Below are 57,671 nucleotides of genomic sequence, written 5' to 3' on the forward strand. Positions count from 1 at the left end.
TGTTTAAAGACATACTTTAAACGTGGCGTAATATTATGAGTATAAACTAAAAGCATCTAAAATATAAGTTCCAATATTAAAATTCCAAAATCCAAAAAACCTATTCGTTAAAATCTATACCTATTGGAATTTTGTTTTATTGCCTTTTTTGTTATTTACTTTACAAAAGGTTTTCATCGGCAAAACTAAAGTATGCATTTTCGGTAATAATTAAGTGGTCTAGCACTTTTATATCTAAACTTTCTGCAGCCACTTTTAATTTATTGGTAATTTGCTTGTCGGCTTCACTAGGTTTCAGTGTTCCTGATGGGTGGTTATGCGCCAAGATAAGTCCGGTTGCTCCCACTTCCAACGCATTTTTTAGTACCAGTCGCACATCTACCAATGTACCCGTGATACCACCTTTGCTTAATTGATTTTTTTGAATAACCTTATTGGAATTATTCAAGTAAACAATCCAGAATTCTTCATGTTGAAGCTCGCCAATGATGGGTTGCATCAACTCGAAAACCGAAGTGCTTGACGTTATCTTTTTCTTTTCCAACGCCTCCTCGCCTCTTCGTCGTCTTCCCAATTCCAAAGCAGCCGCAATGGTAATGGCTTTAGCTTCACCAATACCCTTAAATTCCATAAGTTGCTTGATGGAAAGCTTCCCCAATTCGCTTAAATTATTATCTACACTTGCTAAAATGCGCTTGCATAACTCAACGGCACTCTCATTTCGGCTACCCGAACCTATTAAAATGGCCACCAACTCTGCATCGCTTAATGCCGCCTTCCCTTTGTAGAGTAATTTCTCGCGTGGTTGATCGTCTTGACTCCAATTTTTTATTGAAAATGAGGGTTGTTTTTCTTGCATTGCATAAACCTACTAAAAATATTTATTTTTTTGAACAATTTAAATTGAAGAAAATGTGGGCGTTTTAAAAATTAAACCGCTTGGTTATTAAGAGTATCTATACTATATGATTTTAACAAATTATATAGCTTAATAGGATTAAATGGTTTCCCCATAAACCCATTCATTTTATATTGTTGGGTTTTCTTTTTAATATCTGTTTGTGCAAAAGCAGTTAAAGCAATAATTGGAACATTACATTTGGTTGGATTTGGCAATTTTCTAATAATGGATGTTGTTTGATAACCATCTAACAGGGGCATTTGTAAATCCATTAAAATTAAATTGAAATCTCTTTTTTCAAAAATATCAAGTAATTCTTTACCGTTTTCGGCAATTTCATAATTAACTTTCCAATTTGCGAAAAACTTCTTTATTATTAAAATATTCATTTTATTATCTTCGGCTACCAATACATTAATATTTAATGGCTCGTAGTTGGGTTGCATTTTAATCATATCGGGTTCAAACCCATTTAACCTATTACTTACTTTATAGGTAATTATAAAGGAAAAAGTTGCACCACTACCTAATTCGCTTTCAACAATTAAATTACTGCCCTGAATTTCCAATAACTTTTTACTAATGGATAATCCTAAACCTGTACCGCCATATTTAATTGATGTTTCCGATTCTGCTTGCATAAAGCTTTCGAAAATCAATTGCTGCCTGTCTTTTGAAATACCTATGCCTGTGTCTATTACCTTGAATTCAAATTGTATTTTATTCTTATCTACCCCTAAATTCTTAACACTTAAGGTAATACTTCCGGTATCGGTGAATTTTAAAGAATTACTCAATAAGTTTTTAACTATTTGAGCTAATTTTAAATCATCGCCAATTATAGTTTTGGGTAGTTCATTTTCAATTTTTAAAATAAAATCTACGCCTTTTTTACCTGCTCTTAAGCTAAAATGAGAATTAATATTTTCTAAAAAATGAATGATACTAAAATCCTTTTCAACCAATTTTATTTTACCCGATTTTATTTTATCAAAATCCAATAAATCGTTAATTAAACCTAATAAATGTTCTCCTGAATATTTTAAAGCTTTTAGATTTTCTACTTGATCGGGCAAATAGTCTTCCATTAATAGAATGTTTGCTAACCCTGTTACAGCATTTAAAGGCGTTCTAATTTCATGAGACATGGTAGATAAAAAATTATCCTTTGCTTCACTGGCTCTTTTTAATTCTATCTCAATATTTTTTAAATTGGTAACATCTACAATTGTTCCAATATAACCTATTGGGAATCCGTTGGAATTTAATATAAGCTTGCTTTTTAGCTCAAACCACATAACTTTTTCGTTACGCTTATGCTTAAAAATAAATTTAGTCTCTGATTTTGTGTTTGAGAACAATTCGCTAAATTTAATATTACCATCTATATTTTCTCCATAAAGAAAACTTCTGAAATTTTTACCCAGGGTATCGGCGAGCTTGTATCCTGAAAGGATTTCCCAGGCATTATTTAAATATGTGAAATTTCCATCTAAGTCGGTCTCAAAAATAACCCCTCCCACATTATCCACTATATTTTCTAGCTTATTTTTGGTGCTATCTCGTTCTGCTATTAATTTTTGATTAGAAATAAACAACTCTTTTGAACTCTCTTCAAGAATATTTTCAATGTGTAAAATATCTTTATCGAAACTTCTATATGCTTCGTTAACCATATGCAGGAATTCTTCCAACTGTGGGTTGTTTGAAACATCTAATTCGGATTTTTTAAGCTGACGTTGTAAAAGTCTATGTAATTCGGCACTTAACATTCTGATAGGGTTGTAATAGTCATGGTTTGATTATGTAACTCGCAAGGTGAAAACTCCCCAAATGGCGCTATTTCTCCATAAGAGTAAAAACCAGTGATGCAAGGTTTATCGCCTAATACATCGCGAACTACTTCAATTTCTTCTTCAATAAGTTGTTTTAATACCAAGCGCCTTCCTACGCAACTTATAAGTATAGCTAATTCAGATGCGTCTTTAAAATTGTTATCAGCACTAATAGCCGAATCTTCTGCACCTTTTATCAATCTATCTATATTGGCTTTCATTAAGCGAACATAAGCACCTTCAGGTATGTTTCCTGCAAAAGTTAAACTTTGGTCTTCCTCATTCACTGCTAAAATGGTTCTAACTACTGGTGTCGAATTTTCGTGTACACGCAAACTCAATGGGAACAGCAATCCTGAACCTGGTAAATTATTGGCTTCTTCACCTAAAAACGATTTATAAATTTTTAAAGCAGGTAATCCGTCTAATTCATACAAAACATTTTTGTCTGATTTGGTTACTAATCTTTCAATACCAAAACTGTCCCAACCGCCTTTAGAGCTATATCCTACTTTTAACCCTTCGCCATAAAAACCTAAGCCAATTATTGTTTTATCAACAACCTTATCATCGTTAATTATAAATGTGCTTTTAAAATTAGCACCATCTCCAGCCAAACCTCCCGTAATACTAACTTTGGGCAGTCCAGATTTTAAACCTGTAACTAAATCGGCACCATTAACATGAAGTCCATCGCTTAAAACCAGTACATGTTTTAAATCGTTACTATTAAGTTGTAGTGCAATTTGCTCGCCTGCTTTAACACTGCAATTCATATCCTTAACAGTCACTGCCACTTTTTTTAATGTAACCTTATGCAATTGTATGGCAGTAAGCGAAATGGTAGCATCCTTAACGGTAACACCCGAAATTTCGCCAGCTGTAGAACAGCCCATTATTATAGCCTTTGGATGTTTTAATTTAATTTGGTTTATAACCTCTTGTTTTGATTCAAAAAGTGGAGAAACAAAAAGCAAGAATAAATCAGTATCATTATTGATAGAATTTAATTTATTTCTCCAATCAATTTCGCATAGCGAAACCTGTTGCACTTTCATAAAATAACTATTTAAGTAGTCTGGGGAGAGTTTTCGTCGACTTTATTAACCGTTCGTCGAAGATATGTCAATTTTTTTAATCAGAGAAATTTTATTTTCATTTTTTTTAATTCAATAACCGTTTATCAGTAAACTTATTATTTTACTCACAAATAATTGTTGTAATTTTAAAAACCCTTATTCGTAAATCTAAATTGCACATCCCATTGAATTATCCTCCAAAAATACATCAAGACAACAACATAAACCACATGGTTGATGTGATAAAAACATACCCATTGGCTACCGTAATTTCAGTAAAAGACAACATGCCTTTTATTACCCATTTACCTTTAATTTATAATGAAGCTGGAAAATTAATTGGGCATATCGATAAGCAAAATCCGCATGCAGCCTTATTAAGAAACAGCCTTCCTGTTACCATTATATTTTCGGGTCCGCAATGCTATATTTCGCCAAGTATTTATACCACAACGCAATTACCTACTTGGAATTACATCAAAGTACACCTAAAAGGCACGGTTCATGCTATAGAAAGTAAAGAAGCTTTAAAGGAATCGATTATTACCATGACCGCGTTTTTAGAAGCTCCAGAGCATAAATATGTTTTAGAACCCGATAACCAGCGTATGTTAGGTGCTTTAGATTATATTGAAATGTTTGAAATAACCATTGATGCTTGGGAAGGAAAATTTAAACTTTCGCAAGACAAAAAACCACAAGACATTGAAAATGCCCGTGCCGAATTAATACGTGCCAACCAAGAATCCATTGAAAAATTTTTAAACAAAGTATTTTAATCTATAGCTACAGAATTATGAAGTATTGCATGTTTATCATGGCTTTTTTTTGCTATACACAGCTTTTGTTTCCTCAAGAAAAGGAATACACCTCGGTTGATTATCCTGAAGATTACACCGCAAACATAGATGTGCTTTACACCCAAGAAGGCAACTGGAAAGGCTACATGGACATATTTACAAATCCCAACGCCACCAACCCCACCCCGGTAGTGATTAACATTCATGGTGGTGGTTGGAAAAGCGGACAAAAAGAATCGCAAACAGGGCTAGACACCTTTTTTAGTCGTGGGTATGCGGTTGCCAATGTAGCGTACCGCTTAATAGATGTAGCGCCTGCCCCTGCTGCTATTGAAGATGTACGTTGTGCCTTGTTATATATTTATAGAAATGCTAAAACCTTAAATATAGATACCAACAAAATTGTTATTATGGGTGGTTCTGCGGGTGGCCATTTGGCACTTATGGCAGGTTTACTGGCAGGCAATAACAGTTTTGATAGTAACTGCCCAAATTCCGAAAACATAAAAGTAGCCGCTATTATTGATAAATACGGAGTAACCGATTTAACACCCCTTGCCTACCGAAACTCGCCAAGAGATTGGTTAGGGCTCAATAATACAGATGCGGAATTTGTAAAAAAAGTATCGCCCATAAACTACGTGTCGCAAAACAGTCCGCCTATTTTTATAGCGCATGGCGATGCAGACCCCATTGTGCCTTACCAACAATCCATCATACTCTACAAAAGACTGAAAGCTTTCAAGGTTAAAACCCGACTTTTAACCATTAAAAAAGGCAAACATGGAAACTTTAACAAAAAGCAGAACATTCTTTTAAGTAAAAGTATTTGGAAATTTTTAAATAACTTAGGACTGTAATATTCATAATTAATACACTTATTAAAAAATGAAACAACGGTTTCTTTTTAGCATTTTCAGCCTTGTATGTGCAAGCTATTTGTTTTCACAAGAAAAAACCTTTAAACCTGTAAGTTTCCCAAAGGACTACCAAAGTCAAATAGATGTTATTTACACCCAGGTAAATGGTTGGGATGGCCGTATGGACCTTTACACAAACCCAACAGCAAAAACACCCACACCCGTTGTGATCAATATTCATGGTGGTGGTTGGAACCATGGTGAAAAAGAATCGCAAACCGGTTTTGGCTCTTGGTTTAAAAATGGTTATGCCGTAGCCAATGTGGAATACCGTTTGGTAGATGTAGCCCCTGCTCCTGCGGCTATTGAAGATGTGCGATGCGCCTTAATATACCTCCTTAAAAATGCCAAATCCTTAAACATAGATCCCGACAACATTGTGATTATGGGTGGCTCTTCTGGCGGACACTTAGCACTTATGGCTGGTTTATTAGGAAACGATAAACGCTTTGATACCAATTGCCATTATGATGGTACTATAAAAGCAGCTGCTATTATTGATAAATACGGCGTTACAGATTTACTTCCTTTGGCAAAATGGAAATCGGCAAAAAATTGGTTGGGTACTCATTACAACAACCAAAAGTTTGTAGAATCGGTATCACCACTTTATCACATCAATAAACAGAGTCCGCCCACTTTCATTGTACATGGCGATGCAGACCCAATTGTACCCTATCTTCAATCGGTAGTACTTCATGAAAAACTAAAAACCCACGGTGTTAAAACCGAATTTCTAACCATTCCTGGAGGTGTGCACGGTAAGTTTAGCGAAGAACAAAATGCGCTTCTTAGTAAACGTATGTGGGATTTTTTAAATAACTTAGGGCTATAATACTGAAATTTAAAAACATAGGTCATGAAAAAACTCACCAAAGAAGATATCAGTCAAGAAGTATTTGATTTGTACGACTATTATGCCCATAATAAAATTGACAGACGCCAATTTGTTGAAAAACTATCCATATATGCCGTTGGTGGCATTACCGTGTCGTCTTTATTAAGCTTTATTACACCCGATTATATAAATACACTTCTAGTAAAACCGGATGATGAACGTTTAGATTCCAAATACATCAGCTACCAATCGCCCAAAGGTGGTGGCACCATAAAAGGTTTATTGTCTATGCCCGATAACACTACGGGGAAATTACCCGGCGTTATTGTAGTGCACGAAAACAGAGGTTTAAATCCTTATATTGAAGATGTGGGCCGACGCACTGCTCTTGAAAATTTTATTTCCTTAGCGCCCGATGCTTTATCACCTTTAGGTGGCTACCCAGGTAATGATGATGACGGACGCGAACTTCAAAAAAAACGCAATAAAAACGAGATGCTTGAAGATTTTATTGCCGCTTTCCAATACTTAAGTTCGCACCCTAATTGCGATGGAAATATAGGAGTAGTTGGTTTTTGCTTTGGCGGTTGGATATCCAATATGATGGCTGTAAAAGTGCCTGCACTAAAAGCGGCTGTTCCTTTTTATGGCGGGCAACCCTCTTCCGAAGAAGCTGCGCAAATAAAAACACCTTTACAGTTACACTATGCAGGATTAGATACCCGTGTAAACGAAGGCTGGAGCGACTACCAAGAGGTTTTAAAACAAAACAATGTGGAATACACCGCCCATTTTTACCCCGATGTAAACCATGGCTTTCACAACAATACCACACCGCGTTACGATGAAAAAGCAGCAAATTTGGCTTGGGAAAGAACCATTGCTTTTTTTAAGGAGAAATTGAAGTAACCCGAAAAAAATATTGGCTTAATACAGCCCACTTCACGACACTTTTAAAGTTGTTACAACAGGCAACTTATCATTCCCAATAATCGATAAACGGCATCATAAAAAGTTCGTTTTATCGAAACGCATACCTATTTTAACAAAAATACCGACGAAATGCATACCAATCATGCATTTCGTCGGTGACTTTCATATATTTTATAAGGCTTTCTCCCACACTTGTTCGAGGATTCTTCGGGAATCCTTCGTAAAATAAGGGGTTTTACGAAGAAACCTCGAAGGAATGTCGAAGGAGACTCGAAGGAAACCCTTAGAAAACTATTTTAATTTGTCGATGAATGGTAAATGGGGGTTTAAAAAAATTGATTTTTGTAAGAGGTTTTTTATTATATTCGTGGGATATAGAGTGGGTATGGACAATTGATTATATCCTGTTGTTAACCACAATTCAAAAAATAAACTCTAGTGAACATTACAAACTTAATATTGATATTATTGGTATTTACATTTTTTAATTGTAAGCCAAAAGACAAGTTAACCCCTGAGAATTATATTGATTTAATCTACCATAAAAATGATAATAAGACTTTGAGTCATATATCTACTAATATAATTGATAAACAAGATGATGACATTGGAGTATTTATTAAAAACCACAAACCAAGATTTGATTATTTTTTTGGTAATAAATTAGACGTTGAAACTTTAGAAATGCTATATCCTGATACCTTAAAAATAAAAAAAGAATTCATAAAACAGATTAACGAAAAACATTTCGTTTCTAATTTCTCAAAATTAGCTAACATCAAAAAACAAACTAAAGAACACTATACCATAGATGAAATTATGCAAGTAGCTTCTAGGTTTTTCGTGGTTGTAAACTCTGGGAAAACTTTTAGAATAAAAATTTGTGCTGGTGGAAATTACTTTCAAGACTTGAATGCCATCAAAGATGTGTCTTTGATAGAAGCAATGACTTACGAAGCGATAATTAGTGCCTTTGATAAGAAAAAAAGTGAACGTCCAAAATTTATTTCTAATACTAGGACATATTTTTCAGAAGCAATAAAAAACCCAAAGAGTTTAGATAATAATGAGCTTTTAAAATTAGCAGAAAACAGATTATATGAAATGATGGAAAAAGATGAAAGTCTAAAGTTATTCATCGATGAGTACCTTATAATAAACTCGAATAATTTGCCCTTTGAGATTAAAAAAGACAATTAGATGAAATATTTTAACTTATTGTTTTCGTGTTTTATATTTTTTGTATCATTCAAAGGGAATTCTCAAAATAAAAACACTCTAGATTCTAATAAAGTTAGTTCTTACGAAAATGATAAAAAATTATTAAATGAAAAGTTAGCATACACAAATAAAATTTGGGATAGTTTAAGCTATATTCTTAGACAAAGACCTAAAGACACGATTTATAGAAATTCCGTCAGAATACAATTCAAAGAAAACAAAGACAAACAACTTTTTGTATATCAAAATTTTATATCTGAAAACCCAAACTCTCTATTATCAGCAGAGACTTTAACTAATTTAAAATTTCTTTACGGAAAGCGGTTGACACAAAAATTATTTGAACCAATGCCTGAAAAAATCAAGAATTCGCAAGTCGGAATAGACATATCAAACTTCATTCAATTATATCAAAATCCAAAAATTAACGAAAAGTACATTGATTTTGAATTAGTAAATCAAAATGGAGAAAAAATTAAATTGTCTGAACATCTTGGAAAATATATTTTAATAGACTTTTGGGCTTCTTGGTGTGCCCCTTGTAGAAAATCAAATATTGAATTGGTTAAAATTTATGAAACTAATAAAAATAAAGGATTAATTATAATTGGAGTTTCAATAGACGACGAAAAAAAATCTTGGACACAGGCAATTGAAAAAGATGGTTTAACTTGGATTAATGTCAGCGATTTAAAAGGAAAAGAAAATACTGCTGCAATAAAATATGGAGTGACTGGAGTTCCAACCAATTTCTTAATTAACGCAAAAGGAATTATTATAGCTAAAGACATTGATTTAGAAACTCTGAAAGAAATAATAAAATAAATAAAAAATGTGGGTAACAATGAACTGAGCTAAAAAACTAATCTTTTTAGGACTAGACAATTCTTATCCCCCCCCTGCAAGCGCAAGCATCCCGCTCGTGCCAACAATCTCTAAGTAAACTTATATAAATAAAAAACCATCAAAAGTAAATTTTGATGGTTTTGTTATTAGTTAAATTATCTTTTAATTAATCAATCTTTTTTTAAGACAACTACTAAATTTTAATTCCTTAATAATTAATTAATTTGTAGGATAAGCTGAACGCATAGGTAAAGTACCATCATATTCAATTTTTAATGTTCCTGCAGTACCATAAATAGCCACATTACTATTGCTAGTAGCTGAATATGTAAGAGTAAATACCAAAGAGATTTTTCCTGTTTCTAAATTAATTGAATTAATTACCAACTCTTGAGTATCAGTGACAGCATTGTAATAAGAATCATTAAATCTAACTCTATCTCCATAATCATTTATGTAATCTCCATAATAATTGTTCAGTGTTGCTTCACCTGTATTTGAATTATAAGTAAATTCTAATTCTGCTTCGTCATACCAAGCCGGATTATCGAAGTTATAGATGTATATTTCGTAGGTGCCATCCTCATTATCTTCAATATATTGATAATGTTTGCTAGAATAATATAAAGTAACTACATCTTTAATTGGGGTATTTGCATCATACGAATATTCATTCGTAACTTTAATAGCAGGAAATAATGTTAATGATTTAAATTCGTCTAATTGAGACTGTAAATCAGAAATATCATCTTTCAAATTTGAAGTACAACTTGTTAAAACAAGTAAAAGGGTAAATGCGAAAAGTGGTAAAAATTTTTTCATAAGTTAAGTATTATTTTAAAGTTAGCGGCAAACATAAAATTTTTCACACAACCACCAAAGGAAAAAACAATATTTATGCTTTTTGACTTGTTTTAATGCTTTTCGTCGATATTATTAAGCTCATATTACCAACCTAATTTACCGCTAATTCTACAATTAGGGCAACACCAAATTATATTCACATTCATGAAATAAAATGAAAAACAAACAATAAACTATTGATATTAATAAACGGCATCATCGAAGAAAATTCACGCTAACATTTAAATCATAATATAATATGATTGAAACCTTAGCTACAGCTTAACCCCACTTAACACAACCAAATTATCATTGATAATTACGACATATAGATTCCTGCTTTCGCAGGAATGAACTACCCAATCAAGCCTTTAACTTCGTTAAAATCCAACCCACCATAATTACCCGAACTCATTAAAAGCAACGCTTTGTTATCAAAATTTTGCGAGAACAGGAAGTTTTTAAAATCATCTGGATTGGTGTAAATAATAAGGTCTTCACGTTCAAAAGCGGTGGCTATTTGCTCGTGGGTTACTTCTTTAAGTTTTTTAATTTCTACGGCGTGTGGCGAGTAAAACACAACGGCTACATCGGCAGCATCCAACGCGCCTTTGTATTCTTTTAAAAATTCAGCATTTAAACTGCTATACGTATGCAGTTCTAAGCAAGCTACAACCGTTCTATTAGGGTACTGTTCTTTTACAGCTTTGGTCGTGGCTTCTACTTTACTTGGCGAATGTGCAAAATCTTTATAAGCAACACTGGTTTTGCTTTCGGCTATTTTTTCTAGGCGTTTGCTGGCGCCTTTAAAAGTGGCAATAGCTTCGTAAAAGTCGTCTTCATCAACGCCCATGTGTTGGCAAATCCATTTAGCACCTGCTAAGTTGTTTAGGTTGTGTTTACCAAATACTTCTATGGGTAATGGGCCTTCGGGGGTTTCCAATAGGGTTTCGCCATCTTCAACAATATATTCAGGCGTGTGGTATGGCAACTTACGGATGGTATTTGCTGAAGCTTCTACAACACGTTTTACCTCGGGGTCTTCTTCGTTATAGGTTATGCTTCCACCACTAACAATGGAGTCTACAAAAATGCGGAACTGCTCTACGTAATTATCATAAGTTGGGAATACATTGATATGGTCCCAAGCAATACCGCTTAACAGGGCAATATTGGGTTTGTATAAATGGAATTTTGGACGTCTATCAATAGGGGAACTTAAATACTCATCGCCTTCTAACACCATGAAATCGTTGGTTTCGGTGAGTTTTACCATCACATCGAACCCTTCCAATTGGGCACCAACCATATAATCAACATCCCTATTGTGGTAATGCATCACGTGTAAAATCATGGACGTAATGGTGGTTTTACCATGGCTTCCGCCAATAACCACACGGGTTTTATTTTTAGATTGTTCGTACAAAAACTCGGGATAGCTATAAATTTTGAGGCCTAATTCTTGAGCCTTTAACAACTCGGGGTTGTCTGCTTTTGCGTGCATCCCCAATACAACGGCATCGATATTTGCATTTATTTTTTCGGGAAACCAACCGTAGGTTTCGGGCAGTAGGCCTTTTGCTTGTAAACGGGATTTTGAGGGTTCGAAAATCTCATCATCACTTCCTGTTACTTGGTATCCTTTGTTGTGTAATGCCAAAGCTAAATTATGCATGGCAGAGCCACCTATAGCTATAAAATGTACGTTCATTAATTAAGTATTAAAGTTGCTAAGTTACAAAGTTTCAAAGTTAAAAAGACTCTAATTTGTAAAGTAGTTGCTGTTAAGCGTAAACTGGGACTGGGACTGAAAACTCTAACTATTTTAAAGTTTCATAATCCGTTGCTTTTCGTCTTTAAAATGCTTTGTTTTTGGCGATTCGGCAAGTGCTAAATCGATGTACTTTAAAGCGGCTTGTTTGTTCTTTTTGTGGGCATAGATTTGCGACAAGCGGTAGTGTGCCCAGGCTTTGGGAACGCCGTCTTCTGGCGAATAGTTTTTTAAGTAGGTTTGCAAACATTGTACGCCTTTTTGCAACTCGATGTTATACTCGGCCGCTATTTTGCCCATTTCATAATCGAGTGTATTACGCTTATGCTTTTCTTTGGCTACTTCTAAATTGGCCAAGGCTTTTTCGGGTTGCTTTTGCTTTTCATAAAACGTGGTTAACTTGTTGTAACACCACAGTGAGCCCCCTACGTTAATGGCCAACTTATAATATTTTTCGGCAAGTTCGGGCTCGTCATCGCTTTCAAAAATATAGCCTTTTGCCAGATAGCCATCTACTTTTGAGAGTTGCTCCAATTGATAGGCATATTTTAATGCCTTGTTTTTACTGCCGCCTAAAACACCAGGTAATTTCATATAATATTCTACCAAGGCCCAACGCACATTTACATGTTTGGGGTCTAATTTGGCTGCTGTAAGAAATGAATCTTCAATATCCCCAATCATCCCTAAAGCGGTTAGCTTGCTTACAGACAAGGCTTTCATGCCCATAGCACCACCGTATTTATAATGGTATTCGGCACTATTGGGGTTATGGCTTACTAACTTTTTGTAATTTTCAATGGCTTCGTCCCATTTTTCTTGATGTCCATAAGTATCGCCCAAAAGTTCGATGGCTTTTAAATTGTCGGGGTGTTTTTCTAAGTAAACGGTAAGTTGAAGCTCTGCCTTATCAAACTGTTTGCGTTTAATTAAATCTTCAAAATTATTTAATTGAGTTTGACCAAACGCTACTAACGGGAAAAGCAATAAATAAATAATTCTTCTCATAACATGTAATTTGTTAACAAATATCAATACGCCTGTTTGACTAAAAATAACTAATTTCACTCAATCAAAACCACTATTCGCTCATTTATTGTTTTTTGGAATAGCTTTTGAATGTAATTTGGTTGAAAAATAAAACAAATGAAACGAGCCTGTTCAAAATTTCATCTTTTTCAAGGATTATTAATAGCGAACAGCATTTGACCTTTAAAAAACAATAAATATAAGCAAATGAAACAATCGGTAATTTTTTTAACAATTATTTTGCTTTCAAGCCTTGTTAATAGCCAGAACAGCAACTATGACGCCCTTTGGAAACAAGTTGAAAAACATGAACATGAAGGTTTGCATAAGTCGGCTTTAAAAGTTGTAGAACAAATTTCTTTGCTTGCAGTTAAAGATAAAAACGAACCTCAGCTTATAAAAACCATGTTCTTTAAAAGCAAGTTTGCTTTGGTATTGGAAGAAGATGCGCAATTAAAAATTATAAACGATTTTAATAAACAGATTGAACTTAGCAACTTCCCAACAAAGAACATTCTGGAAAGCATTTTGGCTAATTTGTATTGGCAATATTTTAGCCAAAACAGATGGCAATTTTATAACCGCACGAAAACCTCTGAGAAAGTAGATACCAAAGATTTTAGAACTTGGGATTTACAAACCTTGTTTGATGAAATCCATTTGCATTACCAACATTCGTTACAGAATGGCGCTAAACTTCAATTAGAACCTTTAAGCAAGTATGATGCTATTTTAAACCTTCAAAAAGATTCGAAAATTTATAGACCTACCCTATTCGACTTTTTAAGCCATGAAGCACTAGATTTTTACAAAACCAACGAAACCCATATTACCAAACCTGCTTATAAATTTGAAATTGATAATGTTGATTATTTAAAGGATGCATCAACGTTTTCTAAGTTGAACATCACCTCCAAAGATTCCACATCTTTACAACTAAATGCTTTAAAAATATATCAAGATTTAATTAAGTTTCATATACCAGATAAGGAACCTTTTGCTTTAGCCGATGTTAATATTGAACGCTTAAAATTTGTAAACCAACATGGAACCTTTAGCGACAAAGAAACCTTGCTTTTAAATGCTTTAAAAACGGAAAGCGGCAAACTAAAAGCGCATGAAGTTTCTGGTTTATATGATTTTGAAATAGCTTCCATTTACTACCAACAAAGCAACCAATACACTCCAAAAAATAACGAAGAATACCGTTGGAAAGCAAAAGATGCGATGGGTATTTGTAATTCTGTTATTAAACAATTTCCAAAAAGTAAAGCTGCTGAAAAATGTGAAGATTTAAAAGCCGAAATTCTAAAGCAAACCCTTCAAATTACTACCGAAAACATATTGCCAATTCAGCAAAACGCACGCCTTTTGGTTAGATACAAAAACTTGGATGCACTTCAGTTTAAAATCTATCCTATTTCTCAAAATCAGTTAAAAAAACTAAAGGAAACTTATAGAAAAGAAGAGCAATTGGCATTTATAAAAAAACTAAATGCGAGCGAGCAATGGGATAGTAATTTGCGTAATGAAAACGACTACCAAACCCATAGCACCGAAGTTTTAATACCAAAATTAAACAACGGAACTTATGTGGTTTTTGCTTCGATTAAAGATGACGATGACACTTTTGCGTTTAGCACCATACAAGTTACTGATTTAACTTTGGTGGAGAGTGAAAGCGAAACCCACAAAACCTTTCAAGTTATTGACAGGAATAATGGAAAACCTATTGAAAACGCCAAGGTAGAATTAACCTATTATGAAAACAACGACAGAAAACCAACCATTGAAAACTTTATTACAAATAATTTAGGTGAAGTAAAAATTGAAAAAGAGAGCAACCGTTACAGAAATATAGCAGCAAAAATTAGTCATACAAACGATACTGCTTATTTTGGCGATTACTATATAAGCCAATATTACAACCAAACAAAAGAAGATACCGAATATAAAGGATTTATATTCACAGACAGAAGTATTTACAGACCTGGACAAACCGTTTACTTTAAAGCGATTGCCATAAAATCCACGAAAGGAAAATCGGAAGTTTTAGCAAACACAATGATGCATGTTGCGTTGTATGATGTAAATAGTCAACAGCTAAAAACGCTAGAACTTAAAACCAATGAATTTGGTTCGGTTTCCGGCGAATTTATTTTACCAAATAGTGGTTTAAATGGTAACTATCACATTGAATTTAATGGAAAAAGTGAAGATTTATATAGCAACTCTTATTTTTCGGTTGAAGAATACAAACGCCCCAAATTTGAAACTAAATTTACACCTGTAACCGAAACTTATAAAGTTAACGATTCGGTTACCGTAAAAGGTACGACTTTAGCCTATGCTGGCAGTAACATTACCGATGCCAAAGTAGTTTATAGAGTTCATAGAAAAGTAGAATACCCACGTTGGTATTTTTGGTATCGTCCTTGGTTTAACAGCGAACCTCAAGAAATTACGCACGGTGAAAGCCTAACCAACGATAAAGGCGAATTCGAAATTACCTTTAAAGCCATTCCAGACCAAAGTGTTGAAAAAAACAGTTTACCTATTTTTAATTATGAAATAACTGTGGATGTAACCGACCTAAACGGCGAAACCAGAAGTGCCACGACCATTGTTAACGTAGGCTATCACGCTATGGTTGCCAATATAGGTATTGCTGAAAAACTAGATAAATCCAAAAAAGACAACAGCATACATATTGATACTAGGAATCTTAATGGTGAAATTGTTTCTGCTAAAGGAACCTTAAAAATTTACAAACTTCAAGCACCAAATTCGGTTTTAAGAACCAGACCTTGGGCTGCACCCGATTATCAGGAATTTTCTGAAGAAGCATTCAAAAATCTTTTTCCACATGATGCTTATACCAATGAACACAATGCTAATAATTGGAAAAAGGGCGCTATGGTTTTTGAAGAACAATTTGATACGGAAACGTCAAAAGAACTCAACTTAGGAAACATTAAAAAATGGGAATCGGGGCAATACCTCATCACTTTAGAAAGCAAGGACAAATTTGGTCAACTGGTGAAAGATGAAGTGAAGACCTCTCTGTTCAGTGATGATGATAAAACGTTGTCCGACAAGCAATTGTTCAACATAACAACTAATAAACCGCATTATAAAACTGGAGAAACAGCTATTTTAACAATAGCATCGGCTGCTGAAAATTTACATGTAACGGTTTCAATTGAAAAAAACCGTAAGGTTATAAAAACCGAGATTATCGAATTAAATAACAACAGCAAAACATTATCAATACCTGTAAACACTGAAGATGTTGGTGGCTTTGCAGTACGTTATAGCTTTGCGGTTTATAATAGTTTTAAATCGGGTACTGAAACCATTACGGTACCCTATCCAAAGATTGGTTTAAATATTGAAACCATCACATTTAGGGATAAATTACAACCCGGAATTGATGAAACTTGGAGTTTTAAAATTAAAGGCCCACAAGGAGATAAGATGTCTTCCGAATTATTGGCAAGTATGTACGATGCCTCTTTAGACCAGTTTATACCGCATACTTGGAGCTTTAACCCGATACAAAACCCTATTTATTATTCATACAACCGAATGAATGCCAACCAAAGTTTTGGAACACAAAATTTTAGAGTTTACACTAAGCCAAATACTGGGCAATATTCGCAACAACAGTATGACCGACTCAATTGGTTTGGACTATATTTTGGAAACAATAATTATATGAGAATTAGAGGAGTTTCAAGCCTTTCTATGTCGCAAAAAAACAAAGTTGCTGCTGCTCCAATGATGGAGGATAGAATGGAAGCTGAAATGGCAGCAGATGGTCTTTTCTTAAACGAAGCGGCTCCTAATGAATTTGGTGAAATAAAAAAAGAAAAAGATTCTATTAAAAAAAGCCCTGTAGAAAAACCAAACTTTGATACCGTTCAAATTCGTAAAAACCTTCAAGAAACCGCCTTTTTCTTTCCGCATTTAAAAACTGATAAAGAAGGTAATGTGAGTTTTAGTTTTACCACACCCGAAGCCTTAACCCAGTGGAAATTGCAATTATTGGCACATACCAAAACCTTAGAAAGCGCTACAAAAACATTAACCTCGGTAACTCAAAAGGAATTGATGGTTATCCCAAACGCACCACGCTTTTTACGACAAGGTGATAAAATTACCATAAGCACCAAAATAGCAAACCTAACGGACAAACAACTTTCTGGACAAGCTGCTTTAGTATTAACCGATGCCATCTCCGGAAAAGATGTTACCAATTCACTTGTCACGTCGAGCGCAGTCGAGACGTTTTCATCGGACGCCAAAGGCAATACCCAAGTGTCTTGGCAATTAACTATTCCTGATGATGTGGATGCCGTTCAATATAAAATCATAGCAAAATCGGGTGATTTTAGCGATGGCGAACAAAACGCATTGCCTGTTTTAACCAACCGCATGTTAGTTACCGAAACACTTCCTATGTGGATTCGTAGTAACGAAACCAAAACCTTTACGTTGGATAAGTTGAAAAACACTTCGACTGCGCTCAGTGCAGGCTCAACTTCTTCAACTCTAAAAAACCATAAGTTGACTTTGGAAATGACTTCCAACCCTGCATGGTATGCAGTACAGGCGCTTCCTTACTTAATGGAATATCCTTATGATTGCAATGAGCAAACCTTTTCTAGGTTTTATGCAAATGCCTTGGCGAGCCATATTGCGAATTCAAACCCGAGAATTCAGGAGGTTTTCAACCAATGGGCATCACAAGATGCAATCATTTCTAATTTAGAAAAGAATGAAGAACTAAAATCAATCCTAATCCAAGAAACACCTTGGTTGCGAGAGGCACAAAGCGAAACCGAACAAAAGAAACGCATTGCGTTGCTTTTCGATTTAAACAAAATGACTAACGCATTGCAATCGGCAAAACGCAAACTTGAAAACAATCAATTGCCAAATGGTGCTTGGGCTTGGTTTCATGGCGGACGTGAAAACCGATACATTACGCAACATATCATTACTGGTTTTGGGCATCTTTCGAAACTGGGTGTCACCCTGAGTCCTTCGACTACGCTCAAGACAGGCTCCGTCGAAGGGTCTTCTTCAGAAAAAATGATTGAAAAAGCCATCAACTATTTAGATGCTGAATTTGTTCAAGAATATAAAGACCTTAGAAAATACGATGCGAAAGTAGATCTAACAAAAGACCATTTAAGCTACACCCAATTGCATTATTTATACATGCGAAGCTTTTATCCAGAGCTTAAAAAATCGAAAGAAGTTGAAGACATTATCAAATATTACCACACACAAATCCAAAAGTATTGGTTGAGTCGCTCGCTATATTCCAAAGGATTAATGGCTTTGGTGGTTAATAGATTAGGAGACAAAACCACCGCATCAAAAATCTTAAAATCGTTAAAAGAAAACAGTATTACTAGTGATGAATTGGGCATGTACTGGAAAGCAAACACGAGTTCTTGGTATTGGTACCAAGCACCTATTGAAACGCAAGCATTACTTATTGAAACTTTTTCAGAAATTGAAAATGACACCAAAACCATCGATAACTTAAAAATTTGGTTACTAAAAAACAAACAAACCAACCAATGGAAAACTACGAAAGCCACCACCGAAGCAGTATATGCACTATTACTACAAGGCAGCGATTGGTTAAGTGTAACAGATGCTGTTGATGTAGTTTTAGGAAATCAAAAAATAGAGCCTTCAAAACTAGAAAACATAAAAGTGGAAGCAGGTACAGGATATTATAAAACCTCATGGAACACTTCAGAAATAAAACCAGATATGGCAACCGTTACCCTTACCAAAAAAGGTGATGGCATTGCTTGGGGCGGTTTATATTGGCAATATTTTGAGGATTTGGATAAAATCACATCTGCCGAAACTCCATTAAAATTGAAGAAAAAACTATTCCTTAAAACCAATACCGATACGGACGAAGAAATTTCAGAAATCACTTCTGAAATTAATTTGAATGTTGGGGATTTGGTGCGGGTTCGTATTGAATTGCGAAGTGATAGAGCCATGGAATTTGTACATATGAAAGATATGCGTGCCGCAGGTTTAGAACCCATTAACGTTATATCTCAATACAAATGGCAAGATGGTTTGGGCTATTATGAAAGCACTAAGGATGCCTCAACCAACTTCTTTTTTGATTATTTACCTAAAGGTGTTTTTGTATTTGAATACGATTTACGTGTGAATAATTCAGGTAATATGAGTAATGGCATAACCACCATCCAAAGTATGTATGCGCCAGAATTTAGTAGTCATAGTGAAGGGGTTCGTATTAATGTAGGCAATAGGCAATAGGCAATAGGCAATAGGCAATAGGCAATAGGCAATAGGCAATAGGCAATAGGCAATAGGCAAATTTATTATAATGTATAAACTTCTATCTAAATTAGTAATATTATCTGTTTTTTTATGGTCTGTTGCTTGTGCTTCAAAGAAAAGTGTTGGCATAGAAACCCCTAACGAGGTCGTGCCTCCAAAGCTTATTTTCTTAAACTATAAGATTTCAAAAAATGCTAACGGAAATAAGAACATAGAGTTTATAAATAAAATAATTGCCGATGGAAAGCTAAAAACCAACAACAGCAATATCAAACACGCTGCTATTGGCGATTTAAAATGTCTTCAATTGGATAAAGATTTTACTGAAATAACTTCCATGACCATTCAAAACCCATTAAGTAAGCATATTGAATTTCTGAACGATTCCCTTATCTTTGAAAATAAAAAATTAGACTTAAAAAGTGCTCCGCTTTCATTTAGAATGCCACTGCACCATAAAACAAAGTTTATAGCTATTAATGAAATAACCGATTCGTTACAAAACAGCAGCACTTTAATCATTACAAAGTTAGATTGAAAATGAAACATCTTCTACGCATTATTTTATTGATTGGTTTCCAGCATGCATCTGCTCAAGTTTTTGATAAGGAAACCATCAAGAATTTTGAAAATGATGATAAAAGAATCAATTTGGTTATTTTAAGTGATGGCTATCAAGTAACCGAACTGGCACAATTTAAAACAGATGCCGTAAACTTTACAAATACCTTGTTTAACCAATCGCCTTTTAAAGAATATGCCAATTATTTTAATGTTCATATTCTAAAAGTACCATCAAATGAAAGTGGTGCAGACCACCCAGGAACGGCCATTGATGTTACAGAACCCAAAACCCCTGTAAGAACAGTTGATACTTATTTTAACGCCACATTCGATTCTTATGGTTATCACAGGTTGCTTTATTATGAAATTGATGGAAATGCAGCCAATAACACCCAAGCAAAAACATACAATGTTTTAGCTGATAATTACCCAACGTACGACCAAGGGTTGATTTTAGTAAACTCGACGGTTTACGGTGGTTCGGGTGGCGAATTCCCAATGGCCTCCAAAGGTGTAGAAAGTGGCGTTAGCGCGGTAGAAGTTGCTATCCATGAATTAGGACACTCCTTTGCGAACTTAAAAGATGAATATTTTCCGCTAGATGAAATTTATTTTAATGAAGCCATCAATATGACCCAAGAATCGAATCCTAGTTTTATAAAATGGAAAAATTGGTTGAACGGAAATGGCATTGGTATTTACCAGTACAATACAACGGGATATGCCGCCAATTGGTACAGACCGCATCAAGCTTGCAAAATGCGCTACTTAGGCTATCCTTTCTGTTCGGTTTGCAAAGAAGGGATAATAGAAAAGATCCATAGCTTGGTGTCTCCTATTGATTCTTACACCCCTGTTTCCAATACAATAAACAGTCCTTCTTTTCCAATCGATTTTCATCTGAACTTAATAAAACCCAACCCGAACACCTTAAAAAGCAAATGGACCTTAAACGCATTGGATTTTGCTAATGATGTAGATGATGTAAGTATTTTAGAAACCGATTTGAACACTGGAATGAATACACTAACGGTTGCCGTAAACGATGCCACCGGACTTTTGAAAGTTGACAACCACGACAGTTTCCATGTATATACCGTAACTTGGACTATTGACAATTCTGCACTTGGCATTAAGGACATTACGAGTGAAATGGCAAAATACCATATTGCCATGTATCCAAACCCAACAAGTACATTGGTGAACTTTGCCTTTGAAAGTGACAAAGATGCTATCTTGAAGATTGATATTGTTAGTTTAGATGGGAAAAAGATTAAAACAGTTTTAATAAACAATTACCAAACCAATGAGGTTGATATTAGCCATTTAAGCACTGGAATTTATTTAGCTAATTTCTATACAGGAACTACGCTTATTGCCAGTAAAAAATTGGTTAAAAACTAAAACCGTCTATTAATACATCCGAAAAAAATCCTTTTGGGTATTTAGATTCCTGCTTTTGCAGGAATTTTATTGTTTTGGTGGATACTGGGTTAACACTTTTTCAGCAATAGCGTTAAATAGTTGCTCCCTTTTTTCGGGGGATGCATTGGGGTTAAAACTCGATGCGCTTACCGCTTGCCAAAATAAACCTTTGCCATTTTCATCTACAAAATCGATAATAATTTGTCGGTTAATATTAGCTTGATCAATAGGCAACCCAATAGAGATGCCTCCTCCCACATTTCCACCGCCACCACCTAAACCAACGCCCACATTACTGCGCTGAGCTTCTTGGTATTCGTTACTTTTTATATCAACTAAAAAATCTGGGGTTTCGGAAAATGAAAAACCTTTGGCTGCCATTTTTGCATCGAGGGCATCTAAAAACCGTTTGGTATCGAGTTCGCTTAAACCGGTTTTCATATCGCCATAATAGCTATAGGTTTTGTATTTGCTAAAATCGGTTCCCTTTTCAAAATCGGTATTTACACGAATAGGCGCACAGGAAACCATTAAAACTATTAAGAATAGGGCTATAAAGACTTTCATAACTTTATTTTTTACTATAAAGTTAATCAAAAATTATTTGGTGATTAGCATCCTTTTTTCAAATCATGTAATGTGTTGTCAACATATTTTTTAGCTCCTTTTGAAGAACTCACATTATACTTAAAAATTGCATCATTAAAAGTCCCTATAATACAAGAAATAATAAATAGAATATCTTTTTTAATAGATACATCATTATAATAATCTACAATATTGTAATGAACTTCGATGTTTCTTTCGTCATAAGCTACCCTAATTGTATTAGATATCCACTTATCTATTTCAATAAAAAAAGATGATTTATCTTTTACGTAAGATCTCATCTCATCTTTAAATTCACATAACATTGAACCACATGGTAGTAATTCAATTTTCTTTTCCAAGACATCACCAATAATACTTTCTCCTATATTAACTTTACCCAACCCAATTTCATCCATTTTACTTTGGTCTAAAGAATATACTCTATAAAAAGAAAAATTTTCGCTTAAAGCATTGGATAACAAAATCCTATAATTGGTGAAAAAATTTGTCCTTATTCTAATACATTTTTTCGCAAAATCTATAAACTCATCTGTGTTATCAAAATATGGTTCAACACACTCTATCCATAAAGATTTAAAATTAAGTTTATGATATTCAAGTTTATTACTCGCTATCAAAGCATTACTATTTGCCAAGTGTATCGAAAAAGAGTTTTGCGATTTAATATTATTCTTAAATATTAATAGTTCATCTAACATACTCTTTCTTATATCATCTAACCTAAATGTTATTTTACTAGACTCTTTGTTATTAGATATTTTATGATAATTATATTTTTCATCTACCAATATACTATGTTTTGACAATCTAACATTAGTTAATTTCTCATCATAAAAATGTTCAATTGAAAAGGACTTAAGACATCTTTTAAATTCTAAAAGCGAAATTTCCGCTCTACTATAAGCTTCAATAAAAGACTTTGTTGGAAACTTAAATGAATCAAAATGGTCGATATCTTCAGTATTATATTTAGTTGGTATAATTAAATTACAAGTAGAATTCTCCTTAGTTGAATCATTAATCTCATAATAATTTTCATTGAACAACTCACAATTAGAATAGTAATTAAAGTCTTCTTCTCTAATTTTTGATTTATCAGTTTTATAAAAATTGAGAATTTTATTTTTTTTTGGGTTGTAAAAAGTAGATTCAAATATTTCTATTGGTTCTGATTGAAAGTCTACTCCTTCTATTTTGAAAATATAAAAACCTTTGTGCTGTGGTTCTTTTAAAAAAAATTCTAAATAATTAATTCTATCTTTTAGCGATAAAAGTTTAAATTGTTCTGAAACATATTCTTTCCACAGTTCATATGAGTCAAAGTCAGCAGAATTTTTTTCATATCTAAAATTGAACTTATTTGAAGGGTTAAATATGGTATTACTTAACAATCCTTTAATAAAAGCTAAAGAGTAACCTTTTAAAACAAATAGATCAATAATAGAATTACTCAAAAACTTCAAATCTTGCTTACAATTTTTGTCTAAATTCTTTTTGCTGAAAATAGTATTTAACAATTTACCTATTAATATGCCGGGAAATATATTTAAATCAAAAAAATCATTCCTAAGATTTTTAAATGCATTCCTCAATCTTTCTCTTTCGGAAAAAGATAAATATTTTGAATCATCAACACCTTCTTCTTTATTTTCAATTCTTTTTTTTATGCTTTGAATCTCATTCGATAATTTATCGTTACTTCTTAAAAGTATATTTTGTTTATGGAAATAACTATGGTGATTAAAATATTTCAGTAGTTTTTTACAATTAATCCCACTATTCCATTCTAAATGTTTTTCCACCTTGCTAATCAATGAAATCTGGGAAGAAAATTTTGGTTCATTAACTAAAATCAAATCTCTATTATCTGTGAATAAAAAATCCCAATAATGCCAAAAATATTCAGCTTTCAATTTAACATTAGGCAAACATTCCTTTGAAATGGAATCATGTAGTTTATAGAACTTCATTTTTACTGTTTTCTATAAAATTAAAAAGCTCTTAATAAAATTAAGAGCTTTTTAAAAATTGTTATAAACAAAAAATTAATCGTTCAACATTTTCCAAAGTGTGTCTTTCAACTGTGTGATGCCCTGTTGCGCAACCGAGGAAATGAACAGATACGGAATTGGCAACTCGTTATCCAATAATTCTTTTAATTCTGCTTTAAGTTCCTCGTCCAACATATCGCATTTTGATATGGCAATGATGCGGTCTTTATCCAGCATTTCTGGGTTGTAACGACGTAACTCATCCAACAGAATATCGTATTGTTTTTTAATATCGGGTGCATCGGCTGGGATTAAAAACAGCAAAATAGAATTACGCTCGATATGGCGTAAAAAGTAATGCCCGAGTCCACGACCTTCGGCTGCCCCTTCAATAATTCCAGGAATATCTGCCATTACAAAGGTTTGGAAATCGCGATACTTTACAATGCCTAAATTGGGTTTTAGGGTGGTAAATTCGTAATCGGCAATTTTTGGTTTTGCTGAAGTTACCACAGAAAGCAAAGTCGATTTTCCGGCATTCGGGAAACCTACCAGCCCCACATCGGCAAGCACTTTTAACTCTAAAGTAATATGCTTTTCCTCATGCGGAATACCTGGTTGTGCGTAACGCGGCGTTTGGTTCGTGGCAGTTCTAAAATGCCAGTTGCCCAAACCACCTTTACCGCCTTCGGCAATGATTTTTTCTTCACCGTGTTTAGTAATTTCAAAAATAATTTCGTTGGTTTCGGTATCTCGAACAACGGTTCCTAGCGGCACTTCAACATATTCATCGGCGCCATCGGCACCAAAACTGCGGCTACTGCCACCATGTTCGCCATGGCCAGCACGTATGTGTTTTTTAAACTTTAAATGAAGAAGTGTCCAAAGGTTTTCATTGCCTCGTAGAATAACGTGACCACCACGACCACCATCGCCCCCATCGGGACCTCCTTTTTCAATAAATTTTTCGCGGTGTAAATGCGACGATCCTTTACCTCCGTTACCAGAGCTAACGTACATTTTTACGTAATCAACAAAATTTCCCTCGGTCATCTTAATTGTTTATTTGTTTGTTGTTTAGTTGTTAAGCCGAAGTTAAAGAGTCGACTTAACGACAAACAACTTAACTACAAACATCTCTTAAAGTTTATCAATAACACCACTCAAACGCACCGTAATATCTTCAATACTACCAACGCCATCAACACCGTAGTATTTATTTTGTGCCGAATAGTAATCTTTTAAAATAGCGGTTTTATCGTAATATTCTTTAATTCTGTTACGAATGATGGACTCATCGGCATCATCGGCACGCCCACTGGTTTTTCCTCTACCAATAAGACGTTCAACTAAAATTTCATCATCAACTTCCAATGCAACCATGGCATTTATTGAAGAATCTTTGCTTTCCAATAATTTATCTAAAGCCTCAGCTTGTGCATTGGTACGTGGAAATCCATCAAAAATAAAACCTTTTGCCCCAGAGTTTTTTTCAACTTCAGCATTTAGCATATCTATTGTTACTTGATCTGGAACCAACGCGCCTTTATCCATGTAAGATTTAGCCAACATACCCAAAGCTGTTTCGTTTTTAATATTAAATCTAAAAACATCGCCCGTAGAGATATGTACTAAATTGTACTTGTCTTTTAAAAATTCTGCTTGCGTTCCTTTTCCTGCTCCTGGAGGTCCAAATAGTACTAAATTTGTCATGAATTGTGTTTCTTTTATTTGATAGACTTCTGGTATATTTCTCCCCAACCCATTATAGTCTAGGCCGTAGCCAACTATAAATTTATTAGGGATTTCGATACCTATATAGTGTAGTTTAAAATCTTTTTTATAAGCTTCGGGTTTGTAAAATAAAGTTGCAATTTTTAATGATTTTACTTCTTCATTCTTAAAAATGCGGTGTACCTCTGCCAACGTATTGCCCGTATCAATAATATCTTCTAAAATAACCACCGTACGTCCTGTTAAATCTTGCGTTAGGCCTATTAACCTTTGAATGTCTTCGGTAGATTTAACACCTTCATAAGATGCCAATTTAATAAACGTTACCTCACATGGTTTTGGGTACTTTTTTACAAAATCGCTCACTACCATAAATGAGCCATTTAAAATACCCACAAACACTGGAATTTCGTCTCCAATATCGTCCGCTATGTCATTAGCCATACGCTGCATAGCCGCATCTATTTCTTTAGCCGAAATAAATGGTTTAAAATATTTGTCGTGTAGCTTTATCACAGTTAGTTATTTTTGAAAGGGGCAAAGATAATCAATAGATTGCCTAATTACGATTTTTGGTTTACGAATTCGAGACTATTTTAAGATTTAAGTGTATTTTTGCCATACAATTAACGATTTTTAGCATTAATAAAAGCATGAACTATTTTTCTTCAAATTTTAAACTCGGTATTCTTGGTGGTGGTCAATTAGGTAAAATGCTACTTAACGACACCCGAAAATTTGATATTTATACCTGTGTTTTAGACGGCAGTAATGAAGCCCCTTGTAAAATTGCCAGTAATGAATTTCATTTAGGTGATTTAATGGATTTTGATGCGGTTTATAACTTCGGAAAACAAGTTGATGTGCTTACTATAGAAATTGAAAACGTAAATGTTGATGCTTTGGAAGCGCTTGAAAAAGATGGGAAAAAAGTATATCCATCGTCTAAAACCCTTCGAACCATTCAAAACAAAGCAACTCAAAAGTTGTTTTATGTTGACCATAATTTACCAACAGCCCCATTTTCTCGCTTCGCCTATCTTTCTGAAATTGAAGACGCCATAAATAACGGCGGTTTACAATTTCCGTTTGTTTGGAAAGCAGCGCAGTTTGGTTATGATGGCAATGGTGTAAAAGTGGTGAGGCAGATTTCCGATTTGGAAAATTTACCCAAAGGTGAGTGTATAGCAGAAACTTTAGTGCCTTTTAAAAATGAATTGGCAGTAATTGTAGCACGAAACCCTTCAGGGGAAACCAAAACATTTCCTGTTGTAGAAATGGAATTTCATCCAGAAGCAAACCAAGTGGAATACGTTATTTGTCCTGCTAGAATATCCGATGATGTAGCAAACAAAGCCAGAGAAATTGCTCTAAAAACATCAAAAGCATTTAATCATGTCGGGTTATTGGCTGTTGAAATGTTTCAAACGCAAAACGACGATATTTTAATAAATGAAGTAGCACCAAGACCTCATAATTCTGGCCACCAAACCATTGAAGCGAGTTATACCTCGCAATTCGAACAACATTTGCGTGCTATTCTAGATTTACCTTTAGGAAGAACCGACAGTAAAGTGGGTGGTGTTATGGTAAATTTGGTTGGTGCTGAAGGCTTTTCGGGGAATGTAGTTTATGAAAACATTGCATCCATCATGAACCTTTATGGTGTGACGCCCCATATTTACGGTAAAAAACAAACCAGACCTTTCAGAAAAATGGGGCACGTAACCATTGTGAATGAAGATTTAAATGAAGCGCGACGTGTTGCCGAGGAAGTTAAGAAAACAATTAGAGTTATAAGTGAATAAATCAGAAAAAACAAGTACCAAAATCCAATTATCTTAGATTAATACGGAATTTGGAATTTAAAATTTGGAATTTTATGAATAAAGTAGGAGTTATAATGGGAAGCAAAAGCGATTTGCCAGTAATGCAAGACGCTATTGATGTATTAAGAGATTTTAATATTGAAGTGGAAGTTGATATTGTTTCGGCGCACCGCACCCCGGAAAAACTATTTGATTACGGTAAACATGCACACACCAAAGGCTTTGCCGTTATTATTGCCGGTGCGGGTGGTGCAGCCCATTTACCTGGTATGATCGCTTCATTATCACCACTTCCTGTAATTGGAGTGCCTGTAAAAAGCAGTAATTCTATTGATGGTTGGGATTCTGTGCTATCCATTCTACAAATGCCAGGAGGTGTACCCGTAGCTACGGTTGCTTTAAACGGTGCCAAAAATGCAGGTATATTAGCTGCGCAAATTATTGGTTCTAACAACCCTGCTATCTTAAATAAAATAATTGACTATAAAGAATCTTTAAAACAAATTGTTCTTGAATCGGCTAAAGATTTAAAATAAAAAAAACCTCGAGGGGAATCTCGAGGTTTTTTAGCTATTAAGAATAATTTTATGAGTTAGTCACTCTTCAAATTGTGCGGCAAAAATATAAAAAATTTATTATGTATGCATAATAAATTTTATTTTTTTAATATATCTATTATAAAATGACATCCAATCTCTTACTAAAATCGTTCCAAACGCCTTATAATACAGCACCTTTTTCAAAAATTAAGAATGAAGATTTCCTTCCTGCTTTCAAACAATGTATTGAAGAAGCTAAGGCTGAAATTGATGCTATTGCTAATAATTCTGAAGAACCAACGTTTAAAAACACGATTGAAGCCTTGGAATTTTCAGGTGAACAATTAGATAGGGTTTCGAGCATATTTTTCAATTTGAATTCGGCTGAAACCAACGATGCTATTCAAAAAATAGCTCAAGAAGTATCACCATTATTGTCTGAATTCAGCAATGATATCACTTTAAACGAAGCCCTTTTCAAACGTATAAAATCGGTTTACGATTCTAAAAGCAGTTTGAATTTAAATACCGAACAACAAACACTTCTTGATAAAAAATACAAAAGCTTTTCTAGAAACGGGGCTAATTTGCCAGATGACAAAAAAGAAAAACTCCGTGAAATTGACAAAGAATTAAGTAAATTGAAGTTGAAATTTGGAGAAAACGTTCTTGCCGAAACCAACAAATTCGAGATGCTGATTACGGATGAAAAAGAACTATCAGGATTACCGGAAGGTGCTATGGAAGCCGCAAAACAATTGGCAGAAAGCAAAGACAAAGAAGGCTGGTTGTTCACTTTAGATTATCCAAGCTACATTCCATTTGTTACTTATGCCGACAATAGAGACCTCCGAAAAAAAATAACACTTGCCGCAGGTAGTAAAGGCTTTAATAATGATGATTTAGACAACCAAGACATTGTTCTAAAAATAGCCAAACTTAGGTTTCAACGCGCCAACTTATTGGGATACAAAACCCATGCGCATTTTGTTTTAGAAGAGCGTATGGCAAAAACACCAACCAAAGTAGAAGGCTTTTTAAATGAACTCCTTGAAAAGGCAAAACCCGCCGCAAACGAAGAATTTAAAAACCTTCAAAATTTCGCAAAGGAATTAGATAGTATTGAACAACTTGAAAAGTGGGATGCTTCCTATTATTCTGAAAAATTAAAGCAAAAATTATTCAATCTTGATGATGAGTTGCTAAAGCCTTATTTCAAAATAGAAAACGTGATTGATGGTGCTTTTACAGTTGCCAAAAAATTATTCGATTTAAACTTTGAAGAAATTAAGGATATTGACAAATACCATGAAGATGTTTTAACGTATAAAGTTACCAATAGCGATGGCGATTTCATCTCTATTTTTTATGCCGATTTCTTTCCAAGAGCCGGAAAACGCAATGGTGCGTGGATGACCTCTTATAAGCCGCAATCTGTAAAAGATGGCAAAAACGACAGACCCCATATATCTATAGTTTGTAATTTTACAAAACCAACAAAAAGCAAACCATCGTTACTAACTTTTAATGAAGTCACCACCTTGTTTCACGAGTTCGGGCATGCCTTACACGGTATGTTAGCCAACACCACCTACCCGAGTTTGTCGGGCACTTCGGTTTTTTGGGACTTTGTGGAACTGCCAAGTCAAGTTATGGAAAACTGGTGCTACGAAAAGGAAGCCTTGGAATTATTCGCTAAACATTATGAAACGGGTGAAGTGATTCCAATGGATTTAGTGGAAAAGATAAAGGAATCGGCCACATTCCATCAAGGGATACAAACCTTGCGCCAAATAAGTTTTGGTTTATTGGATATGAGTTGGCACGGGCAAGACCCCACTGGTATTGCCAACGTAAAAGCGCATGAATTGAACGCTTTTGAAAACACCACATTATATCCTGAAACACCTGAAACTTGTATGAGCACCTCGTTTTCGCACATCTTTCAAGGTGGCTACTCTTCAGGGTATTACAGTTATAAATGGGCCGAAGTTTTAGATGCCGATGCTTTTGAATATTTTAAGGAAACCGGTATTTTTAATAAAGACACCGCTACCAAATTTAAAAATAACGTGCTTTCGCAAGGCGGAACGGAAGACCCTATGGCGCTTTACAAACGTTTTAGAGGCAAAGAACCGCAACCTGAAGCTTTATTGAGACGTGCAGGATTATTGAAGGAATAAACCCTAATAGTAATTTATAGATTCTTAATGTAATTATACATTAGCTCCCTTGTTTTAGCATCAGGCATTTTTCCATAACCAGCCATCATGTTATCAATCATATGGTGAGGTTTTGATGTTCCTGGAATGACACAAGTAACCAATTCATTGGACAATATGAACTTTAAAAAATATTGTCCCCAACTGTTTATTCCATAATCTTTTGCCCAAATGGGGATTTCTTTTCCTTTAGTTGCTCTAAACAAATTCCCGGTTTCAAAAGGTCTATTAATTAAGGTTGCCGTATTATATTTCCTAATAGTCTCAAAAAGTGATTTTTCCGAATTACGTGATAAAATAGAATAATTAAATTGAACAAAATCTGGTTTTTCACTTTGAATTACTTTTTCTAGTTCAGGATGAGAAGAATCAGTATAATGCGTAATACCCCAATATTTAATTTTACCTTTTTCTTTCCAATCTCTAAGTGTCTTAATATGTGTTTTATAATCGACTAAATTATGGATTTGCATTAAATCCATTTTTTCTCTTTGCATTAACTTAAAAGAGGTTTCCATTTGGTTAATTCCCGACTCCTTCCCACTTGTCCAAACTTTTGTTGCATAAAATAAATTATCTTCAAAATCTTGATTATGGGTCAAGCTACCAACTACACGTTCAGAACTCCCATACATTGGTGAAGTATCAATGACCTGTCCTCCTAATTTATTCATTTCAAACAAAACCTTTGAGAGTATTTCCCTTTCGGGTTCTGAATTATCAACATCAAAAGTTTGCCATGTTCCTAAACCAATTACTGGCAATAACTGATTAGACGAAGGAATTTTTCTTAATAACACTTTGTCTTTAATATTAAATGATGAAAACATTGGTGTTAAAACTAACCCTAATCCCGCAAGTCCAGATAGCTTTAAAATATCTCGTCTGTTATATTCTTTATCCATATTCTAAAGATAATAAAAATAGTAAACAAAATAAACTTTCAATAATTATTGAAAGTTTAAAAATTATTATATATTTGTACTATGAATTACGAAGAAGCTAAAATAAAATTTATAAGCACTTGGGGAAGTTTAGGTACGCTCTGGGGTATTAATAAAGCCATGGCTCAAATTCAAGCCTTGTTATTTATTTCAACCAAGCCATTATCGATGGAAGAGATTATGGAAGAACTTCAAATTTCACGTGGAAATACAAGCATGAACTTACGCCAGCTAATGGATTGGGGGATTGTAACCAAAGAACTTATTCCAGGTGAACGTAAAGAGTATTTCTCTACCGAAAAAGAGGTACAGGAATTAGCTCGAATTGTTGCAAAAGAACGTAGCCGAAGAGAAATTAAACCTGTAATTAAAGTTTTAAATGAGGTGTCTTCCATTGAAGATGACGGTACCGAAAAAACTAAAGAATTAATTAAGCAAACAAAAGCGCTACACGATTTAACGGAAACCGCAGATGCTATGATTAACAAACTTGTAAACCAACAACAAAACTGGATTACAAAATCATTATTAAAATTATTCACATAAAAAAATTTAAACTATACTTTCAATAATTTCTGAAAGTTTAAAATACAGATATGAATGTAATAAAATATTTTATTGCCACAGTTTGGATTCTAAACGGGCTATTTTGTAAAATCTTAAATTTTGTTCCAAGGCACGAACAAATCGTTTCAAGAATTTTAGGAAGCGAGTATTCTAAACCTTTAACCATATTGATTGGCATTTTTGAAGTGATTATGGCTATATGGATTTTAAGCAATATAAAACCTAAACTAAATGCTGTAATTCAAATAGTAGTTATTGCAACTATGAATATTCTGGAGTTTATTTTAGTTCCCAATTTACTGCTTTGGGGTAGATACAATATTATATTTGCATCCATCTTAATCTTGATGGTCTATTATAATGCATTTTATTTTAACAAAAAAACTTCTTTATAATGCTTTCATTTTTAAAAAAACACCCATTTGCTGTTGAAGCTTTTTTTGAGAGTTCGCTTGTTTTAACATTTGCAATTCCAAAAGAGCAATTACAAGGTTTAATACCTGAATGTTTAGAATTAGATACGTTTCAAGATAAATGGGCTTTTGTGGCAATTGCTATGGTGCAGACAAAAAATTTACGCCCTAAAGGCACTCCTAAATTTATTGGGAATGACTTCTTTTTAATTGGTTATCGTGTTTTTGTTAGATACACTAACACTAAAGGCAAACGCATACGTGGTTTATACATTTTGAAATCGGAAACAGATATGAAAAAAATGACTGTTATGGGTAATATTTTTACTCATTACAACTATAAAACCACCGATATTAATAAAATTATTGAAGCTGATACAATTGAAATTATTTCAAATAGATCAAACTTCAGAATCAAGATAGATAACAATGAAAACCAAAACATTCCTTTACCAAAATTTTCTCCATTTGAAAACTGGAAAGAAGCACGACGTTTCGCAGGACCTTTACCATTTACTTTTACTTACAACAAAACAAAAAAAGAAGTTTTAATTATTCAAGGTGTAAGACAAAATTGGAAACCTACACCTGTAAACGTTATTAATTATGATATTAACTTTTTAAATACATTAAAAACTGAAAAACCAGTTTTAGCAAATGCATTTATAATTAAAAACATTCCATATTATTGGAAAAAAGGAAAAATTGAATCATGGAAATAAAAAGAAAAAAATTTCAAGGTGTTTTAAATATTTTAAGTTTTAATAGGCATTTTTATGTTTGGGGAATGGCTATGCTAACACTAATTATTTTAAGCCCTTATATATTTAAATGGTCTGATCTTTTACTTTGGATTATTATTACTGCATTTATTTATGGTTTATTCATGCCATTAATTGTTTCAGCTATTGTTTATGATTTTTCTGGGTATTATGATTTTAAATGGTTAAATAATTTAAAAAAAACAGATTCAAAAACGAACAAAATAGTTAATATCAACGCTGGTTTTGATGAAACTAGCTTTATATTAAAAAACAATTTTCCCGAATCTGATTTAAAAGTATTTGATTTTTATAATGCAAAACTACATACAGAACCTGCTATAATAAGGGCTAGAAAAGTAAGTTTGGTTTACCCAAATACTCAAGAAATAAAATCGAATACTTTACCTCTTGAAGATAATTCAATAGACATAATATTTTTACTTTCTGCTGCTCATGAAATAAGATTGCATGAAGAAAAAATTCAGTTTTTAAAAGAATGTAGAAGAGTTTGCAAACCCAATGGACAAGTTATTATGGTGGAACATTTGCGGGACCTTACCAATTTTTTTGCTTTCTCAATTGGGTTTACACATTTTTTCTCTCGTAAGGTCTGGAAAAGCGCATTTATAAGTGCAGGGTTTTCAGAATTTACGGAAACGAAATTCACACCTTTTATGTCAATTTTTAATTCTATTCCTTGACACAAACCAAAATTATCATGCATATTCATCTTTACATTATAGGTACACTTTTAATCGTTTTGGCATTAATACATATTGGTTTTCCAAAGTACTTTAATTGGAATGCAGAACTAAACACTTTGAGCTTATTAAATAGGCAAATGATGACTGTTCACACCTTTTTCATTGCTTTAACAGTTTTTTTAATGGGATTGCTTTGTGTAACATCTGCTAATGAAATTATTGACACCAATCTTGGAAGAAAAATAGCTTTAGCCTTTGCTATATTTTGGTCAATAAGATTGTACATACAGTTCTTTATTTATTCACCAAAATTATGGAAGGGTAAAAAATTTGAAACATCAATACATATTTTATTTTCTCTATTCTGGTTCTATTTTAGTCTTGTCTTTTTTATTATTTATTTTAAATGAAAATTGAAAACATGATATTCAAACGGGTTTTGCGTTAGGGATTGCAGCGGCATCCTTTTTTGCTTTAGGCAAAAAAGATATAGCGGAAAGCCCGACCCTTGTGGTAACTCCCAAAAAACAACATGGAGCTTAGTCGGATTTTAGCTTAAAGGGATGAATTGCAAAAGAACAATAATTATTCATTTTTTTACCCTATTTTTGATTAACAAAAAATTGCGCAACAATGCCTAACCATGAAATTAATCCAAATAAATGGATCGATTTATATTCCGATTATCTATTTAACTACACGGTTACCCGTGTGAGCGATAGGGACATTGCGCAAGATTTGGTGCAAGATACTTTTTTGGCTGCATTAAAATCGATGAAAAATTTTAAAGGTGAAGCTAGCGAACGCACGTGGCTCATCTCCATTTTAAAACGAAAAATTATTGATCATTACCGGAAAATCAATTCGAATAAAGGGAAAGCGGAAGTGCGCATTGCTTATAATGACGATAGTGAATCTGAGGGCGATTGGTTAGAAGAACGTGTGGCTGATCCGTTTGATAAAACTGCTGAAGACACCATGCAAAATGAAGAACTTGGTGATGCCATTCTTAATTGTTTAAGTAAATTACCAGAAAAACAAGCTGAAGTTTTTAGAATGAAAACCATTGAAGGCTATGAAACCGAAGTAATTTGTAATGAACTGAATATTACAGCGTCTAACCTTTGGGTAATTATACACAGAGCAAGAACCGCTATGGCAGAATGTTTAAAAGAAAATTGGTTTTGATTATGAGTGATAAAATTAAACTGATGTTGAAATGCAATGAAGCAAATCATGTTTGCGATAAATCGCAATATAAAAATGCTTCTTTATGGGAAAAAATTAAGTTAAATCTTCACTTAATTATCTGTAGAGCTTGCAGAAAATATTCTAAAAACAACGCAAAACTTACCCATACCATTAAAAAGGCAAATGTTGTGTGTTTAGATAAAAAGTGTAAAGAAAACATGAAAAAAGAGTTGGATAAAGCCATTAAAGAAACATCTATCAACTGAACAAAAGCAACATTATTAGCCACAGAATGGGCAAACCTTCTACCCAAAACGAACTGTAATAATTTCCTTGACTCTTTTTAGAGCACACTAAAAACAACCCTGTTATTATTGATATGACTGCAAAAACAATTAATTTGTTTACGCCAACATCGTCCTTAAAAAATTCTAAAAAGAAAAATACGACTAATAATAAAACACCCATAATTTTTGTAAACTTCACGCCTATTTTCTGCGGAATGGTAGCAAGTTTTAAACTATCGTACTTTAAATCCCGTATTTCAAAAGGCAACATCAATACAATTATAAAAACATACCGCTGAAAAGCCGTAAACAGCACATCTGCTTGCATGGGGTATTGATTATTTAACAGGGACAAAAAAACAGTAACTCCGGTCCACACCAATGCAATAAGGTACACTTTTAAACCCCCTACATTTCTTAAATTATTATGGTTATCTATAAACAAATGTTTGGGCAAAAACGGAATGGCATATAAAAATGTTACAAGTCCAAATCCAGCAATATAAATAAGAGTATTCATATTCAATTTAGAAGCATAATAACACATCAATAAAAAGCTAAAAAACGAGAAAATTTGTATGGCTTTCAACCAATTTGCTAAACTTCTGTGGTGAAATTTGGCAATACCAAAATACTTTACAAAATTATAGCCTGTTATAGATGCAAAAAACACAAAAAACAACAAGTTTTCATCATAAAAAATATCGAACTCCAAAAGTGTAATCCACGTTAACGAAAATACCGCTAAAGCCACATGAACACTACTGTTTATGTAGAAATTTAAAAGCTGTTTTAACATCTTCATTTTACAAATTTAAGCAATAGGTTTCGTACAGTGTTAATAAAGCCCTTAAATGGTTAAAAACTTTCCATTATATGCAATAAAACACGTTTTATATTCTGTATTTTTGCGAATTATATAAACAATTTCCATTTAATGAATACAAACGCTTTTGCATTGCGTCATATTGGCCCTAGAGAAGAAGACCAAAAACTTATGTTAGAAACTATTGGTGTTGATTCTTTAGACCAGTTAATTTACGAAACCATTCCAGATGATATCCGTTTAAAAAATGGTTTAAATTTAGATGAACCGATGACTGAGTACGAATATTTGCTTCATATTCACGATTTATCTAAACTAAACAAAGCCTATAAAACTTATATAGGTTTGGGTTATCATCCTACCATTTTACCAGCCGTTATTCAACGTAACATCCTTGAAAACCCAGGTTGGTACACTGCTTACACGCCTTATCAAGCTGAAATTGCCCAAGGCAGATTGGAAGCATTGTTAAACTACCAAACCATGGTGATGGATTTAACAGGTATGGAAATAGCCAATGCATCGTTGCTTGATGAAAGTACCGCTGCTGCCGAAGCTATGAGTTTGTTATTTGCTGTTCGTGAACGTGAGCAAAAGAAAAACAACGTCAACAAATTTTTTGTTTCAGAAAATATATTGCCACAAACTTTATCGTTATTACAAACCAGATCGACTCCTATTGGTGTTGAATTGGTAGTTGGCAAGGAAGAAACTTTTGATTTTTCTTCAGAATATTTTGGTGCAATTTTACAATACCCAGGAAAAGACGGACAAGTTACCGATATTAAAACATTCATAAGTAATGCAAACGATGCTCAAATAAAAGTAGCCGTAGCTGCCGATATTTTAAGTTTGGTAAAATTGGAAGCCCCTGGTAAATTTGGTGCTGATGTAGTTGTGGGCACAACGCAACGCTTTGGAATCCCTATGGGATATGGTGGTCCGCATGCCGCTTATTTTGCAACCAAAGAAGCCTATAAACGTGATATTCCTGGGCGTATTATTGGCGTAACCAAAGATACGGATGGAAACAGAGCTTTACGTATGGCCTTGCAAACCCGTGAGCAACATATAAAACGCGATAAGGCAACCTCAAACATTTGTACCGCCCAAGTTTTATTGGCGGTTATGGCGAGTATGTATGCCGTATATCACGGACCAAAAGGCTTAAAATTTATAGCCAATAAAGTTCATAATACAGCATCAACACTAGCTGCTGCTTTAAAAACCTTGGGGTATACACAAGTAAACACATCGTATTTTGATACACTTCAAATAAAAACCGATTCTAAAAAAATCAAACGTATAGCCAAAGAAAAAAAGGTTAACTTATTTTATCCAGACAAGGAAACGGTTACTATTTCCTTAAATGAAACAACTTCGGTTAGAGATATAAATTATTTAATTTCTGTTTTTGCTGAAGCTGCCGAAAAAGAAACCATCACCATCAGCACTATTTCAGAAAGCGATAATATTTCAGAAACACTAAAAAGAAAATCAGATTTCTTAACGCTTGATGTTTTTAACACCTACCATTCTGAAACCGAATTGATGCGTTATATAAAATCTTTAGAACGTAAAGATTTAGCGTTAAACCATTCTATGATTTCTTTAGGCTCTTGTACCATGAAGCTTAATGCCGCTTCAGAGATGTTGCCTCTAAGCATCTTTAAGTGGGCTAACATCCATCCGTTTGTTCCTAAAAGACAAGCACAAGGTTATCTAACGGTTTTAAAGGAATTAGAAGACCAACTTACCGAAATCACAGGTTTTGCGGCAACTTCTTTACAACCAAACTCTGGTGCGCAAGGTGAATATGCTGGTTTAATGGTTATAAAAGCGTACCATGAATCTCGTAACGAAGGCCATAGAAATATTTGCTTAATACCATCATCAGCACACGGAACCAATCCAGCCACAGCGGTTATGGCGGGTATGAAAGTGATTGTTACCAAATCAACTGCTGAAGGCAATATTGATGTTGATGATTTACGCGAAAAAGCCATTTTGCACAAAGACCATCTTTCTTGCCTTATGGTTACCTACCCATCTACACATGGCGTTTACGAATCTGCCATCAAAGAAATCACTAAGATTATACACGATAATGGTGGTCAAGTTTATATGGATGGTGCCAACATGAATGCTCAAGTTGGTTTAACGAACCCAGGAAATATTGGAGCCGATGTTTGCCATTTAAACTTACATAAAACATTCGCCATTCCTCATGGTGGCGGTGGCCCGGGCGTTGGCCCTATTTGTGTTGCCAAACAATTGGTGCCGTTTTTACCCGGAAACCCCGTTAAAAAAGTTGGCGGCGAAAAAGCCATTACAGCTATTTCAGGAGCTCCTTATGGTTCTGCTTTGGCTTGTTTAATTTCCTATGGCTATATAAAAATGCTGGGAGCTGAAGGTTTAACGGAATCTACCAAGATTGCTATCTTAAATGCCAATTACATCAAACAACGTTTACAAGGAAGTTTTGATACGCTTTATTCTGGCGAGCGCGGACGTGCAGCACACGAAATGATTGTAGATTGTAGACCATTTAAAGCCAACGGCATTGAAGTAACCGATATCGCTAAACGTTTAATGGATTATGGTTTCCACGCACCAACTGTGTCTTTTCCTGTTGCCGGAACTTTAATGATTGAACCTACGGAAAGCGAAAGTAAAGCTGAAATTGATCGTTTTTGTGATGCCATGATTTCTATTAGAAAGGAAATTGATGCTGCTTCTAAAGATGATTACAATAATGTTTTAAAGAATGCACCACATACTTTAGATATGATAACAGCCAACGAATGGCATTACCCATACACACGTGAAGAAGCTGCTTTTCCACTTGACTATGTGCGCGACAACAAATTCTGGCCCAGTGTAAGACGTGTTGATGACGCTTTTGGAGACCGAAATTTAATATGTTCATGCGCTCCTATTGAAGCCTATGCAGAGGCCTAAAAATAGTCGTTGAACATCGTAAAATAGATCAAAAATAAATTTGCCTTTTATTATAAACCCGTACTTTTATAGGTAATTAAAAAAGGCAAATTTTTCTTTTTATGAATATTAAAATTACCGGTACAGGAAGCTATATTCCAGATACCATTGAAAAAAACGATGCATTCCACGAACATACTTTTTTAAACACAGATGGTTCAGCAATTAATTACCCTAACAATGTTATAATTGAAAAATTTCAAGCCATTACAGGTATTGTTGAAAGGCGTTATGCAAAAGACCACCATAACTCATCCGATCTAGGTTTTTTTGCTGCAGAAAGAGCCATAGCAGATGCCAAAATAGACCCTGAAACGATTGATTATATTATTGTAGCACACAATTTTGGTGATGTTAAACATAACACCATTCAAAGTGATATGCTACCAAGTTTAGCCACAAGAATAAAACACAGTTTACGCATTAAAAACCCAAAATGTATCGCTTACGATATTTTATTTGGCTGTCCCGGTTGGATTGAAGGCGTAATACAAGCAAATGCTTTTATAAAAGCTGGGATAGCAAAACGCTGCTTAGTTATTGGTACCGAAACCCTTTCAAGAGTTGTTGATAAACATGATAGAGATGCCATGATTTTTTCGGATGGCGCTGGTGCCACCATTATTGAAGCAACCGAAGATGAAGGCGGTATTTTAGCACATGAAACTGCCAGTTACACCTATGATGAAGCCTATTATTTACATTTTGGAAACTCCAACAACCCCACACTAAGTAAAGATACGCGCTACATCAAAATGGAAGGTCGAAAAATATACGAGTTCGCATTAAATCATGTACCACAAGCTATAAAAACATGTATTGATAATAGTGGCTTGGATATTAAAGACGTAAAAAAGATTTTTATTCATCAGGCCAACGAAAAAATGGACGAAGCGATTTTAAAACGCTTATACAGACTTTACAGAACCGAAATTCCTGAACATATTATGCCTATGAGCATCCAAACACTAGGAAATAGTTCGGTGGCAACCGTACCTACGCTTTTGGATTTAGTTAGAAATAATAAATTAGAAAACCACAACCTTTCAAAAGGCGATGTTGTTATTTTTGCAAGTGTTGGTGCTGGTATGCATATCAATGCTATTGTTTACAAATATTAAAGATTCAACTGTTTAATGTACGAGAAAACTTTTCCTAATAAACGTTTTAAACATACGCTCCAATTTTTAGAGAAACACATAAAAAACTCTGAAACTATTTTAGATTTAGGTGTAGAAAATCCGTTTTCGGATATTATGAAACAACGCGGTTTTAAAGTTGAAAACACCAAAGGGGAAGATTTGGATATGGATACTTCAACCATTGAAAATTCCAACGCTTCCGTTGTTACGGCTTTTGAAATTTTTGAACATCTATTATCGCCATTTACCGTACTTCAGTCTATAAAAACCAACAAATTAGTTGCCAGTGTTCCTTTAAAATTATGGTTTTCTTCAGCTTACAGAAGCAAAACCGATATGCTGGACAGACATTACCATGAGTTTGAAGATTGGCAATTCGATTGGCTGTTAGAAAAAGCCGGTTGGAAAATTATAGATCGCCAAAAATGGACAAACCCAACAAAAAAAATTGGAATACGCCCCATTTTGCGTTGGTTTACACCAAGGTATTACATTGTATATGCCGAAAGAATAAGCAAATAACAATTCTAAGTACCAAACTCCAAAAGATTTCAATTAAAATTGGGATTTGGAATTTAAATATTGAAATTTATAGAATGAACTTTTACATCATCATTCCAGCACATAACGAAGCAAGTTCTATTGGATTAACTTTAGATTCATTGGTCAAACAAACGCTTCAACCAAAACGTATTGTGGTTGTGAATGATAATTCTACAGATGACACACAAGATATTGTTGAAGGATATTCAGCAAAGTATTCTTGGATTCAGTTGGTAAATTCAAAATCATCCAACGAGCATTTACCGGGTTCAAAAATTATTAATGCTTTTTATAAAGGTTACGAAACTCTTGACGAGCATTATGATGTGCTATGTAAATTTGATGCCGATTTAATTTTCCCAACTAATTATTTAGAACAGCTCGCCATCCATTTTACCGCAGACAAGAATATTGGTATGGCAGCAGGATTTTGCTATATTGAAAAAAATAGTTCTTGGGTATTGGAAAATTTAACCCGAAAAGACCACATTAGAGGAGCTTTAAAAGCTTATAAAAAAGACTGTTTTTTACAAATTGGCAAACTAAAACCATCTATGGGTTGGGATACGGTTGATGAATTGCTAGCTAAGTTTTACGGCTGGAAACTTGTAACCGATGCATCGCTGCATGTAAAACACTTAAAACCTACGGGAATTAGCTATAACAAAGCTTCAAAATATTTACAAGGTGAAGCCATGTACAAAATGCGCTATGGCTTTTTCATCACTTTAATTTCGGCTTTAAAATTGGCTTATAAAAAAGGTAGTTTTTCACTTTTTAAAGATTATATAGCCGGTTATTTTAAAGCTAAAAAGGATAATATCGACTTTTTGGTAAGCGAAAAGGAAGGTGAATTTATTAGAAATTTGCGTTGGAAAGGAATGTTTAATAAATTCAAATCTTAAAAACATTCACATGAAAGCGTTCGGATTGACACTTCTTTTTTGCATTGGCATCTACTTTTTAGCTAAAACAACCTTAAAACCTACCGTTAAGGAGGTTGAAACCAATACGGGCAATCTAAACTGCGTACCACCAAATACCTTAGAAGCCAATTCTGGTCATTATGAAGGTTGTTGTATTATTTTGGATAGAACTTCCGTTATCGTTAATCAAAATTTAAAACACAATACTAATTAAAACTCCAATCTTTATAACTGCTAGAAGCTTCCAAGGTATTCTCTAAAGTATCGTCCAATTGTGGAAAAAAATCAATTCCCGTTAGTTTTTCAATAGAATCTACAGAAACCACAAATTCATAAAGTGGTTTATTGGAATTTTCATGAGGCATTAAAAAGGCAATCATTTTTGTTTTTCCCGAATTGTTATCAATCAATACTTTATAAAACTGATTTGGTACTGCTACCCTTTCGCTTCCTATGGTTTTCATGTTTCCTTTTAAAACACCGCCTGTTACCACAAAAACCCCATCGTATTTACTTGCCCAATAACGTATTTTTTGCTCTAAGGTATTCCAAATTCCAGAGTTAAAAGCGTGGTCTTGCGGACTGATATTGCTGGTTAAAAAAGTTTCTTCATATACAAACTTACTGTAACTTCTATCGCCTGCGGGACATAAATGCCCACGGTCGTAACCTGAGTTTTTGTAATTCCTCCAATCGGCAGCACCCGTTTTCACCGCTTTATCAACCTCGAAATAGGGGCGCTTGAAATTGGTATTGGACAAGTGAAATTTCTTTAGCTCATAAGCAACCCACTCCGCTTGCTCGTGTGGCTCGCTATAAGAAAGCGAATAACCTTCATGGTGCACTATTTGCCCCGTAGTACTGGTGGGCAAAAAATATTCGTTGGTGTTTTGTTTAACTTCCTCGCCTTCCGCAACAATTTCTACCTTTTCTTCTACTTTTAAAAAATGTTCATACCCATAAATCCCTAAAACAATAAGAATAGCAATTAATGAGTAAACTGATTTTTTAGTCATCTATCTATAAACAAATTCTAAGGGTTGCCCAATAGCACCGTTTGGAAAGCTAATACCTAATAGTGCAGACATGGTTGGCGCCACATCGGTAATCTCGGTTTTTTGGAAAGTTGCACCATGCTTAATACCTTTTCCGAAGAACAAAAGTGGCACATGGGTATCATAATCGAAACCAGATCCATGGGTAGACCCTGTTTTGCTGTATGAAATATAAGCGGCATCATAAACAAAAAGCACATCGCCAGAACGTTTTTGATTGTGTCCTTTTTGCAACAATGCTTCGATACCCGTTGTAAACGACGTTGAGTTTATAGCGGTTGCCGTATATGCCTTATCTATATATTCATAACTAATAATTTCGTTTACAATCGCTTCTTGAACGTCGTCTAAATCCAAATCGAGCTTATTTATTTGAACTCTATTTAAAAATATCTGATTATTGCTTATGTTTTCAATTAAATCAGTAGCACCAAATTTAGCAAGCATAAATGCACCTAACTTATCTTTAAACGCATTTGTATCTACATAACCCGCTGGTATTTTTACGCTTTTTAAATATGATGGAACATCTACGGCAGCATGATCTGCAGTTAAAAATACTGTATATGCACCTTTTCCAACCTTAGTATCTAGCGCATTAAACAAACGTTCTAAATCCTTATCTAAACGAATATAAGTGTCTTCAATTTCTTTTGAGTTTACTCCGAATTTATGCCCTACATAATCGGTACTGGAAAAACTTACTGCAAGCACATCGGTATCGGCATCTTGCCCTAATTGTTCCCCTGATAGGGCTGCTATGCCAAAATCTGCCACAATACTATTACCGTATGCGGTTGATTTAATAATATCGAAACCTCCATTTTCATCTTTTAGAGCAGCCAAATCGTATGGGAAAGTGGCTGTTTCTTTTCCTTTAAATGTACCCTCAAAATCATTCAAATCACTACCACTTTCTATATATGTTGAAATATCATAAAGTGTATTCCAAGGTTTCAAATACGATTCTGCAACTTTTGAATTATTGAATTCATTCACCCAATTAGGTAAATCAGTCATATAAAACGTACTCGTTATAAAATCGCCTTTATCTTTTCCGTAAAACCAATAAGCTGCATTGGCCGTATGGCCTGCTGGCAAAATAGCACCTCTATCTTTTATGGAAATACCAATTGTTTTTCCTCGCATTTGGGTAAACAAACGGTTTTCATCTGAAAAAGTAGTAGCTTTCATTCGGTGTGGAGACATTTGTCCGTCTTCGGTAACGGCACCAACAGCTTGTACACTATCATCACCCGCACAATACACACTTTTTTTAATTTCTTTATCGTACCAATCATTTCCTATAATACCATGATATTTTGGTGTAGTACCCGTATAAACCGAAGCATGACCAGGACCTGTATAAGTTGGCACATAGTTGTAATGGTTGTTTTTACAGTTAAAGCCTTCGTTCATCATGCGTTTAAAACCTCCTTCGCCATACTTATTGTAAAAACGCGTTAAATAATCATAACGCATTTGGTCTACCACAATACCTACCACTAATTTTGGGTTATTAGCATTTTGTTTTGATGCCACCTTGCTTTGGGCATTACCAAAAAGCGTTAAATTAAACGCCAGTAAAACATAAACAACATTTTTTATCATAACTATTCATTTAATAATTCAAAAATACTGTTTTTAAAATATCTTTAATTTAAAATTAAAGTTAAATCCCAGTAACTTTTTTTACTTTAGCACTATTAAAATTGATTATGACCTATCTACATAATATTGGTGCTTATTTTTTAATGATTGCTGAAATGTTTCGCAAACCAACCAAATGGTCTGTGATGAAAAACTTAATATTGAAAGATGTTGATGATTTGATTATTGGCTCATTAGGTATCATTGCTTTTATATCGTTTTTTGTTGGTGGTGTTATCACTATTCAAACGGCTTTAAATATAGACAACCCGTTAATTCCTAAATATTTAGTGGGATTTGCGACCAGACAATCGGTAATTTTAGAATTTGCACCTACTTTTACATCCATAATTATGGCTGGAAAAGTAGGGTCATTTATTACATCCAGCATAGGTACGATGCGTGTAACGGAGCAAATTGACGCACTGGAAGTTATGGGCATTAACTCATTAAACTATTTAGTGTTTCCTAAAACCGTTGCTTTAATGCTGTATCCGTTTGCTATTTCTATTGGTATGTTTTTAGGTATTCTTGGTGGTATGGCAGCTTGTGTTTATGGTGGTTTTAGTTCGCTTGAAGACTATATTTATGGCATTCAAACCGATTTTATTCCATTCCATATTACTTATGCCTTTATAAAAACCTTTGTGTTTGCTTTTGTGCTAGCAACCATTCCCGCGTTTCATGGCTACTATATGAAAGGTGGCGCTTTAGAAGTTGGTAAAGCTAGTACCACATCGTTTGTTTGGACCAGCGTTGTAATAATTCTTTTAAATTATTTCCTAACCCAAATGCTTTTAAGTTAATGATAGAGGTTAAAGATTTACATAAGTCGTTCAATGGTGTTGAAGTTTTAAAAGGCATTAGTACTACGTTTGAAAAAGGAAAAACCAATTTGATTATTGGGCAAAGTGGTTCAGGCAAAACCGTATTTTTAAAATGCCTTTTAGGATTGTTCGATTATGAAGAAGGGACTATTGCTTACGATGGCAAGATTTTTTCAAAATTAACAGAAGACGAAAAACGAAATGTACGGGGTGAAATTGGCATGGTATTCCAAGGAAGCGCTTTATTTGATTCGATGACGATTGCCGAAAATGTAATGTTCCCGTTGCGAATGTTCACAAAACAAAGCAAAAGCGAAATGCAAGACCGTGTAGATTTTGTTTTGAACCGTGTAAACTTACAAGACGCCCATAAAAAGAAACCAAGCGAAGCTTCGGGTGGTATGCAAAAACGCGTTGCCATTGCTAGAGCTATTGTAAACAACCCAAAGTATTTATTTTGTGATGAGCCAAACTCTGGTTTAGACCCCAAAACCTCTATTGTAATTGATGACCTTATTAAAGAGATTACCGAAGAATATAATATTACTACCGTAATAAATTCGCACGATATGAACTCGGTAATGCAAATAGGTGAAAAAATTGTATTCCTTAAAAACGGGTTAAAAGCTTGGGAAGGCTCTAATAAAACCATTTTTAAAACAGACAACGACGTGGTAACAGATTTTGTTTATTCTTCTGAATTAATGAAAAAAGTACGCCAGATGTATATTGAAGAAAGGCAGTAACAACTTTTCTACCTTTCTCTTCTTATAATTAGACTATCCAAATCAAATCGTTGTTTAAGCCAGCGCTCTAATTTCCTTTGTTGTTTTGAAACATTGGCTTCATCAATGGTGTTTTTATTCCATTTTATAGTAAAAACAGACAGGGTGTCAATTTTTGAAAAATTAGAAGTTATAACCGTTGAATATGACAATCTGGATACATCTTCATAATTAATTTTCACCTCTTTTGTTAACTCATCAAAGGGTATTTGCTGTTTCTCAAGTTTAGATAAGCTTTTCAATTTATCCTCCAGAAATACAATTTTTTGCGATTGTGATAATATATCTAGAGAATCTCGATACCTAATTTGCTCCATGTATTTAAGGTTATCCAGGTTTTTACTTCTGTTTTGGTTTAATATTAGTTCAGCATTTTTTAATGCATCATAATTCTTCATTCTGTCTTTAAGTAATGCTGCTGTGCTTTCTGGTATTTCATCCAATCCAAATGTGTTCAATTGAATAGAAGACATCACTTTTTCATCATCTGAATATTTATAAGATGAATTTTTAATAATATAATCGGCGTGAGGTAAGGCACTCAATTCTCTATTTATAAAATTTCTGGCATCTTTTTCAAATCTACTTTCACTTAACACTTTCACAAACGTCCAAAAGGCAGGAATCATCACTATAATGGCCAGAAAAGTGGCTATTCTACTAATACGCCTTCTTTTAGCAGAATTAGCATATTTAAGCATGGGAAAGTTTAAAACTTTAACCACCAAAAATGTAGCAAGTGCAATAAATATGGTATTAATTGTAAACAAATACATGGCACCTAAAGCATACCTCATACCTTTTGAAAAATCATATTCCAAAGCAACCGCAAGTCCATAACCAACAGTACATAATGGAGGCATTAAAGCGGTTGCAATGGCTACCCCAAAAATTACTGAAGCAATGGTTCCTCTTTTAGTTCGTGCAATTATTAAAGCCAATCCACCAAAAAATGCAATAAGTACATCGCGAATATCTGGCTTTGTTCTTGCCAACAACTCTGAAGACTCTTCACTTAAAGGAAATAACCAAAAAAACAAAAATGCCGTTAAGACACTTAAAAAAATCATGACCCCAAAATTGATCAATGATTTTTTTAAGGTATCAATATCATTTATGGATACCGATAAGCCAATACCTAAAATTGGCCCCATTAATGGAGAAATTAACATGGCACCTATAACCACAGCGGTAGAGTTTGCGTTTAAACCTACGGATGCTACAAAAATTGAACAGACCAAAATCCAAGCGGTAGCACCTTTAAATGGAATATCCCCTTTTATTGCCTGTATGGTAGCATCCCTATCAGTATCATCACGAAAGTCTAATAGATTTTTTAAAAAAAGTTTGATACTTGCCAACAAACCTATGGCATTTAACTGTACCGATTCTTTTTTTCCATCAACTTCCCCACTATTAGATTTGATTTCTTCTTCAGAAAAATCAGAACTCTTTTTTTCCATTATTATTTAAAATTAGCCGTGGATATGCACAAATTCACTCTTTTCAATTAAGTATTGCAAACTAAACACTAAATCACCCCAGATGATTCCCAAATTTATCCTTCACCTTTTGAAGCACTTTTTTAATATCTTGCTCTTTCGTTTTAGGATAAATTAGTAATACTTCTTCTTTATCAACAATAATATAATCTTGTAAGCCATCAACCACTACAATTTTATCTTTTTTGGTTCTAATCATGTTACCAGAAGCATCTTCAGCCAAAGTTTTAGCATGAACCACAGCATTACCTACCTCATCTTTATCTAGCTTGTCGTATAAACTACCCCAAGTTCCTAAATCGTTCCAATCGAATTCTGCAGCAATAACAAATACATTTTTAGAAGTTTCCATAATAGCATAATCTACCGAAACATTTTCTGCTTTCGGATAATTTTCCTTTATAAAATCACTTTCTAAATTGGTATTATATGATGTAATACCCGATTCAAATAATGCATATAATGTAGGTTGATTGGTTTTAAAAGCTTCAATAACCGTTTTTACACTCCACATAAAAATTCCGGCATTCCATAAAAAATTACCTTGAGCTATAAATTGTTTAGCAGTTTCATAATCTGGCTTTTCTCTAAATTGATTTACTGGTTTTATAACTTCTGAAGTTGTTTTATCAAATTCTATATACCCATACCCTGTATTTGGAAAGGTTGGCTGAATACCAAGCGTCATCACAGCATCATTGCCTTCACAAAAATCGAATGCTTGTTGTACATTTTTTGAAAAAGTAGTTTCGTCTTCAATCCAATGGTCGCTTGGAGCTACAATCATAACCGCATTAGGGTTTTCTTTTTGGATTTTTAACGATGCATATAAAATACAAGGCGCTGTATTTCGCATTGCAGGTTCTAAAACCACTTGGCGCTGTTTTACTTCTGGAAGTTGTTCCAATACCAAATCATTATAACGTTCGTTAGTTAAAATGAATATATTTTCTTTAGGAATTAACCTTGATAACCTTTGAAACGTTTTTTGAATTAGTGTATCACCAGTTCCTAACATATCGTGAAATTGTTTTGGAAATGCTTCAGTACTTACTGGCCAAAACCTTGAGCCTACTCCTCCTGCCATTAATATGGCGTAATAATTTTTATTCATTTTTCTATTTTTTTTATTTTCAATAATATAAAATATTGTTTTACTTCAAGTTTACTGTGGCTGATACTTATAATAAATCAACCTCTGCATTGGGGTTAAAAAGGTAGGTTCTACCAGTTTTAACCTCAACACATTCAAACCGTTTGGTACGCTGTGCACCTTTTTTAAATATCTTACCGTTATATATTTTAAAGGTTTGCCCTAAAGGTACTTCAAAAATAAAGGTTTTATCATTAGGTTGGTCAAACTGCTTCAATGCTAACGCTAAAATAACATCACTATCGCTGGATGCTTTCGGGTTTTTAAAATGTTTAGCTAAAAGCGGCAACAATTCCATCGGAAAAATTTCTGGATTCAAAAAAGGCAACATCAAGTGCTGAAATGTTTCTTTCCATTCTATACCATGTGGTTTTATGAAACGCCCATAGGTTTTATAAGCTTCAAAATGCGCTATTTCATGGATTAAAGTGATTAAAAAACGATATTCGTTTAAGTTTGAATTGATAGTAATTTGATGCTTACCATTAGGCAAACGCATATAATCGCCATGGCGTGTTTTCCGTTCGTTTTTAATTTTTACAACCAAATGGTCGTGCTCTAAAAGTTTTAAAACTTGAGGTATTGCTTTGGGTAAAATATAATCTTGAAGCTTGTTTTGCATTACTACAAAAATACAGGAATTCTTTAAATATAAAACAATTGATTTTATATGAAAAACAATAAATTTACCCTCTTCAAATCTTAAAAAGCAATTTGAAGCTTTCTTAAATAATATGACAAAATCAATTTCAAATTTTATTACTGTTATTAAATTAATGGCGGAAGCTAAACCCATACACTTTTATAGTATTGGTTCTTTAATTGCTTGTTTATTTTTAGATATTGGAATCTTTAAAGAAGATGCCTAAATTGAAACTCATTTCCATAAAAATAATATAAAACTTCTAGCTTAAGAATTGTTATATTTACAGACAAAATTAGATTGAACTTTTTTAAAATTTTATGATGTTTGAAGATTATCCAAAAAAACGACCACCACTTTCCAAAGAAATTGAAAACATCTATCTCAAGCACTACAAATCTAATAGAAATGGAAGCACCACAGCATCAGGGGTAGCAAAAAAAATGGAACAATGGCTTCATAAAAAAGTTAGCGAAGATGTTGACAAAGTGCATACTAAAAAAACTTTAGAGATTGGTGCTGGAACATTAAACCAACTTAAATACGAAAAATCTAATCATTACGATATTATTGAACCGTTTGAAGAACTCTATAAAGATTCTCCATTATTAAAAGATATTAATACTATATATGAAGATATTGATGATATAGATTTAGAAAGAAAATACGATCGCATTACATCTGTAGCAACATTTGAGCATATTCTTGATTTACCCAAAGTGGTTGCCAAATCATGTCTATTAATGGAGCCTAACGGAACGTTACGTACCAGCATCCCTAATGAAGGCACTTTTTTATGGACTTTAGGCTGGAAACTAACTACAAATATTGAATTTAAATTAAAGTATGGTTTAGATTATGGAAACCTTATGAGACATGAACATGTAAACAATGCTAATGATATAGATGAAATATTAAATTATTTTTATGACCGCAATATTTGCAAAGTTTTCGGTATAAATAAGAACATTGGTTTTTATAGATTTTATGAAAGCAAAAACCCTAATATTCAAAGAGCCAAAGCATATCTTAAATCAATTGATTTGATTAAATGAATTTAACGCTTACAAATTCCAAAAAAGGCTTAATATACTTTTGTACCGCATTATTAATCTGCTTTGGACTAAACCTCGACATATTTAAAGATTATGCATTTTTAGATGCTTACGAATTAATATACACAGCTGATAGAATCGATAATTTTCATTCTTTGTTTATTGAAAACGGCAGGCCTTTATATGGGCTTTGGTGTGAGTATTTATATGGTTATTTTTTTGAAACTATCACCGAATTAAAATGGCCTCGTGTTTTTGCTACTTTATGCTGTATTATATTTTCAACACAATTATTTAGATTTCTGATTAAAGTAGGATTTAAAACATACGAATCTGGAATTTTTGCACTTCTAGTTTTAGCATTACCAACGTTTACGGTATATTTTGCATGGAGTACAACTTCACAAATACCTTTGTTGCTTATAACCAATTTTTATGCTGGAGAACTTTTACTAAAAGGTTTTGCTAAACAAAAAGTTTTATGTGTAAATGTTGTGGTAAGTTTTTTAATTATACTTACATCTATGTTTTTATACCAGTCTACTGCTACAACTTTTATTTTACCATTTTTAATAAAGACCATTAAAACCAACGAATTTGATTTAAAGATTATTAAAAAATTTATTGTCTTTACTTTTTTTTGCTACCTGTTTTATTATCTATTATTTAAATTTACTATAGTTGTTTCAGGACTTGAAGCGGCTAACAGAACATCTCCTAACCTATTAGTTTTTACTAAAAAAATCATCAAGTTTTTCATCATAGAACTTAGAATTTTAGTGAAGAGTAGCGGTTTTTTAATATTTCCTAAACTATCATTAATAGTTGGTGTAATTTCATTCTGTGGGTTTTTTATTCTTAAAATGAAACAAAAAATAGGTTTACTTTATTTAGCTAGTTTAGTTTTAATCTTACTCTTTTGCTATGCGCCATACCTATTGTCCGGCCAAAACTATTTTTCATTAAGAGCCATTTCCACTACAGCAATAGTTGTGCTTTTTTATCAGTTCTATTTTTTAAGGTATTTAGCTATAAAACATGTGAATCTAAAATTTGGATTCATGTTTTTAACTATTTCATTACTAGTATTATCTTTTTTTAACCAAAGAAAATATGTTGCAGGATTACAACATGAAGAGTATACTATATTAAAAAAAGCATTTGAGGACTTTGATATAGAGAGTACCGATAAGCTAACTATCATTATACCGAAATACGATCATTTACAAAAACATCAAAATTTAAAAAATGGTTTTTCAGATGAATTTGGCCATCTATCATCGGCAAAGGTTTGGGCACCAAATCATTTGTTTTCTCAAATAAAATGGGAGCAGAAAAAAATTAGGACTAAGGAAGAAATATTTCCTGTTAGTAATATTACTGTTTCTACAATTGAAGACCTAAAAAATAAAAGCTCAGACAAGACAATAAATATTGAAGAATTATTTAAAACAAAATTTTCTAAAAATTAATATTATTCAATGTTTGTCTTTTTTACCAAATAATAAGGTCTGTTTTTGCTCTGCATAAAAATTTTACCAATGTATTCTCCAATAATTCCGAGTAAAATCATATTTACACCACCAATAAAAAGCACACTTAAAATCACAGAAGTCCAACCTTCAATGGTCTTATCTGTAAAAATTGATACGTATAAGATATAAATGGAATAAATAACCGTGATAAAAGAAATAAAAGCACCCAATAAAACCGCATACCTTAATGGTTTTACAGAGAATGAGGTAATACCAGTTGCTGCAAAACTTAACATTTTACGAAATGAATATTTAGTCTTTCCTGTAAATCGTTTATCAGAATCATACTCAATTGCTATTTACCTAAAACCCAACCAACTAACCAAACCTCTATAAAACAAATGATATTCAGATATATCATTAACAAGTATGTCTACTATTTTTCTATCTAAAAGTCTAAAATCAGCAGAACCATTTTCTAATTTCACATCTGAAAGATAATTTGATAGTTTGTAAAAAAATGCCGAAGACATACGTTTAAAAGGATTTATAGCATTATCTCTTCTAATTGTATAAACGATATCGTAGCCTTCTTCCCATTTGCCCAATAAAGACTTTAAAACTTCAGGTGGATGTTGCAAATCAGCATCCATAGATATAACACAATTACCTGATGCTTTTTCTAAACCTGCTCTTAATGCGCTTTGATGGCCAAAATTCCTAGAGAAAGAAACATATTTAACTGTTTTGTCTCTATCTGATATTTTTTCAATAATTGAAAGCGTATTGTCGTTACTATTATCATCAATAAAAATAAATTCAATTTTTTTCTCGTCTAAAACATATTTAATCTTTTCATATAACTCAGTTATATTACCTTCTTCGTTATAGCATGGAATTATAATACTTATTATCATATTTTTTTTTGAATCCATTTTTACTCTTTAAAAATTACTAATTATTTGCAACTACCATTAGACTCAACACATAAAACCCAGACTGAACGCTAATAAACTTTAAAATCAACTCTTTGCAACATAAATAATTCATTAAATAATAGCTTTAAGTTGGTCCATAGAATCGAACGTTTTTGTTGCAAATGCTTTAAGCTCATTATTATAATCGTGTGCAGTAAAACCAAACACTTCAAAACCACCGTTTATTGCAGCTTTCACACCCGATATACTATCTTCTACCACCAAACATTCGCTGGGTTTAAAACCCATAGTTTCTGCAGCCCATAAAAACACAGCAGGATCTGGTTTCCATTTTTGGATAGCATAGCAACTAAAAATCTTATTTTCGAAATAGTGCAACAAACCACTTAATTCTAAATTCAATTTTATTTTATCTTCCGGTCCGCTTGAAGCTACGCAAAAAGGGAGATTTAAATTATTTAATACATTTTTAATACCCTCAACTGGCTTCATACCTTTTTTAAAAGCTTCAAAACTTTGTTTTCTGTAATCGCCTTCAAAAGAATCTGGTAAAGCCCTGTTGGTTAATTGTGCTATATGAGCTTTACATGCATCAAAAAAACTACCTTTAAAATGTTTCATTCCGTAAGCCAAATCTATATTAGCACCAAAATCATTTGCCATATCTACTAATACTTGAATGCTTATGGGTTCACTATCTACCAAAACACCGTCGCAATCAAAAATTATGCATTTGTATTTGCTCATAAATCAGGACTTTTATTAGTCAAAAATATTGAAGTATTTATATATACCCTTAATTAAAAGAAATTATTTACAAAATAAAAATTATCGCAATATTTTAATGAAAAAAGAATAATATTGCAATCATTAAAATAAGCGATATGCCTTCTAAAATTTACAGCCATTATTTTACAATAATTACAGTTTTATTGTTTTCAAATATTTCAAATGCTCAACCTAAAAAAGGTGAGTTTATTCAAGCTTCTATAGGCTTGGGCATGAGCGCACCATACGAAGCATATAATATATTGGGTACTGGTTTTTATGCACAAGCAGAATATGTATTTGCTTTTAAAAAATGTTTAGGTGTTAGACCTTATGCCGGATTAATATTAACAAACCCCAGTGAGAGTAGTACTGATGCCAATTTGTCTGAATACAGAGTAACTTCTAAAGCTTTTTTATTAGGAGGAAAAGCACGTATATGCGCCCCTATTCCTTGGATTGCTCCTTATATTGAATTGGGCGTTGGAGTTTCAGCAGGTTCTTTTGAAACATTCACACCTACAGTTTACAAAAAAGATAGTGGTTTACTTCTACATGTACCGTATACTTTAGGATTGGCTCTAGGCAAAAACCATGACGTAGAAATAGCAGTTACCTATTATGAACACCCGTCTGTAGAACAGTTTAGTGGAGCGCTTTCATTTGGTTTCTCTTTTCCTTTAGATAAATAGTATTTGTTTAAGGGGTTGAGTTGGATACCTGTAACAGTTTACCATTATAGTATTTATTTCCGTTTAGCGAAAAATCAAAAATATACTGCGCCATTTCCAATGCGGAAGTTGATGCGATATAACCTGGAAAAGCTTCTTCTAGCATTTCGGTTTGCACAGCACCCAATGCCAATACATTAAAAGAAATACCTGAAGCTTTGTATTCTTCGGCTAACAATTCAGTTAAGGTAATTACTGCCGCTTTACTAGAGCTATAGGCTGCCAACCCAGGAAATTTCATGCTCCCCTGTACGCCACCCATAGAACTAATGGTTACCACATGGCTTCCCTTTTTCATAAAAGGCAACACAATTCGGGTTAATTCGGCTACCCCAAACACGTTTGTTTTATAGACGGATTCGAATTCTTTCATAGAAATTTCAGAAAACGGTTTGTTTATCAACATACCTGCATTATTGATTAAAACATCTACTTGTTCCCAATCGCTATCAATAAAATCTTCTACTTTTTTATAAGCCTCGGCATCATTTAAATCCAAAGAAAATGCCGTAACATTTCTCAATTTCAAATCTTGCACTGGTTTTTCATTCCGCGAAAGCGCTAATACTTGATAACCTGCTTTTGCAAAAATTTGCACCAACTCATAGCCTATGCCTCTGCTTGTTCCTGTAATAATAATATTTTTACTCATTGGTCATTTTAATTTCTTTGGTTGGGGCATTTATCATACCTTCTAAAGATGGAATCATTTTATTTATGAAATCGGTCATGTGTTCAAAATCCATTTTATCTGCTTCATCATCCACATGATGGTAATAATCAAAATTAGTAAAATCGAAAGTAGAAATGGCATGAGCAGGCACCTTGAACGCTTTGTAAAACGGATAATTATCAGAACGTGTAAATAATTTGAACTCTTTTGCTTTCGGAAAAAATCCGATAAGTTCAGACCCAGCATACTTATTCAATGTTTCAGCCATATTTGAATTTTCAAAACCCGTTAAATACGCCATAATTTCATTTGGGTTTCTTGGTACGCCTATCATTTCAAAATTAATCATGGTGTACAAATTTAAATTGGCAACTTTCAGTTTTTCGGCTAAATGCCCTGAACCTTTCAAACCCATTTCTTCCGCAGCGTACAAGGTGAACAAAACACTTCTTTTATTGCTTTTTGATTTTGAAAAATATTTTGCCCATTCCATAACCGCCACAGTACCTGATGCATCATCGTTGGCCCCATTTGCAATAGTATCGCCATTAACTGCTTTTGCCGTTCCGATATGATCATAATGCGCACCGAGGATAACGAACTCATTTTTTAAGTTCGGGTCATTGCCCTCCAAGTAGCCCACAACGTTATAACCAATAATGTTTTTAACGTTAAATGTATCTCTATAGGTCTCAAAATAGGGCTTTATGTGATTGTTTTTAAAGAAGTTTTCAATGTAAATAGCCGCTTTTTCAATGCCTTTGCTTCCCGTGTTTCTGCCCTCAAGTTCATCGGAAGCTATATATTCCAGACTTGATTTTATTTCGGCTAAATCTATATGATTTTTAGTTGAAACGTCTTCTGTTATCTTTTCTTCAATGGGTGTTTTAACCGAATTTACATGAAGCTGTTTACTAGTTCCACAGCTAAAAATTCCAGCCAACATAAATAAGTATGCTATTTTTTTCATAATTTATTTTTAAAAAATTAAATATAAAAAAAACCTGTCGCATAAAGTATGAAACAGGTTTATTTAAATATTTAGCTGCTTTTACAAACTATTTAATTCTGCTAATTTATCCAACAAAAGACTTCTATAGTTTTTTATATAATCTGGATACAATGCATTACGAATGCGCCATGTTTTATGAAAACCATCATCTCCTTTAAATTCCAGATAAAAACCTCCCCAATCATTGGTACATTCAGAGCAATCTAAATATCCATCTGGTTCGTCAAATATTTCTTTAGGTAATTTATCCATCAACACTTTATAATCTTGATAATTTGCATTAGTAAGCTCTTGAAAATTACCCTCAAAAAAATTAGTTTCAGGAAAATTATGGTCTATGTCCTTATATATCTTCCCATTCTCGATCATATAAATATCAGCACAGTCTCCACCACAACTAGAGTCAGCAAACCAACCAAAAATAAGTATCCCTTTTCGTGATGTGTTTTCTTCTTTACTGCAAGAAACACCAATCAACAACAATAGAATAAGCGTTATATTTTTATTAAATAATTTCATAAGTTAAGTGTTAGAAAATTATGTGAAGATAAAAAAAACCTGCTTCAAACAAATGAAACAGGTTTTTAGTTTTTATGATGAGATCCTGAAACGAGTTCAGAATGACAATTAAACTAACATAGTAACAGGGTTTTCAATATATCCTTTCAAAGTTTGAAGGAATTGAGCCCCAGTAGCACCATCAACCGTTCTGTGGTCGCATGCTAAAGACAATTTCATAGTGTTTCCAACTACTATTTGTCCGTTTTTAACCACTGGTTTTTCAACAATATTTCCAACAGAAAGAATTGCTGAATTTGGTTGGTTGATAATAGACGTAAACGTATCGATACCAAACATACCCAAGTTTGAAACCGTAAACGTACTACCTTCCATTTCTGCTGGGGTCAACTTTTTGTTTTTAGCTTTACCAGCAAGCTCTCTAACGGCAGCACCTATTTGAGGTAAACTTTGCTCGTTTGCAAACTTAACTACTGGCACAACCAATCCGTCTGGAACCGCAACCGCAACCCCAATATGTACGTGGTTATTTAAACGCATTTTATCTGCGAACCATTGTGAATTTACTTGAGGATGTTGTTTTAAAGCTAAAGCACAAGCCTTAACTACAATATCGTTATAAGATATTTTAGTGTCTGGTATGCTATTGAATTGTGTACGGAATGCAATTGCATTTTCCATATCAAACTCAACACTTAAATAATAATGGGGCGCTGTAAATTTAGAATTTGTTAATGCTTTTGCAATAGCTTTACGCATTTGCGAGTTAGTAACATCTTCAAAATCTTCTTGACCTGCGGGCACAAACTTACCAACTGATGCACCTGCTGCTGCAGGAACAAAATTCTCAATATCTGTTTTTACAATACGCCCGTTTTCACCCGAACCTTGTACTTGCGATAAGTTAATACCTTTTTCTTCTGCTATTTTTTTCGCTAATGGAGAAGCAAATAAACGTCCGTTAGTAGAAGTTTTAGCAACAGGTTTAGCCGCTTTTGCTTCTGCCTTAGGCGCTTCTGCCTTTGTTTCAACTTTAGCTGATGCTTTAGGAGCTTCCTGTTTTGGAGCTTCTTCTTTTTTAGCAGGAGCAGCTGATGCTGAGAAATTAGCGGCAACACCAGAAACATCGGTTCCTGCAGGCCCTATAATAGCCAATAAAGAATCAACCTTGGCAGATTCCCCTTCTTGCAATCCAATATGTAATAAAGTACCAGCTTGGAACGATTCAAATTCCATAGTCGCTTTATCGGTTTCAATTTCAGCAAGAATATCACCTTCAGACACTTTGTCGCCTACTT

54 protein-coding genes (2 of these 54 running past the window's edge) are annotated in these 57,671 nt (G+C 33.7%); 29 read left to right on the forward strand and 25 right to left on the reverse strand.

Translation table 11 applies throughout. From position 1 onward, the window contains the following. The 4 genes from J8H85_RS06290 to J8H85_RS06305 form a co-directional block, all read right to left on the reverse strand. Nucleotides 1–56: the 5' portion of a polysaccharide deacetylase family protein gene (locus J8H85_RS06290; protein WP_209653688.1), read on the reverse strand. Its footprint begins 1,240 nt before the window's first position; 56 of the gene's 1,296 nt are visible here — the first part of the coding sequence; it begins with the start codon at nucleotides 54–56; its stop codon lies off the left edge, out of view. A gap of 104 nt (nucleotides 57–160) precedes the next feature. Beyond that, nucleotides 161–859 carry a RadC family protein gene (gene radC, locus J8H85_RS06295; RefSeq protein ID WP_209653689.1) on the reverse strand — a complete coding sequence of 233 codons (699 nt, stop codon included), beginning with the start codon at nucleotides 857–859 and terminating at the stop codon, nucleotides 161–163. 71 nt (nucleotides 860–930) lie between these two features. Further along, entirely contained in the window at nucleotides 931–2,673 is a 1,743-nt protein-coding gene (locus J8H85_RS06300) for a PAS domain-containing hybrid sensor histidine kinase/response regulator (RefSeq protein ID WP_209653691.1), read from the reverse strand. Further along, on the reverse strand, nucleotides 2,667–3,794 hold the full coding sequence (locus tag J8H85_RS06305) for an FIST signal transduction protein (RefSeq protein WP_209653693.1): 1,128 nt from the start codon (nucleotides 3,792–3,794) through the stop codon (nucleotides 2,667–2,669). The genes J8H85_RS06300 and J8H85_RS06305 overlap by 7 nt, the downstream gene beginning before the upstream one ends. Nucleotides 3,795–4,000: 206 nt before the next feature. On the opposite strand from J8H85_RS06305, the gene J8H85_RS06310 reads away from it, so the two are divergent. The 6 genes from J8H85_RS06310 to J8H85_RS06335 all read left to right on the forward strand — a co-directional run bounded on the left by J8H85_RS06310 (nucleotide 4,001) and on the right by J8H85_RS06335 (nucleotide 9,352). Beyond that, nucleotides 4,001–4,594, forward strand: coding sequence for an FMN-binding negative transcriptional regulator (locus J8H85_RS06310; RefSeq protein ID WP_209653695.1), 594 nt, complete (start codon nucleotides 4,001–4,003; stop codon nucleotides 4,592–4,594). 17 nt (nucleotides 4,595–4,611) lie between these two features. Beyond that, a complete protein-coding gene (locus J8H85_RS06315) occupies nucleotides 4,612–5,475 on the forward strand; it encodes an alpha/beta hydrolase (RefSeq protein WP_209653697.1) in 864 nt (287 codons plus the stop codon). Nucleotides 5,476–5,503: 28 nt separating this feature from the next. Next, on the forward strand, nucleotides 5,504–6,370 hold the full coding sequence (locus J8H85_RS06320) for an alpha/beta hydrolase (protein WP_209653699.1): 867 nt from the start codon (nucleotides 5,504–5,506) through the stop codon (nucleotides 6,368–6,370). Nucleotides 6,371–6,394: 24 nt separating this feature from the next. Next, nucleotides 6,395–7,282 (forward strand): dienelactone hydrolase family protein, encoded by an 888-nt coding sequence (locus J8H85_RS06325; protein ID WP_209653700.1) that lies wholly within the window; start codon nucleotides 6,395–6,397, stop codon nucleotides 7,280–7,282. Nucleotides 7,283–7,744: 462 nt separating this feature from the next. After that, nucleotides 7,745–8,506, forward strand: coding sequence for a hypothetical protein (locus J8H85_RS06330; RefSeq protein ID WP_209653702.1), 762 nt, complete (start codon nucleotides 7,745–7,747; stop codon nucleotides 8,504–8,506). Further along, a complete protein-coding gene (locus J8H85_RS06335; RefSeq protein WP_209653704.1) occupies nucleotides 8,507–9,352 on the forward strand; it encodes a peroxiredoxin family protein in 846 nt (281 codons plus the stop codon). Nucleotides 9,353–9,592: 240 nt separating this feature from the next. On the opposite strand, the gene J8H85_RS06340 is transcribed toward J8H85_RS06335, so the two are convergent. From J8H85_RS06340 to J8H85_RS06350, 3 genes are all read right to left on the reverse strand, one after another. Then, on the reverse strand, nucleotides 9,593–10,195 hold the full coding sequence (locus tag J8H85_RS06340) for a hypothetical protein (RefSeq protein ID WP_209653706.1): 603 nt from the start codon (nucleotides 10,193–10,195) through the stop codon (nucleotides 9,593–9,595). Nucleotides 10,196–10,571: 376 nt separating this feature from the next. Next, a complete protein-coding gene (locus J8H85_RS06345; RefSeq protein WP_209653708.1) occupies nucleotides 10,572–11,927 on the reverse strand; it encodes a UDP-N-acetylmuramate--L-alanine ligase in 1,356 nt (451 codons plus the stop codon). Between the two features lie 114 nt (nucleotides 11,928–12,041). Next, on the reverse strand, nucleotides 12,042–12,995 hold the full coding sequence (locus J8H85_RS06350; protein WP_209653710.1) for a tetratricopeptide repeat protein: 954 nt from the start codon (nucleotides 12,993–12,995) through the stop codon (nucleotides 12,042–12,044). 228 nt (nucleotides 12,996–13,223) lie between these two features. Here J8H85_RS06350 and J8H85_RS06355 point away from each other — a divergent pair, with 228 nt between their 5' ends. The 3 genes from J8H85_RS06355 (at nucleotide 13,224) to J8H85_RS06365 (ending at nucleotide 21,332) form a co-directional block, all read left to right on the forward strand. Continuing rightward, the gene (locus tag J8H85_RS06355; protein ID WP_209653712.1) at nucleotides 13,224–19,340 is read left to right on the forward strand and encodes an alpha-2-macroglobulin family protein; all 6,117 of its coding nucleotides are present in this window, start codon (nucleotides 13,224–13,226) and stop codon (nucleotides 19,338–19,340) included. 70 nt (nucleotides 19,341–19,410) lie between these two features. Continuing rightward, nucleotides 19,411–19,902 carry a hypothetical protein gene (locus tag J8H85_RS06360; RefSeq protein WP_209653713.1) on the forward strand — a complete coding sequence of 164 codons (492 nt, stop codon included), beginning with the start codon at nucleotides 19,411–19,413 and terminating at the stop codon, nucleotides 19,900–19,902. 2 nt (nucleotides 19,903–19,904) lie between these two features. Next, a complete protein-coding gene (locus tag J8H85_RS06365; protein WP_209653715.1) occupies nucleotides 19,905–21,332 on the forward strand; it encodes a T9SS type A sorting domain-containing protein in 1,428 nt (475 codons plus the stop codon). A 66-nt stretch (nucleotides 21,333–21,398) separates the two neighbouring features. Here the strand turns inward: J8H85_RS06365 and J8H85_RS06370 are convergent, their stop codons facing one another. The 4 genes from J8H85_RS06370 to J8H85_RS06385 all read right to left on the reverse strand — a co-directional run bounded on the left by J8H85_RS06370 (nucleotide 21,399) and on the right by J8H85_RS06385 (nucleotide 26,206). Next, a complete protein-coding gene (locus J8H85_RS06370; protein ID WP_209653717.1) occupies nucleotides 21,399–21,920 on the reverse strand; it encodes a DUF4136 domain-containing protein in 522 nt (173 codons plus the stop codon). Nucleotides 21,921–21,964: 44 nt separating this feature from the next. Beyond that, nucleotides 21,965–23,935: a hypothetical protein gene (locus tag J8H85_RS06375; protein ID WP_209653719.1), complete on the reverse strand. Its 1,971-nt coding sequence runs from the start codon at nucleotides 23,933–23,935 to the stop codon at nucleotides 21,965–21,967. A gap of 75 nt (nucleotides 23,936–24,010) precedes the next feature. Further along, nucleotides 24,011–25,009, reverse strand: a complete 999-nt coding sequence (obgE, locus tag J8H85_RS06380; RefSeq protein WP_209653728.1) for a GTPase ObgE — start codon at nucleotides 25,007–25,009, stop codon at nucleotides 24,011–24,013. Between the two features lie 87 nt (nucleotides 25,010–25,096). Continuing rightward, on the reverse strand, nucleotides 25,097–26,206 hold the full coding sequence (locus J8H85_RS06385) for an adenylate kinase (protein ID WP_209653730.1): 1,110 nt from the start codon (nucleotides 26,204–26,206) through the stop codon (nucleotides 25,097–25,099). 137 nt (nucleotides 26,207–26,343) lie between these two features. On the opposite strand from J8H85_RS06385, the gene J8H85_RS06390 reads away from it, so the two are divergent. The 3 genes from J8H85_RS06390 (at nucleotide 26,344) to J8H85_RS06400 (ending at nucleotide 30,241) form a co-directional block, all read left to right on the forward strand. Continuing rightward, a complete protein-coding gene (locus J8H85_RS06390) occupies nucleotides 26,344–27,498 on the forward strand; it encodes a 5-(carboxyamino)imidazole ribonucleotide synthase (protein WP_209653732.1) in 1,155 nt (384 codons plus the stop codon). A 74-nt stretch (nucleotides 27,499–27,572) separates the two neighbouring features. Beyond that, a complete protein-coding gene (gene purE / locus J8H85_RS06395) occupies nucleotides 27,573–28,055 on the forward strand; it encodes a 5-(carboxyamino)imidazole ribonucleotide mutase (protein ID WP_209653734.1) in 483 nt (160 codons plus the stop codon). Nucleotides 28,056–28,201: 146 nt separating this feature from the next. Next, nucleotides 28,202–30,241, forward strand: coding sequence for a M3 family metallopeptidase (locus J8H85_RS06400; RefSeq protein WP_209653736.1), 2,040 nt, complete (start codon nucleotides 28,202–28,204; stop codon nucleotides 30,239–30,241). Between the two features lie 14 nt (nucleotides 30,242–30,255). Here J8H85_RS06400 and J8H85_RS06405 read toward each other — a convergent pair whose 3' ends face one another. Continuing rightward, the gene (locus J8H85_RS06405) at nucleotides 30,256–31,185 is read right to left on the reverse strand and encodes an aldo/keto reductase (RefSeq protein WP_209653738.1); all 930 of its coding nucleotides are present in this window, start codon (nucleotides 31,183–31,185) and stop codon (nucleotides 30,256–30,258) included. A gap of 81 nt (nucleotides 31,186–31,266) precedes the next feature. Here J8H85_RS06405 and J8H85_RS06410 point away from each other — a divergent pair, with 81 nt between their 5' ends. From J8H85_RS06410 to J8H85_RS06435, 6 genes are all read left to right on the forward strand, one after another. Then, nucleotides 31,267–31,770, forward strand: coding sequence for a GbsR/MarR family transcriptional regulator (locus J8H85_RS06410; RefSeq protein ID WP_209653740.1), 504 nt, complete (start codon nucleotides 31,267–31,269; stop codon nucleotides 31,768–31,770). A gap of 50 nt (nucleotides 31,771–31,820) precedes the next feature. Continuing rightward, nucleotides 31,821–32,186 carry a DoxX-like family protein gene (locus J8H85_RS06415; protein ID WP_209653741.1) on the forward strand — a complete coding sequence of 122 codons (366 nt, stop codon included), beginning with the start codon at nucleotides 31,821–31,823 and terminating at the stop codon, nucleotides 32,184–32,186. After that, complete coding sequence (locus J8H85_RS06420; RefSeq protein WP_209653742.1) at nucleotides 32,186–32,926, forward strand: DUF2071 domain-containing protein; 741 nt, start codon at nucleotides 32,186–32,188, stop codon at nucleotides 32,924–32,926. Before J8H85_RS06415 ends, J8H85_RS06420 begins: the two co-directional genes overlap by 1 nt. Beyond that, nucleotides 32,917–33,669 carry a class I SAM-dependent methyltransferase gene (locus J8H85_RS06425; protein WP_209653743.1) on the forward strand — a complete coding sequence of 251 codons (753 nt, stop codon included), beginning with the start codon at nucleotides 32,917–32,919 and terminating at the stop codon, nucleotides 33,667–33,669. Before J8H85_RS06420 ends, J8H85_RS06425 begins: the two co-directional genes overlap by 10 nt. Nucleotides 33,670–34,305: 636 nt before the next feature. Continuing rightward, nucleotides 34,306–34,860, forward strand: a complete 555-nt coding sequence (locus J8H85_RS06430; RefSeq protein ID WP_209653744.1) for a sigma-70 family RNA polymerase sigma factor — start codon at nucleotides 34,306–34,308, stop codon at nucleotides 34,858–34,860. Nucleotides 34,861–34,862: 2 nt separating this feature from the next. Then, on the forward strand, nucleotides 34,863–35,129 hold the full coding sequence (locus J8H85_RS06435; protein WP_245243742.1) for an anti-sigma factor family protein: 267 nt from the start codon (nucleotides 34,863–34,865) through the stop codon (nucleotides 35,127–35,129). On the opposite strand, the gene J8H85_RS06440 is transcribed toward J8H85_RS06435, so the two are convergent. Beyond that, entirely contained in the window at nucleotides 35,122–35,955 is an 834-nt protein-coding gene (locus J8H85_RS06440; protein ID WP_209653746.1) for a UbiA prenyltransferase family protein, read from the reverse strand. The genes J8H85_RS06435 and J8H85_RS06440 overlap by 8 nt on opposite strands. A 132-nt stretch (nucleotides 35,956–36,087) precedes the next feature. Between J8H85_RS06440 and gcvP the strand changes: the two genes are divergently transcribed. The 5 genes from gcvP to J8H85_RS06465 all read left to right on the forward strand — a co-directional run bounded on the left by gcvP (nucleotide 36,088) and on the right by J8H85_RS06465 (nucleotide 41,801). Continuing rightward, nucleotides 36,088–38,937, forward strand: coding sequence for an aminomethyl-transferring glycine dehydrogenase (gene gcvP / locus J8H85_RS06445; RefSeq protein WP_209653747.1), 2,850 nt, complete (start codon nucleotides 36,088–36,090; stop codon nucleotides 38,935–38,937). Between the two features lie 101 nt (nucleotides 38,938–39,038). Beyond that, the gene (locus J8H85_RS06450; RefSeq protein WP_209653749.1) at nucleotides 39,039–40,097 is read left to right on the forward strand and encodes a 3-oxoacyl-ACP synthase III family protein; all 1,059 of its coding nucleotides are present in this window, start codon (nucleotides 39,039–39,041) and stop codon (nucleotides 40,095–40,097) included. 15 nt (nucleotides 40,098–40,112) lie between these two features. After that, nucleotides 40,113–40,640, forward strand: a complete 528-nt coding sequence (locus J8H85_RS06455) for a methyltransferase domain-containing protein (RefSeq protein ID WP_209653751.1) — start codon at nucleotides 40,113–40,115, stop codon at nucleotides 40,638–40,640. Between the two features lie 74 nt (nucleotides 40,641–40,714). Continuing rightward, on the forward strand, nucleotides 40,715–41,566 hold the full coding sequence (locus tag J8H85_RS06460) for a glycosyltransferase (RefSeq protein ID WP_209653754.1): 852 nt from the start codon (nucleotides 40,715–40,717) through the stop codon (nucleotides 41,564–41,566). A gap of 10 nt (nucleotides 41,567–41,576) precedes the next feature. Then, complete coding sequence (locus tag J8H85_RS06465; RefSeq protein ID WP_209653755.1) at nucleotides 41,577–41,801, forward strand: hypothetical protein; 225 nt, start codon at nucleotides 41,577–41,579, stop codon at nucleotides 41,799–41,801. Here J8H85_RS06465 and J8H85_RS06470 read toward each other — a convergent pair. Continuing rightward, on the reverse strand, nucleotides 41,794–42,603 hold the full coding sequence (locus tag J8H85_RS06470) for a DNA/RNA non-specific endonuclease (RefSeq protein ID WP_209653757.1): 810 nt from the start codon (nucleotides 42,601–42,603) through the stop codon (nucleotides 41,794–41,796). The two genes, J8H85_RS06465 and J8H85_RS06470, sit on opposite strands and share 8 nt — an antisense overlap. After that, a complete protein-coding gene (gene pafA / locus J8H85_RS06475) occupies nucleotides 42,604–44,253 on the reverse strand; it encodes an alkaline phosphatase PafA (protein WP_209653759.1) in 1,650 nt (549 codons plus the stop codon). It abuts the gene before it with no gap. 107 nt (nucleotides 44,254–44,360) lie between these two features. Between pafA and J8H85_RS06480 the strand changes: the two genes are divergently transcribed. Together J8H85_RS06480 and J8H85_RS06485 are read left to right on the forward strand one after the other, a co-directional pair. Further along, nucleotides 44,361–45,098 (forward strand): MlaE family ABC transporter permease, encoded by a 738-nt coding sequence (locus J8H85_RS06480; protein ID WP_209653761.1) that lies wholly within the window; start codon nucleotides 44,361–44,363, stop codon nucleotides 45,096–45,098. Continuing rightward, the gene (locus J8H85_RS06485) at nucleotides 45,098–45,865 is read left to right on the forward strand and encodes an ABC transporter ATP-binding protein (RefSeq protein ID WP_209653762.1); all 768 of its coding nucleotides are present in this window, start codon (nucleotides 45,098–45,100) and stop codon (nucleotides 45,863–45,865) included. The genes J8H85_RS06480 and J8H85_RS06485 overlap by 1 nt, the downstream gene beginning before the upstream one ends. Nucleotides 45,866–45,873: 8 nt before the next feature. On the opposite strand, the gene J8H85_RS06490 is transcribed toward J8H85_RS06485, so the two are convergent. The 3 genes from J8H85_RS06490 to J8H85_RS06500 form a co-directional block, all read right to left on the reverse strand. After that, nucleotides 45,874–47,367, reverse strand: coding sequence for a DUF389 domain-containing protein (locus J8H85_RS06490; RefSeq protein ID WP_209653764.1), 1,494 nt, complete (start codon nucleotides 47,365–47,367; stop codon nucleotides 45,874–45,876). A gap of 73 nt (nucleotides 47,368–47,440) precedes the next feature. After that, a complete protein-coding gene (locus J8H85_RS06495) occupies nucleotides 47,441–48,520 on the reverse strand; it encodes a mannose-1-phosphate guanylyltransferase (RefSeq protein WP_209653766.1) in 1,080 nt (359 codons plus the stop codon). A gap of 67 nt (nucleotides 48,521–48,587) precedes the next feature. Then, the gene (locus J8H85_RS06500) at nucleotides 48,588–49,181 is read right to left on the reverse strand and encodes a SprT-like domain-containing protein (protein ID WP_209653768.1); all 594 of its coding nucleotides are present in this window, start codon (nucleotides 49,179–49,181) and stop codon (nucleotides 48,588–48,590) included. A 112-nt stretch (nucleotides 49,182–49,293) separates the two neighbouring features. Between J8H85_RS06500 and J8H85_RS19030 the strand changes: the two genes are divergently transcribed. The 3 genes from J8H85_RS19030 (at nucleotide 49,294) to J8H85_RS06510 (ending at nucleotide 51,729) form a co-directional block, all read left to right on the forward strand. Continuing rightward, nucleotides 49,294–49,428, forward strand: coding sequence for a hypothetical protein (locus J8H85_RS19030; RefSeq protein WP_262897535.1), 135 nt, complete (start codon nucleotides 49,294–49,296; stop codon nucleotides 49,426–49,428). A 94-nt stretch (nucleotides 49,429–49,522) separates the two neighbouring features. Then, the gene (locus J8H85_RS06505; protein WP_209653770.1) at nucleotides 49,523–50,257 is read left to right on the forward strand and encodes a methyltransferase domain-containing protein; all 735 of its coding nucleotides are present in this window, start codon (nucleotides 49,523–49,525) and stop codon (nucleotides 50,255–50,257) included. Between the two features lie 416 nt (nucleotides 50,258–50,673). Then, nucleotides 50,674–51,729, forward strand: a complete 1,056-nt coding sequence (locus J8H85_RS06510; protein ID WP_209653772.1) for a hypothetical protein — start codon at nucleotides 50,674–50,676, stop codon at nucleotides 51,727–51,729. Nucleotides 51,730–51,731: 2 nt separating this feature from the next. Here J8H85_RS06510 and J8H85_RS18905 read toward each other — a convergent pair whose 3' ends face one another. From J8H85_RS18905 to J8H85_RS06520, 3 genes are all read right to left on the reverse strand, one after another. After that, nucleotides 51,732–52,028 (reverse strand): hypothetical protein, encoded by a 297-nt coding sequence (locus J8H85_RS18905; RefSeq protein ID WP_245243743.1) that lies wholly within the window; start codon nucleotides 52,026–52,028, stop codon nucleotides 51,732–51,734. A 63-nt stretch (nucleotides 52,029–52,091) separates the two neighbouring features. Next, on the reverse strand, nucleotides 52,092–52,649 hold the full coding sequence (locus J8H85_RS18910; RefSeq protein ID WP_245243744.1) for a glycosyltransferase family 2 protein: 558 nt from the start codon (nucleotides 52,647–52,649) through the stop codon (nucleotides 52,092–52,094). A 132-nt stretch (nucleotides 52,650–52,781) separates the two neighbouring features. Further along, a complete protein-coding gene (locus J8H85_RS06520; protein WP_209653774.1) occupies nucleotides 52,782–53,417 on the reverse strand; it encodes an HAD family hydrolase in 636 nt (211 codons plus the stop codon). Between the two features lie 137 nt (nucleotides 53,418–53,554). Between J8H85_RS06520 and J8H85_RS06525 the strand changes: the two genes are divergently transcribed. Continuing rightward, nucleotides 53,555–54,130 (forward strand): hypothetical protein, encoded by a 576-nt coding sequence (locus J8H85_RS06525; RefSeq protein WP_209653776.1) that lies wholly within the window; start codon nucleotides 53,555–53,557, stop codon nucleotides 54,128–54,130. Nucleotides 54,131–54,137: 7 nt separating this feature from the next. On the opposite strand, the gene J8H85_RS06530 is transcribed toward J8H85_RS06525, so the two are convergent. From J8H85_RS06530 to J8H85_RS06545, 4 genes are all read right to left on the reverse strand, one after another. Next, nucleotides 54,138–54,821, reverse strand: coding sequence for an SDR family NAD(P)-dependent oxidoreductase (locus J8H85_RS06530; protein WP_209653778.1), 684 nt, complete (start codon nucleotides 54,819–54,821; stop codon nucleotides 54,138–54,140). Further along, entirely contained in the window at nucleotides 54,814–55,812 is a 999-nt protein-coding gene (locus tag J8H85_RS06535; protein WP_209653780.1) for a M28 family metallopeptidase, read from the reverse strand. The genes J8H85_RS06530 and J8H85_RS06535 overlap by 8 nt, the downstream gene beginning before the upstream one ends. An 81-nt stretch (nucleotides 55,813–55,893) precedes the next feature. Continuing rightward, the gene (locus J8H85_RS06540; protein WP_209653781.1) at nucleotides 55,894–56,373 is read right to left on the reverse strand and encodes a hypothetical protein; all 480 of its coding nucleotides are present in this window, start codon (nucleotides 56,371–56,373) and stop codon (nucleotides 55,894–55,896) included. 108 nt (nucleotides 56,374–56,481) lie between these two features. Then, nucleotides 56,482–57,671 carry the 3' portion of a pyruvate dehydrogenase complex dihydrolipoamide acetyltransferase gene (locus J8H85_RS06545; RefSeq protein ID WP_209653783.1) on the reverse strand. Its footprint extends 463 nt past the window's final position, so 1,190 of the gene's 1,653 nt are visible here — the last part of the coding sequence; the start codon falls outside the window, past its right edge; the stop codon is at nucleotides 56,482–56,484.

This window comes from Mariniflexile gromovii, assembly GCF_017814435.1.
GTDB lineage: Bacteria > Bacteroidota > Bacteroidia > Flavobacteriales > Flavobacteriaceae > Mariniflexile > Mariniflexile gromovii.

Bases quoted from the DNA above. Each gene is read 5' to 3' on its own strand.
- radC (WP_209653689.1), bottom strand. From the start codon at position 859: ATGCAAGAAAAACAACCCTCATTTTCAATAAAAAATTGGAGTCAAGAC.
- J8H85_RS06300 (WP_209653691.1), bottom strand. From the start codon at position 2,673: ATGTTAAGTGCCGAATTACATAGACTTTTACAACGTCAGCTTAAAAAA.
- J8H85_RS06305 (WP_209653693.1), bottom strand. From the start codon at position 3,794: ATGAAAGTGCAACAGGTTTCGCTATGCGAAATTGATTGGAGAAATAAA.
- J8H85_RS06315 (WP_209653697.1), top strand. From the start codon at position 4,612: ATGAAGTATTGCATGTTTATCATGGCTTTTTTTTGCTATACACAGCTT.
- J8H85_RS06320 (WP_209653699.1), top strand. From the start codon at position 5,504: ATGAAACAACGGTTTCTTTTTAGCATTTTCAGCCTTGTATGTGCAAGC.
- J8H85_RS06325 (WP_209653700.1), top strand. From the start codon at position 6,395: ATGAAAAAACTCACCAAAGAAGATATCAGTCAAGAAGTATTTGATTTG.
- J8H85_RS06335 (WP_209653704.1), top strand. From the start codon at position 8,507: ATGAAATATTTTAACTTATTGTTTTCGTGTTTTATATTTTTTGTATCA.
- J8H85_RS06340 (WP_209653706.1), bottom strand. From the start codon at position 10,195: ATGAAAAAATTTTTACCACTTTTCGCATTTACCCTTTTACTTGTTTTA.
- J8H85_RS06345 (WP_209653708.1), bottom strand. From the start codon at position 11,927: ATGAACGTACATTTTATAGCTATAGGTGGCTCTGCCATGCATAATTTA.
- J8H85_RS06350 (WP_209653710.1), bottom strand. From the start codon at position 12,995: ATGAGAAGAATTATTTATTTATTGCTTTTCCCGTTAGTAGCGTTTGGT.
- J8H85_RS06355 (WP_209653712.1), top strand. From the start codon at position 13,224: ATGAAACAATCGGTAATTTTTTTAACAATTATTTTGCTTTCAAGCCTT.
- J8H85_RS06360 (WP_209653713.1), top strand. From the start codon at position 19,411: ATGTATAAACTTCTATCTAAATTAGTAATATTATCTGTTTTTTTATGG.
- J8H85_RS06365 (WP_209653715.1), top strand. From the start codon at position 19,905: ATGAAACATCTTCTACGCATTATTTTATTGATTGGTTTCCAGCATGCA.
- J8H85_RS06370 (WP_209653717.1), bottom strand. From the start codon at position 21,920: ATGAAAGTCTTTATAGCCCTATTCTTAATAGTTTTAATGGTTTCCTGT.
- J8H85_RS06375 (WP_209653719.1), bottom strand. From the start codon at position 23,935: ATGAAGTTCTATAAACTACATGATTCCATTTCAAAGGAATGTTTGCCT.
- obgE (WP_209653728.1), bottom strand. From the start codon at position 25,009: ATGACCGAGGGAAATTTTGTTGATTACGTAAAAATGTACGTTAGCTCT.
- J8H85_RS06390 (WP_209653732.1), top strand. From the start codon at position 26,344: ATGAACTATTTTTCTTCAAATTTTAAACTCGGTATTCTTGGTGGTGGT.
- purE (WP_209653734.1), top strand. From the start codon at position 27,573: ATGAATAAAGTAGGAGTTATAATGGGAAGCAAAAGCGATTTGCCAGTA.
- J8H85_RS06400 (WP_209653736.1), top strand. From the start codon at position 28,202: ATGACATCCAATCTCTTACTAAAATCGTTCCAAACGCCTTATAATACA.
- J8H85_RS06405 (WP_209653738.1), bottom strand. From the start codon at position 31,185: ATGGATAAAGAATATAACAGACGAGATATTTTAAAGCTATCTGGACTT.
- J8H85_RS06410 (WP_209653740.1), top strand. From the start codon at position 31,267: ATGAATTACGAAGAAGCTAAAATAAAATTTATAAGCACTTGGGGAAGT.
- J8H85_RS06415 (WP_209653741.1), top strand. From the start codon at position 31,821: ATGAATGTAATAAAATATTTTATTGCCACAGTTTGGATTCTAAACGGG.
- J8H85_RS06420 (WP_209653742.1), top strand. From the start codon at position 32,186: ATGCTTTCATTTTTAAAAAAACACCCATTTGCTGTTGAAGCTTTTTTT.
- J8H85_RS06425 (WP_209653743.1), top strand. From the start codon at position 32,917: ATGGAAATAAAAAGAAAAAAATTTCAAGGTGTTTTAAATATTTTAAGT.
- J8H85_RS06430 (WP_209653744.1), top strand. From the start codon at position 34,306: ATGCCTAACCATGAAATTAATCCAAATAAATGGATCGATTTATATTCC.
- J8H85_RS06435 (WP_245243742.1), top strand. From the start codon at position 34,863: ATGAGTGATAAAATTAAACTGATGTTGAAATGCAATGAAGCAAATCAT.
- J8H85_RS06440 (WP_209653746.1), bottom strand. From the start codon at position 35,955: ATGAAGATGTTAAAACAGCTTTTAAATTTCTACATAAACAGTAGTGTT.
- gcvP (WP_209653747.1), top strand. From the start codon at position 36,088: ATGAATACAAACGCTTTTGCATTGCGTCATATTGGCCCTAGAGAAGAA.
- J8H85_RS06450 (WP_209653749.1), top strand. From the start codon at position 39,039: ATGAATATTAAAATTACCGGTACAGGAAGCTATATTCCAGATACCATT.
- J8H85_RS06455 (WP_209653751.1), top strand. From the start codon at position 40,113: ATGTACGAGAAAACTTTTCCTAATAAACGTTTTAAACATACGCTCCAA.
- J8H85_RS06460 (WP_209653754.1), top strand. From the start codon at position 40,715: ATGAACTTTTACATCATCATTCCAGCACATAACGAAGCAAGTTCTATT.
- J8H85_RS06465 (WP_209653755.1), top strand. From the start codon at position 41,577: ATGAAAGCGTTCGGATTGACACTTCTTTTTTGCATTGGCATCTACTTT.
- J8H85_RS06470 (WP_209653757.1), bottom strand. From the start codon at position 42,603: ATGACTAAAAAATCAGTTTACTCATTAATTGCTATTCTTATTGTTTTA.
- pafA (WP_209653759.1), bottom strand. From the start codon at position 44,253: ATGATAAAAAATGTTGTTTATGTTTTACTGGCGTTTAATTTAACGCTT.
- J8H85_RS06480 (WP_209653761.1), top strand. From the start codon at position 44,361: ATGACCTATCTACATAATATTGGTGCTTATTTTTTAATGATTGCTGAA.
- J8H85_RS06485 (WP_209653762.1), top strand. From the start codon at position 45,098: ATGATAGAGGTTAAAGATTTACATAAGTCGTTCAATGGTGTTGAAGTT.
- J8H85_RS06490 (WP_209653764.1), bottom strand. From the start codon at position 47,367: ATGGAAAAAAAGAGTTCTGATTTTTCTGAAGAAGAAATCAAATCTAAT.
- J8H85_RS06495 (WP_209653766.1), bottom strand. From the start codon at position 48,520: ATGAATAAAAATTATTACGCCATATTAATGGCAGGAGGAGTAGGCTCA.
- J8H85_RS06500 (WP_209653768.1), bottom strand. From the start codon at position 49,181: ATGCAAAACAAGCTTCAAGATTATATTTTACCCAAAGCAATACCTCAA.
- J8H85_RS19030 (WP_262897535.1), top strand. From the start codon at position 49,294: ATGACAAAATCAATTTCAAATTTTATTACTGTTATTAAATTAATGGCG.
- J8H85_RS06505 (WP_209653770.1), top strand. From the start codon at position 49,523: ATGATGTTTGAAGATTATCCAAAAAAACGACCACCACTTTCCAAAGAA.
- J8H85_RS18905 (WP_245243743.1), bottom strand. From the start codon at position 52,028: ATGTTAAGTTTTGCAGCAACTGGTATTACCTCATTCTCTGTAAAACCA.
- J8H85_RS18910 (WP_245243744.1), bottom strand. From the start codon at position 52,649: ATGATAATAAGTATTATAATTCCATGCTATAACGAAGAAGGTAATATA.
- J8H85_RS06520 (WP_209653774.1), bottom strand. From the start codon at position 53,417: ATGAGCAAATACAAATGCATAATTTTTGATTGCGACGGTGTTTTGGTA.
- J8H85_RS06525 (WP_209653776.1), top strand. From the start codon at position 53,555: ATGCCTTCTAAAATTTACAGCCATTATTTTACAATAATTACAGTTTTA.
- J8H85_RS06530 (WP_209653778.1), bottom strand. From the start codon at position 54,821: ATGAGTAAAAATATTATTATTACAGGAACAAGCAGAGGCATAGGCTAT.
- J8H85_RS06535 (WP_209653780.1), bottom strand. From the start codon at position 55,812: ATGAAAAAAATAGCATACTTATTTATGTTGGCTGGAATTTTTAGCTGT.
- J8H85_RS06540 (WP_209653781.1), bottom strand. From the start codon at position 56,373: ATGAAATTATTTAATAAAAATATAACGCTTATTCTATTGTTGTTGATT.